41 protein-coding genes and 1 tRNA gene are annotated in these 51,366 nt (G+C 42.7%); 29 read left to right on the top strand and 13 right to left on the bottom strand.

Features of this window, described 5'->3' with window-relative positions:
• Positions 1 to 167: 167 nt before the first annotated feature.
• Positions 168 to 410 (top strand): DUF4282 domain-containing protein, encoded by a 243-nt coding sequence (locus BI198_RS15840; RefSeq protein ID WP_070050510.1) that lies wholly within the window; start codon positions 168 to 170, stop codon positions 408 to 410.
• Between the two features lie 69 nt (positions 411 to 479).
• On the opposite strand, the gene BI198_RS15835 is transcribed toward BI198_RS15840, so the two are convergent.
• Positions 480 to 1,424 carry a 1-aminocyclopropane-1-carboxylate deaminase/D-cysteine desulfhydrase gene (locus BI198_RS15835; protein ID WP_070050508.1) on the bottom strand — a complete coding sequence of 315 codons (945 nt, stop codon included), beginning with the start codon at positions 1,422 to 1,424 and terminating at the stop codon, positions 480 to 482.
• A 370-nt stretch (positions 1,425 to 1,794) separates the two neighbouring features.
• Between BI198_RS15835 and BI198_RS15830 the strand changes: the two genes are divergently transcribed.
• The 9 genes from BI198_RS15830 to BI198_RS15790 all read left to right on the top strand — a co-directional run bounded on the left by BI198_RS15830 (position 1,795) and on the right by BI198_RS15790 (position 13,601).
• Positions 1,795 to 2,838, top strand: coding sequence for a rod shape-determining protein (locus tag BI198_RS15830; protein ID WP_070050507.1), 1,044 nt, complete (start codon positions 1,795 to 1,797; stop codon positions 2,836 to 2,838).
• 61 nt (positions 2,839 to 2,899) lie between these two features.
• Complete coding sequence (mreC, locus tag BI198_RS15825; RefSeq protein WP_070050505.1) at positions 2,900 to 3,775, top strand: rod shape-determining protein MreC; 876 nt, start codon at positions 2,900 to 2,902, stop codon at positions 3,773 to 3,775.
• Positions 3,768 to 4,250, top strand: a complete 483-nt coding sequence (gene mreD, locus BI198_RS15820; RefSeq protein ID WP_070050504.1) for a rod shape-determining protein MreD — start codon at positions 3,768 to 3,770, stop codon at positions 4,248 to 4,250. The genes mreC and mreD overlap by 8 nt, the downstream gene beginning before the upstream one ends.
• Complete coding sequence (locus BI198_RS15815) at positions 4,250 to 4,834, top strand: Maf family protein (protein ID WP_235605363.1); 585 nt, start codon at positions 4,250 to 4,252, stop codon at positions 4,832 to 4,834. Before mreD ends, BI198_RS15815 begins: the two co-directional genes overlap by 1 nt.
• Positions 4,831 to 6,297: a ribonuclease G gene (gene rng / locus BI198_RS15810; protein ID WP_070050502.1), complete on the top strand. Its 1,467-nt coding sequence runs from the start codon at positions 4,831 to 4,833 to the stop codon at positions 6,295 to 6,297. Before BI198_RS15815 ends, rng begins: the two co-directional genes overlap by 4 nt.
• The gene (locus tag BI198_RS15805) at positions 6,297 to 10,277 is read left to right on the top strand and encodes a YhdP family protein (RefSeq protein WP_070050500.1); all 3,981 of its coding nucleotides are present in this window, start codon (positions 6,297 to 6,299) and stop codon (positions 10,275 to 10,277) included. Before rng ends, BI198_RS15805 begins: the two co-directional genes overlap by 1 nt.
• On the top strand, positions 10,270 to 11,103 hold the full coding sequence (locus BI198_RS15800; RefSeq protein WP_070050498.1) for a carbon-nitrogen hydrolase family protein: 834 nt from the start codon (positions 10,270 to 10,272) through the stop codon (positions 11,101 to 11,103). Before BI198_RS15805 ends, BI198_RS15800 begins: the two co-directional genes overlap by 8 nt.
• Entirely contained in the window at positions 11,100 to 12,539 is a 1,440-nt protein-coding gene (gene tldD, locus BI198_RS15795; protein WP_070050496.1) for a metalloprotease TldD, read from the top strand. Before BI198_RS15800 ends, tldD begins: the two co-directional genes overlap by 4 nt.
• A gap of 66 nt (positions 12,540 to 12,605) precedes the next feature.
• Positions 12,606 to 13,601 carry a branched-chain amino acid aminotransferase gene (locus BI198_RS15790; protein ID WP_070050494.1) on the top strand — a complete coding sequence of 332 codons (996 nt, stop codon included), beginning with the start codon at positions 12,606 to 12,608 and terminating at the stop codon, positions 13,599 to 13,601.
• Between the two features lie 189 nt (positions 13,602 to 13,790).
• Here BI198_RS15790 and yjgA read toward each other — a convergent pair whose 3' ends face one another.
• Positions 13,791 to 14,309 carry a ribosome biogenesis factor YjgA gene (gene yjgA, locus BI198_RS15785; protein ID WP_070050492.1) on the bottom strand — a complete coding sequence of 173 codons (519 nt, stop codon included), beginning with the start codon at positions 14,307 to 14,309 and terminating at the stop codon, positions 13,791 to 13,793.
• 118 nt (positions 14,310 to 14,427) lie between these two features.
• Here yjgA and pmbA point away from each other — a divergent pair, with 118 nt between their 5' ends.
• Positions 14,428 to 15,774: a metalloprotease PmbA gene (gene pmbA / locus BI198_RS15780; protein ID WP_070050490.1), complete on the top strand. Its 1,347-nt coding sequence runs from the start codon at positions 14,428 to 14,430 to the stop codon at positions 15,772 to 15,774.
• Positions 15,775 to 15,861: 87 nt separating this feature from the next.
• Here pmbA and BI198_RS15775 read toward each other — a convergent pair whose 3' ends face one another.
• Both BI198_RS15775 and BI198_RS15770 read right to left on the bottom strand, forming a co-directional pair.
• The gene (locus BI198_RS15775; protein ID WP_070050489.1) at positions 15,862 to 18,042 is read right to left on the bottom strand and encodes a M3 family metallopeptidase; all 2,181 of its coding nucleotides are present in this window, start codon (positions 18,040 to 18,042) and stop codon (positions 15,862 to 15,864) included.
• Between the two features lie 311 nt (positions 18,043 to 18,353).
• A complete protein-coding gene (locus tag BI198_RS15770) occupies positions 18,354 to 20,297 on the bottom strand; it encodes a sensor histidine kinase (RefSeq protein WP_070050989.1) in 1,944 nt (647 codons plus the stop codon).
• A 168-nt stretch (positions 20,298 to 20,465) separates the two neighbouring features.
• On the opposite strand from BI198_RS15770, the gene BI198_RS15765 reads away from it, so the two are divergent.
• The 6 genes from BI198_RS15765 to BI198_RS15740 all read left to right on the top strand — a co-directional run bounded on the left by BI198_RS15765 (position 20,466) and on the right by BI198_RS15740 (position 27,677).
• A tRNA-Arg gene (locus tag BI198_RS15765) sits at positions 20,466 to 20,542 on the top strand.
• A 628-nt stretch (positions 20,543 to 21,170) separates the two neighbouring features.
• A complete protein-coding gene (locus BI198_RS15760; RefSeq protein ID WP_070050487.1) occupies positions 21,171 to 22,490 on the top strand; it encodes a type II toxin-antitoxin system HipA family toxin in 1,320 nt (439 codons plus the stop codon).
• Positions 22,487 to 22,822 carry a helix-turn-helix domain-containing protein gene (locus BI198_RS15755; RefSeq protein WP_070050486.1) on the top strand — a complete coding sequence of 112 codons (336 nt, stop codon included), beginning with the start codon at positions 22,487 to 22,489 and terminating at the stop codon, positions 22,820 to 22,822. The genes BI198_RS15760 and BI198_RS15755 overlap by 4 nt, the downstream gene beginning before the upstream one ends.
• Before the next feature lie 436 nt (positions 22,823 to 23,258).
• Positions 23,259 to 23,858, top strand: a complete 600-nt coding sequence (locus tag BI198_RS15750) for a class I SAM-dependent methyltransferase (RefSeq protein ID WP_070050484.1) — start codon at positions 23,259 to 23,261, stop codon at positions 23,856 to 23,858.
• The gene (locus BI198_RS15745) at positions 23,855 to 25,396 is read left to right on the top strand and encodes a S24 family peptidase (RefSeq protein ID WP_070050482.1); all 1,542 of its coding nucleotides are present in this window, start codon (positions 23,855 to 23,857) and stop codon (positions 25,394 to 25,396) included. Before BI198_RS15750 ends, BI198_RS15745 begins: the two co-directional genes overlap by 4 nt.
• A 145-nt stretch (positions 25,397 to 25,541) precedes the next feature.
• Complete coding sequence (locus tag BI198_RS15740) at positions 25,542 to 27,677, top strand: hypothetical protein (RefSeq protein WP_070050480.1); 2,136 nt, start codon at positions 25,542 to 25,544, stop codon at positions 27,675 to 27,677.
• Positions 27,678 to 27,687: 10 nt separating this feature from the next.
• Here BI198_RS15740 and BI198_RS15735 read toward each other — a convergent pair whose 3' ends face one another.
• Positions 27,688 to 28,479 (bottom strand): hypothetical protein, encoded by a 792-nt coding sequence (locus BI198_RS15735; RefSeq protein ID WP_141728896.1) that lies wholly within the window; start codon positions 28,477 to 28,479, stop codon positions 27,688 to 27,690.
• 409 nt (positions 28,480 to 28,888) lie between these two features.
• Between BI198_RS15735 and BI198_RS15730 the strand changes: the two genes are divergently transcribed.
• From BI198_RS15730 to BI198_RS15720, 3 genes are all read left to right on the top strand, one after another.
• Positions 28,889 to 29,920 (top strand): hypothetical protein, encoded by a 1,032-nt coding sequence (locus tag BI198_RS15730; protein ID WP_158007098.1) that lies wholly within the window; start codon positions 28,889 to 28,891, stop codon positions 29,918 to 29,920.
• A 352-nt stretch (positions 29,921 to 30,272) separates the two neighbouring features.
• The gene (locus BI198_RS15725; RefSeq protein WP_235605362.1) at positions 30,273 to 31,349 is read left to right on the top strand and encodes an EAL and HDOD domain-containing protein; all 1,077 of its coding nucleotides are present in this window, start codon (positions 30,273 to 30,275) and stop codon (positions 31,347 to 31,349) included.
• 129 nt (positions 31,350 to 31,478) lie between these two features.
• Positions 31,479 to 32,216: a Crp/Fnr family transcriptional regulator gene (locus BI198_RS15720; RefSeq protein ID WP_070050474.1), complete on the top strand. Its 738-nt coding sequence runs from the start codon at positions 31,479 to 31,481 to the stop codon at positions 32,214 to 32,216.
• A gap of 87 nt (positions 32,217 to 32,303) precedes the next feature.
• Here the strand turns inward: BI198_RS15720 and BI198_RS15715 are convergent, their stop codons facing one another.
• The 3 genes from BI198_RS15715 to BI198_RS15705 all read right to left on the bottom strand — a co-directional run bounded on the left by BI198_RS15715 (position 32,304) and on the right by BI198_RS15705 (position 34,459).
• Positions 32,304 to 33,161, bottom strand: coding sequence for an OmpA family protein (locus BI198_RS15715; RefSeq protein ID WP_070050472.1), 858 nt, complete (start codon positions 33,159 to 33,161; stop codon positions 32,304 to 32,306).
• On the bottom strand, positions 33,158 to 33,589 hold the full coding sequence (locus tag BI198_RS15710) for a DUF4398 domain-containing protein (protein ID WP_070050471.1): 432 nt from the start codon (positions 33,587 to 33,589) through the stop codon (positions 33,158 to 33,160). The genes BI198_RS15715 and BI198_RS15710 overlap by 4 nt, the downstream gene beginning before the upstream one ends.
• Before the next feature lie 123 nt (positions 33,590 to 33,712).
• Positions 33,713 to 34,459 (bottom strand): GGDEF domain-containing protein, encoded by a 747-nt coding sequence (locus BI198_RS15705; protein ID WP_070050469.1) that lies wholly within the window; start codon positions 34,457 to 34,459, stop codon positions 33,713 to 33,715.
• Between the two features lie 478 nt (positions 34,460 to 34,937).
• Between BI198_RS15705 and BI198_RS15700 the strand changes: the two genes are divergently transcribed.
• Together BI198_RS15700 and BI198_RS15695 are read left to right on the top strand one after the other, a co-directional pair.
• Entirely contained in the window at positions 34,938 to 36,023 is a 1,086-nt protein-coding gene (locus BI198_RS15700) for an efflux RND transporter periplasmic adaptor subunit (protein ID WP_083256651.1), read from the top strand.
• Entirely contained in the window at positions 36,023 to 39,100 is a 3,078-nt protein-coding gene (locus tag BI198_RS15695) for an efflux RND transporter permease subunit (protein WP_070050467.1), read from the top strand. The genes BI198_RS15700 and BI198_RS15695 overlap by 1 nt, the downstream gene beginning before the upstream one ends.
• A 149-nt stretch (positions 39,101 to 39,249) precedes the next feature.
• On the opposite strand, the gene ggt is transcribed toward BI198_RS15695, so the two are convergent.
• A complete protein-coding gene (gene ggt, locus BI198_RS15690; RefSeq protein ID WP_070050465.1) occupies positions 39,250 to 40,932 on the bottom strand; it encodes a gamma-glutamyltransferase in 1,683 nt (560 codons plus the stop codon).
• A 225-nt stretch (positions 40,933 to 41,157) separates the two neighbouring features.
• Between ggt and BI198_RS15685 the strand changes: the two genes are divergently transcribed.
• From BI198_RS15685 to BI198_RS15670, 4 genes are read left to right on the top strand one after another with little or no spacing between them, the layout of a single operon-like run.
• On the top strand, positions 41,158 to 41,730 hold the full coding sequence (locus BI198_RS15685; protein ID WP_083256650.1) for a diguanylate cyclase: 573 nt from the start codon (positions 41,158 to 41,160) through the stop codon (positions 41,728 to 41,730).
• A complete protein-coding gene (locus tag BI198_RS15680; RefSeq protein WP_070050463.1) occupies positions 41,727 to 42,854 on the top strand; it encodes a beta-ketoacyl-ACP synthase III in 1,128 nt (375 codons plus the stop codon). The genes BI198_RS15685 and BI198_RS15680 overlap by 4 nt, the downstream gene beginning before the upstream one ends.
• Positions 42,855 to 42,882: 28 nt before the next feature.
• The gene (locus BI198_RS15675; protein ID WP_070050461.1) at positions 42,883 to 43,569 is read left to right on the top strand and encodes an iron-containing redox enzyme family protein; all 687 of its coding nucleotides are present in this window, start codon (positions 42,883 to 42,885) and stop codon (positions 43,567 to 43,569) included.
• Complete coding sequence (locus tag BI198_RS15670) at positions 43,559 to 44,413, top strand: DUF6999 family protein (protein ID WP_070050459.1); 855 nt, start codon at positions 43,559 to 43,561, stop codon at positions 44,411 to 44,413. The genes BI198_RS15675 and BI198_RS15670 overlap by 11 nt, the downstream gene beginning before the upstream one ends.
• Before the next feature lie 90 nt (positions 44,414 to 44,503).
• Here BI198_RS15670 and BI198_RS15665 read toward each other — a convergent pair whose 3' ends face one another.
• A complete protein-coding gene (locus BI198_RS15665) occupies positions 44,504 to 45,592 on the bottom strand; it encodes a DUF2891 domain-containing protein (protein WP_070050457.1) in 1,089 nt (362 codons plus the stop codon).
• 403 nt (positions 45,593 to 45,995) lie between these two features.
• On the opposite strand from BI198_RS15665, the gene BI198_RS15660 reads away from it, so the two are divergent.
• Positions 45,996 to 46,316 carry a hypothetical protein gene (locus BI198_RS15660; protein WP_070050455.1) on the top strand — a complete coding sequence of 107 codons (321 nt, stop codon included), beginning with the start codon at positions 45,996 to 45,998 and terminating at the stop codon, positions 46,314 to 46,316.
• Positions 46,317 to 46,449: 133 nt separating this feature from the next.
• Here the strand turns inward: BI198_RS15660 and BI198_RS16005 are convergent, their stop codons facing one another.
• On the bottom strand, positions 46,450 to 46,596 hold the full coding sequence (locus tag BI198_RS16005) for a hypothetical protein (RefSeq protein WP_158007097.1): 147 nt from the start codon (positions 46,594 to 46,596) through the stop codon (positions 46,450 to 46,452).
• Here BI198_RS16005 and secF point away from each other — a divergent pair.
• A complete protein-coding gene (gene secF, locus BI198_RS15655) occupies positions 46,591 to 47,538 on the top strand; it encodes a protein translocase subunit SecF (RefSeq protein ID WP_070050454.1) in 948 nt (315 codons plus the stop codon). The genes BI198_RS16005 and secF overlap by 6 nt on opposite strands.
• Before the next feature lie 83 nt (positions 47,539 to 47,621).
• Here secF and BI198_RS15650 read toward each other — a convergent pair whose 3' ends face one another.
• The gene (locus BI198_RS15650) at positions 47,622 to 48,548 is read right to left on the bottom strand and encodes a universal stress protein (protein WP_070050453.1); all 927 of its coding nucleotides are present in this window, start codon (positions 48,546 to 48,548) and stop codon (positions 47,622 to 47,624) included.
• 610 nt (positions 48,549 to 49,158) lie between these two features.
• On the opposite strand from BI198_RS15650, the gene BI198_RS15645 reads away from it, so the two are divergent.
• Complete coding sequence (locus BI198_RS15645; protein WP_070050452.1) at positions 49,159 to 50,565, top strand: MBL fold metallo-hydrolase RNA specificity domain-containing protein; 1,407 nt, start codon at positions 49,159 to 49,161, stop codon at positions 50,563 to 50,565.
• Positions 50,566 to 50,635: 70 nt separating this feature from the next.
• On the opposite strand, the gene BI198_RS15640 is transcribed toward BI198_RS15645, so the two are convergent.
• Entirely contained in the window at positions 50,636 to 51,079 is a 444-nt protein-coding gene (locus BI198_RS15640; protein ID WP_070050450.1) for a TM2 domain-containing protein, read from the bottom strand.
• Positions 51,080 to 51,366: the final 287 nt, after the last annotated feature.

Here is a 51,366-nt window from a genome sequence, read left to right as displayed (position 1 = left end):
AGGCTCCCAATGCAAATAGATCGCTAGCAAATCTAAATAAAAATTCTGTTAAATAATTACATGGATATTAATAAAATAGAATTGCCAACTCGATCTTTGTGTCCTAATGTGGTGCTGATAGTTAACTTTGAACTATTTAAAACTATTAAAAATGTAAGGGACTTACAATGAAAGACGTATTCTTTTTTAACTCGATGCTGACACCTAAGATAATTACCGTTGTATATTGGTTATTACTAATATCAGTAATTATTAGTGGACTGGGTACTATGTTTACCGGTTTTGCTGGTTTTTGGCAGTCGTTGGTGATAATTGTGTTTGGTTGCATCGGTGTGCGGATCTGGTGTGAATTGCTTATTGTACTATTTAAAATAAATGACAATTTAAAAAACATTGCAGATAAAGAATAGGTAACTCATAGGTTTAATAAAGTCTCGCTTACAAAGCGAGGCTTTAATATTGTTTAAATGGGAATAGATTTAGCCACCCATTAAGATTTTATAGTCATTAGCACTAATTAAATTACGGTATAACAAGCCATCCAAACCTTGTAAGCCACCGGTATGAAAAAAACAAATCCGCTTATGTTTGTTTAGCTGGCCTTGTTCGATCAACTTAAATAATCCATATAAGGCTTTACCGCTATATATCGGCTCTACATGAACATTATAACTCGCCATTTCTCGACAAAAAGCTAATAGTTCAGGGCTAAATTTAGCATAACCAGCATCAGTATAATCCATATTAATAGACCAACTTGTCGCGTTAACTTCCTGAGGTAACAATTGTTTAACTCGATCCGCAATAGAAGAATCTTTGACTGCGGCTATACCTAGTACTTGGCTTTTATTTGCGGTAATAACGCCGGCTAATGTACCACCACTAGCCGTGGCTAATGCGACTAAACTTGCCTTACCATTTGGCGTATCTGTTAAATTAAGCTCTGCTACGCCTTTTGCTCCTTCGCTAGAAGAGCCACCTTCGGCTACTAATAATAATTCAGGGTGTGAGTTCGTAATAACTTGGCAAAATGTGTCATCATTGCGTAAACGGTATTCTGCTCGATTTAATAAATGAAAACGCATGCCGTGTTGTAAACAAAATTGGATGGTTGGATTGTTTAGATCTACGCTATCAGCTCTTAAATAAGTTAGACTTTTTAAACCAAGCTGGGCACATGCAGCGGCAACTGCGGCTATATGATTCGAAAATGCACCACCAAAGGTAACGATACCGTGTTTATGCTCAGCCTTAACTTTAGCAATATGGTGTTTCAGCTTTAGCCATTTATTACCTGAAAGCTGAGCGGGTCTAGTTTGCAGATGGCAGAGCCAGAGATCTATATTATTTTTTATAAGAATAGGATGTTTTACTTGCTGCCACGACGGTTTTTTAATGGTAAATAACGTACAATCATCGAGCATTTTATAGTTTTCATTACTAGGTATATAGAATTAAAGAGTATAGCGTCATTCTTAGACTAAATGACAGTGTGCTGTACTCGATGCCTATAATTCACAGCAAAATTATTGGTGCGAACTTTTTTGATTTACTGTGGCCTAACCGCTGTCCTCGATGTTGAGAGAGCTCATAACCGATGTTGAGCGAGAGCCTTGGGTTAATAAGCATTAATAATTGTTAAAGCCAGATTAATTTCATAAAAATGCAAGATAAGGCTATTCACTAGCCATAGAGTTACATAGAATAAACGACATATTCGTTAATGTGCTAAATGCTGGCGCATTGTCAAACGTAGCAGTGCAAAATTCAGCTTTATAAGGATCCGGTTTTTTCATGTTTAATAAATTGCGTGGCCTATTTTCAAACGACTTATCCATTGACCTTGGTACTGCGAACACACTTATTTATGTCAAAGACCAAGGCATAGTGCTGAACGAACCTTCAGTAGTTGCTATTCGGCAAGAACGAGCAGGTGGCCCGAAAAGCGTCGCCGCAGTAGGTCATGCCGCTAAACGCATGCTTGGCCGTACACCGGGTAACATCAAGGCCATACGGCCAATGAAAGACGGTGTTATCGCCGACTTTTATATCACCGAAAAAATGTTACAGCATTTTATTCGCCAAGCGCACAGCAATAGCTTTTTGCGTCCTAGCCCTCGGGTACTAGTCTGTGTGCCTTGCGGCTCTACCCAGGTTGAGCGCCGCGCTATTCGTGAGTCTGCACAAGGTGCTGGTGCACGTGAAGTGTATTTAATTGACGAGCCTATGGCTGCTGCTATCGGTGCCGGTTTACCGGTATCAGAAGCAACGGGCTGTATGGTAGTTGATATCGGCGGTGGTACTACAGAAGTTGCCATTATCTCTTTAAATGGTGTGGTGTACTCTTCTTCCGTACGTATTGGTGGTGATAAATTTGACGATTCAATCGTCAGTTATATTCGTCGCAATTACGGTATTTTAATTGGTGAAGCCACGGCTGAGAGAATTAAAACCGAAATCGGTTCGGCTTACCCAAGTGATGACGTACTAGAAATTGAAGTGCGCGGTAGAAACCTAGCCGAAGGTGTGCCACGTAGTTTCACGTTAACCAGTAATGAAATACTGGAAGCGTTACAAGAACCTCTAGCTGGCATTGTTAGCGCAGTAATGGTGGCTTTAGAGCAATCGCCACCAGAATTAGCGTCAGATATTTCTGAGCGCGGTATGGTATTAACCGGTGGTGGTGCTTTATTACGTGATTTAGACCGCTTACTAATGGAAGAAACCGGTATTCCAGTTGTGATCGCAGATGATCCACTTACCTGTGTTGCACGCGGCGGCGGTAAAGCATTAGAAATGATTGATATGCATGGTGGTGATGTATTCAGTTATGATTAATGGGAATGGCACTGCGCGGCCTTGCTAAATGAATACCTTACATCATGAATATTTTATATAAATGAATACTATGTATCGTCGAGGCCCGTCATTATTCCTACGCTTATTTTTAGCAGTGCTATGTAGCGTAGGTTTAATGTTTGTTGATCGCTACACCGATAGCTCCACCCAACTGCGCAGCTATCTTACTGCTGCAGCCAGCCCATTATTTTATATTGCCAGCTTACCTGAGACCTTATTTTCGGGTGCCTCAGAGCAATTTATGTCGCAACATGCGTTATTAGAAGAAAACGGCCGTTTAAAGCAGAAGCTTTTGCAACAGAGTGGCCAGCTGCAATTACTAAATTACCTGCAACAAGAAAACACTAAATTACGGGCGTTATTGGGCGCTTCGCCGTCTAAAGATGGCCAGCATTTAATTGCAGAAGTTTTAGCCGTTTATAGTCATCCGTTTAGTCATCAAGTGGTGTTAAATAAAGGCCGCAGCGATGGCGTGACCGAGCAGCAAGCCATTATTGATGAAAAAGGTATTGTAGGGCAAATTGTGAGTGTTGGCCCCAATACGAGCAGAGCACTGTTAATTTCTGATAATACTCATGCCATTGCAGTACGTGCCGAGCGCACCGGCGTGCGTGCTGTAGTCGAAGGCCTTGGCCAGTGGGACCAACTGCGTGTAGTACATTTACCTCACAGTACTGATATTCGTGAAGGAGACCGTTTATTGTCTTCTGGCTTAGATGGTGTATTTCCCGAGGGATATCCGGTAGCTAAAGTGATTAGAATTAACCAAGATGCCAGTCAGCCGTTTATGTTGGTGTATGCCGAGCCTTTTGCTCAGCTAGATCGGGTGCGGCATGTGTTGTTATTGTCTGCTATTCCGGCAGTAACTTTGCCCATAGCCTTGCCAGTACCACTACAGGAGCAGCCCGATGCGTAAAGCACAAGGAATTGGCTTCGTTTACTTATCGCTATTTATTGCCTTAATACTTACCGTCATGCCGCTGCCACAAGTGGTTAAGCTAGCTCGTCCAGATTGGACCTTGCTGGTATTAATGTATTGGACACTAGCGATGCCGCATCGGGTCAGTATAGGTACGGCCTTCGTGTTTGGCTTTATGGTAGATGTGTTAGTGGGCACCGTATTAGGCGTCAATGCTTTAACGTATTCAGTCGTAATTTATATAGTGGCCTCTAATTACCTAAAAATACGCAACTTTTCAGTTATTCAGCAAGCACTATTATTGAGTATATTATTAGCCTTTTATCACTTGTTTTTATTTTGGTTAAGTCACTTTTTAGTCGGCGTATATTTTTTAGCTGAATATTTATGGCCAGTGTTAACTGGTATGTTAGCGTGGCCTTGGTTATTCTGGCTATTAAGGCGTTATCGTCGTCAATTAAAGATCCAGTAATGCAACCAAACATGTATCCAAAAATAGCACTTGCCTCGGCTTCTCCTCGGCGACGTGAACTATTAACTCAGCTCGGTGTTGAGTTTCAGCTTATCGCAGCCAATATTGATGAAACCCCTTATACTGATGAAATACCGGCAGATTATGTCCAGCGTTTGGCGTTAGCCAAAGCGCAAGCTGGCTTAGCCCGATTAAGCGCAGAGTTACCAACCTTAGGCTCGGATACCATCGTGGTGGTGCAACAACAAATTTTAGGCAAACCAACCGACTTTGCTGACTTTCAGCGCATGATGGCCATGCTGTCGGGTAGTGTGCATCAAGTGATGACGGCTGTTGCCTTAGTAGACAGTCAGCGCAGCTTAAGTACGCTAGTGCAAACAGAAGTACATTTCCGATTATTAAACCCCGCTGAAATATTGCATTATTGGCAAAGTGGCGAACCTCAAGATAAAGCGGGAGGATACGGTATTCAAGGCTTAGCTGGCCGTTTCGTCGAACGAATTAATGGCAGCTATAGCGCGGTAGTTGGCTTACCCTTGTGTCAAACAGAACGTTTATTACAACGATGGCAGGAGCAGGTATGAGCGCAGAATTATTGCTAAACGTGACACCAAGCGAAACCCGGGTAGCGTTAATTGAAAATGGCGTTTTACAAGAGCTGCATATTGAACGCCAAGCAAAACTCGGATTAGTCGGTAATATCTACGTTGGCAAAGTCAGCCGTGTGTTACCGGGTATGCAAGCCGCTTTTGTTAATATCGGTTTAGATAAAGCCGCATTTTTACATGCCTCAGATATCGTGCAGCCTGACAATTTAGCTGATCTTGATAACAGAACCGCAACCAGCAAAGATATTCGGGTGCTGGTACATGAAGGCCAATATTTACTGGTTCAAGTGGTGAAAGATCCGCTAGGTACTAAAGGTGCACGTTTAACCACTGATATTACCATACCGTCGCGCTACTTAGTTTTTATGCCTGGCTCAGCTCATGTTGGTGTTTCACAACGCTTAGAAAGTGATGAAGAGCGCACGCGTTTAAAAGACATTGTTAGCCAATTTAATGATGACAGCGGTGGTTTTATTGTCCGCACGGCTGCTGAAGGTGCTAAAGAAGAAGAACTGGCTCAAGATGCCCGCTTTTTAAAAAAGCTTTGGGCAAAAATTATCAAAAGAAAACAAAAGACCCGTAAAGAAGGTGTGGTTTACGAAGACCTAACCCTAGCCTATCGCATTTTACGTGACTTTGTTGGCGCTGATTTAGAACGCGTAAGAGTCGATTCTAAAATAACCTACCAGCAGCTTACCGCTTTTTGCGAAGAGTTTATGCCGCATATCTCACCTTTGCTGGAGTATTATCCAGGCGAGCGGCCCATATTTGATATGTTTGATGTTGAAAATGAAATTCAACGGGCATTAGAGCGTAAAGTCACGCTTAAAAGTGGCGGCTACCTAATTATCGATCAAACAGAAGCCATGACCACGATTGATATTAATACCGGTGCTTTTGTTGGCCATCGCAATTTAGAAGATACTATTTTTAATACTAATGCCGAAGCAACTCAGGCTATTGCTCGGCAATTACGCTTACGAAATTTAGGCGGTATTATTATTATCGACTTTATTGATATGCAAAGTACCGAGCATCAAAAACGGGTGTTTCATAGCTTAGAACTGGCGCTAGCACGAGATCGGGCCAGAACTAACATTCATGGCTTTTCTGCGTTAGGCTTAGTTGAAATGACCCGAAAACGTACCCGAGAAAGTTTAGAGCATATACTTTGCTCAGAATGTCCGGTATGTGAAGGTCGTGGCAGTTTAAAAACCGTTGAAACCGTGTGCTTTGAAGTGCTACGTGAAATAGTCCGCGTTAATCGGGCTTATGCTGCAGATAAGTTTGTGGTTTATGTATCACCGGCAGTGAAAGATGCACTAACCAATGACGAGTTTCATAACTTAGCAGAATTACAGGTATTTATTGGCAAGCAAATTAGTATCCATACTGAACCGCTGTATAGCCAAGAGCAATTTGATGTGGTGATGATGTAGTGTCTAAAATAAAACAGTTTTCTTTCTTCTGCTTACATAAGCTCTGGTTGGCGTTAGCTATCAGTGTAGTGTTGTTGGCGGTAGTAATTTCTGTTTTACGCTATAGCTTGCCATATGCAGATAATTATAAGCTGCAACTCGAGCAATTTATTGCTGAGAAATATTCAGCTGAAGTGAAAATTGGAGAATTAAGTGCCGGCTGGCAAAAGTTTGGTCCGGCGTTATTGGTTAAAGATTTACGCTTAGAGCATCAGGGGCAAACCCAACTCTATATTGGTGAAACCCGCGTTCGATTAGACTTTTGGCGCAGCTTAACCAGTTTTAAACTTACCGCGCAGCACTTTGAGCTTAGCCGCTTAAAATACTATGTTGATGCCGATAGCTTATTTAGTGTTGAAAATACCACTGATTTAAGCGACACCCCAATATTAACCGCGCTTGAGCAATTGTTTTTTCATCAATTAACCTATTTTTCAGTCGTCGATAGCCAATTTATCTTACAAGATGATAGCAGTGACGATGTCGTGGTAAACATTAGCCAGTTAGACTGGGCAAACCATGATAAACGGCACCAAGGTAATGGCGAGTTATCTGTGGCCGGTGTCACTAATAATACCGTATCGTTTATATTAGATTTGCATGGTGAATCATGGGCCAAAGCACAGGGGCAACTGTATTTACAAAGCGATAAGCTAGACGTACTGCCATGGTTTCGCCGCTTAGTCCCCACCACGCAAAAACTAGATTACGCTAAAGTAAATTTTCAAGCTTGGGGTGCGGTAAAACAAGGTACTTTGCAACGCTTACAAATAGAATTAGCAGAAAATAGCTTAGCTTGGCAGCGTGGCGGCCCACAGTTTTTGCAATTGGGGGCAGGGCAATTATTATGGCAACCTATTGCCGACGGTTGGTCATTAGCTTCTGGTTATTTAACCTTATCGGATCAACAACAAACCTGGCCAGAAATTAGTTTTTCGCTGCAAAAGCAAGATGAGCTTTGGCAAGGCGGTATTAATCAATTTCAATTAGATGCCATCACGCCATTAGCAAATTTGTTTGCAGAAGATATTCAACTGTTACAGCAACTCGTTAGGTATCAGCCGTCTGGCTACTTACAGCATCTGAACTGGCAGTTGAGCCAAGGTCTATGGCAAGGCTCAGGTGAGTTTAGCCAATTGGCTAGTAGTGCAGTGCAAGATATTCCTGGTGTTAACGATATTCAAGGCAGCTTTGTGTTTGATTCTGAGCTAGCTAAAATTAGCCTACAAGGCACCGATGGCCGCTTAGAATGGGCCGGTTTATTTGCTAAGCCAACCAACTACATTAGTTTAGATGCTACTGCTTACTTACACTACGCGCCGCAACAGCACTGGCAATTGATTATGCCAGCGTTAGCATTACAAAATGACGACTTACAAATTGATGCTGCTATTCAATTTGACGGTGAATTAAAAATGTTAGCGCAATTACGCCACTTAGATGCGGCTAAAGCTAAGCATTATTTTCCAACCCGTTATATGCCTGAGACAGTAGCAAGCTATCTGACTGAAGCTATTAAAGCTGGTGAACTTGAACAAGCGACGGTGCTGTGGCATGGCATCGCCAGCGAGTTTCCTTTTTCCCAGCAGCAAGGTGTGTTTCAAGTGCAAGCCGACCTTAAGCAAGGTGTGTTCGCCTTCCAACCCGACTGGCCACAATTAACCGAGTTAGCAGTAGAATTATGGTTTGAAAATGAGGCAATGCTGATCACGTCAAAAAGCGGTAAGTTACTGGATATTGACGTAGAGCAAGGCGTTAGCGCTGGCATTACAGACTTATTTCATGCCGAGCATTTAGACATTCATATTCAGCGTCAAGTACCAGCTGGCGCCGTAACAGCATTAATGCAGCAATCACCATTAGCTAATAGTTTGGGCGCAACTTTACAGCATTTAGGTGCCTCAGGGTTAGTTAGTGGGGATGTGAATTTACAAATTGGTTTAGATCATGCTGAGGTTGTCGCTTCGGGTAATATTGCATTCAACCAAGCCAGCTTAGGGTTACAAGCACCCGAAATGATCATTGAACAACTCACAGGCGAGTTGTCATTTGACAATGATATAATTACTGCCAATAAGCTGCAATTACAGTGGCGGGGCTTGCCTATTCTAGCCAACTTAAATGGCAAAGATACCGATGCTGGTTATCAGTTATCGTTACGCCTGAATGGCCAGCAGCAAGCAAAGCAACTGGCTTTAGCCTTGTATCCAGCTGCAGAGCCCTTAGTCGAGGGCACGAGTGCTTGGCAATTGCAGCTAGCATTGAGTTTAGCCGATACCGGCTTTAGTTATCATGCTCAGCTTAATAGCGACTTAGCTAATACCGAATTATTGTTACCGGAACCTTATAACAAAACGGCTGCAGAAAGCCGCGAGTTAAGTGTCACTGTGTATGGTAATGAACATGACGCCGATAGCAAATTGGCGCTAAATTATGCCAGTAACTTATATTTACATGCCGATATAGACAGACTGCAGCATAACTTTAAACGTGCGCACTTAGTACTTGGGCCGCAAGATGAAGTTATCCCCACAGATGATTTTACGATCAGTATTAATTTAGCCCAGGCCGACTTTCTGAGTTGGTTCGAGCTTATTCAACAACAACTCGATGTTGAAACCAGCGATGAACCCGCCATGTTGCCTTATTTAAGTTACATTCGGGGCAAAATAGGTCAACTGCAACTCCCTGGCGATATCACTTTAAATAATAGCGTATTTGAAGTTAACCAATTTGCCGAACAATGGCAGTTGCAGCTTAATGCAATCGAAGTGGCTAGCCGCTGGCGCTTTCATAAAGACTGGCAGCAACAAGGCATTAACGCTGAGCTAGATTATTTAAGGTTACCCTGGCCACTGCGGGCAATGACCGAGGCCGAAATCGCCATATTAGCTAACGCTAAGCAAAATGTGCTAGAGCCACAATTGTGGTTATTACAATTACCTCCGATAAGCGTTAAGTGTGCTGATTGCTCTATTGGTTCGTATCGTTTTGGCGAAGTTAATGCGCAAGCGCATAGTGACGCCAACAGCTGGCAATTAGATAGCTTGACGGCGCGCTATAAAAAGCACCAATTAGATTTAACCGGCTCGTGGCAGCGCGGCAATAACAGTGTCTCTAATGAAGGTAGTGGCAATGGCATTAGCCAGTTTAGCGGCGGTTTAACTAGCCCTAACTTTGGTGGCTTATTAGATGAATTCCAACTAACCTCGGCAATTTCCGGCAGCAGTGCCGACATTAATTTTAACCTGAACTGGCCAGCCGCACCGAATCAATTTGCATTAGCCGCACTAAATGGTGAAGTAGACTATAAGTTAGGTGAGGGCTCACTCACTGAAGTGAGTGATAAAGGTTCTCGGTTATTTTCAATTTTTAGTTTAGATTCATTATTACGAAAACTGCGCTTAGATTTTCGTGATGTATTTTCTAAAGGCTTCTTTTATAACAAAATGACCGGCAATCTAGCGCTAACTAAAGGGGTGGCACAAACCAGTAATGCTGCAATAGATGGCGTGCCGGGCAACTTAGCGATTCAAGGTTATGCTGATTTAGTCAGCAGCAAGCTGGACTATCAAATGTCTTTTGCGCCTAAAGTGACTTCCAGTTTACCAATTATCATTGCTTGGATGGTCAACCCCGCAACAGGGTTAGCTGCGCTGGCGCTAGATGAAGTATTTCAAAGTGCTGAAGTAATTTCGAAAATTAACTTTACTATAACCGGCACTATTGAAGATCCTATTGTTACCGAGGTTAACCGGCACAGTACTGAAGTACCGGTGCCAGTGCGCATCGCTAAGCCCGAGCATCAGTCTGATCATCAACCAGATCATAAACCTGAATATAAGCCCGAACATCTGCCTGAAACAAAGCCAGAACTAGAGCCAGGCACTAGCGTTAATTTGCAGTCACAGCAACCGCAGGAGCAACAATCACATGGCTAAATGGCGCTTAAGTGCAATTCAATTAACCAGTACGCCTTCTCCTGAGCATAATTTAGCCCAAGTAGCCGGGTATTTAGCTGAGTTACCCGTAGCTGAGCAACACCTAGTGGTGTTACCGGAATGCTTTGCTATTTTTGGTAGTCGCGACAGTTTAAATAAGCAATATCAAGCGGCATTAGGTGAAGGGGTTATTATGCAAGGCTGTGCCGCGTTAGCTAAGCAGTTCGCGGTGTACCTGTTAGCCGGTAGTTTGCCCACCATCACTGATGATCCAGAGCGCTTTGCTGCATCCAGTGTGCTGTTTGCCCCCGATGGTTCTATTGTGGCTGATTATCAGAAAATGCATTTGTTCGATGTCGATGTCGGCGATAATATTGGCAGTTATCGTGAGTCTGCGACCACTAAGCCCGGACAGAAAGTTGTGCTGGCTGAACTGGAACAGTTAAGGCTAGGGCTTAGCATATGTTATGATGTGCGCTTCCCAGGGTTGGCGCAGGCATTACTCGCCAAAGGCATGAATGTATTAAGTGTGCCAGCAGCGTTTACACGTACCACTGGTCAAGCCCATTGGCATACCTTACTCAAAGCAAGAGCGATTGAAAATCAATGCTTTGTAATCGCGCCTAATCAAACTGGCGTGCATGAGAATGGCCGAGAAACCTTTGGCCACAGCTTAATTATTGACCCTTGGGGCGACATTTTAGCAGATGCAGGCACCGAGCCTGGCTGGATTTCCAGCGAAATAGATCTGGCAGAAATAACCCGCGTGCGACAACGCATGCCGGTAGCCAGCCATAACCGATTTAACAGTGAGCTTAAACCATGACTGCAGTAGAGCAGAACCTGATCAGCGCATCAGATCTTAATGCCAACGACTTACAGCGTACGCTGGGCTATTTATTTGAGCATAAGCTGGACTATGCTGACTTATATTTTCAATCAAGTGTCCATGAATCGTGGGTACTAGAAGACGGCTTAGTTAAAGACGGCTCGTTTAATATTGAGCGTGGCGTCGGTGTTCGCGCCATTAGCGGTGAAAAAACCGGCTTTGCTTATGCCGATACTATTAATGCCGCAGCATTAAAACAAGCGGCAACGGCAGCACGGGGTATTGCCGCAAGTGGTCAACAAGGCCAAGTTAAAGCTTTTAGTAAAAGCAGTAATAGCAATATTTACTTACCGTGCGAGCCGCTACAAAGCTTATCAAATACCGAGAAAGTGGCTTTGTTGCATCAAATTGAAGCGTACATTCGTACTTTAGACAGCCGCGCTGAACAAGTAATGGTAAGCATAACCGCAGTGTACGAAGAAATATTAGTTGCCGCCAGTGACGGCACCTTTGCTAGTGATACTCGGCCATTAGTACGCTTAAACTGCTCTGTGTTATTACAACAGGGTGATAGACGTGAGCGCGGTGGTGCCGGCGGCGGTGGACGTACCGAATATGCTTATTTTACTGAGTTAGTAGATGGCCAACCACGTTGGCAGCAATATGCACGCGAAGCCGTTCGTATGGCGCAAGTGAATTTAACCGCTATAGATGCGCCTGCTGGCACTATGCCGGTGGTATTAGGTTCAGGTTGGCCGGGGGTATTACTGCACGAAGCCGTTGGCCATGGTTTAGAAGGCGACTTCAACCGTAAAGGCTCGTCTACGTTTGCGGGCCGTATTGGTGAGCAAGTCACATCTAAGCTGTGTACTATTGTTGATGATGGCACTTTAGCTAATCGTCGCGGTTCATTAAATATCGATGATGAAGGCGTACCCAGCCAGCACAATGTGCTAATAGAAAACGGCATTTTAAAAGGCTATATGCAAGACAAGCATAACGCTATGTTGATGGGTGTTGCCGCTACCGGTAATGGCCGTCGCGAGTCTTTTGCCCATTTACCTATGCCACGTATGACCAACACCTATATGTTAGCTGGCCAGAGTGATCCGGCAGAAATTATTGCTAGCGTGAAAAAAGGCATTTATGCGCCTAATTTTGGCGGTGGCCAAGTAGATATTACTTCCGGCAAGTTTGTATTCTCAGCTTCAGAAGCATATTTAATTGAAAATGGTAAAATTACCACGCCAATTAAAGGCGCAACCTTAATTGGTAGCGGCCCAGAAGCCATGCAGCAAGTGTCTATGGTTGGTAACGACTTAGCGCTAGATAGCGGTGTTGGTGTGTGTGGTAAGCAAGGTCAAAGTTTACCGGTTGGTGTTGGCCAGCCAACCTTAAAATTAGACGCCATGACAGTAGGCGGTACGCAGTAGTTAAGTATGCGCCGTTTTAGATTAGCCTAATAAAATTTATTTATTACCCATTACAGGAATAGCAGCATGTCAGCATTTGGTACCGTATTTGCCCCTGAAATGAGCCTAGCCAGTTATGAGCAAGGCCAGTGGAGTGCAGCTCAAATAGTTAAAACCGACAGCATTAGTTTGCACCCAGGTGCCCATGTGCTGCATTACTCAAGTACCTGTTTTGAAGGCTTAAAGGCATTTAAGCACGAAGATGGCTCGATCAATATCTTCCGTATGGATCAAAACATTGCCCGTTTAATTCAAAGCAGTGAATTATTATCGCTACCGCCAGTGAATGCTGAGCAGCTAAAGCAGATGATTGTAGATATTGTTAAGCGTTTTGCCGCTGATGTACCGCTTCCACCGGGCTCTATGTATATTCGACCTACTCATATTGGTACTGAAGCCTCTATTGGTAAAGCCGCAGCGCCAAGTAGCGCTTCTATGCTGTATATATTACTGTCGCCAGTGGGTGATTACTTTTCAGGTGGCAGCAAGCCATTACGCTTGTTATTAGCCGACGAGACTCGCTGTGCGTCACATATGGGTATGGTAAAAAGTGGTGGTAACTACGCCAGTGCTTTACAGCCAATATTAAAAGCGCGTAAATCAGTGCAAGCTGATCAAGTATTATTCTGCCCAGCAGGTGACGTGCAAGAAACCGGTGCTGCTAACTTTATCTTAATCGACGGCAACGAGATTATTACTAAGTCGTTAGATAGCTCGTTTTTACATGGTATTACCCGCAACTCTATTCTGGCGATAGCACGTGATCGCGGTATGACTGTATCCGAGCGCGCGTTAAGCGTAGACGAATTGTTACAGCGCTCACAAAAGCCAGGTGCAGAAGCCGCCTTGTCAGGTACAGCTGCGGTATTAACGCCGGTTGGCACCTTAATTCATGATGGTAAAGAATATACGGTAGGTAATGGCGAAGCAGGGCCAACTACGAATGCACTGCGCCAAGCGTTAAATGATATTCAATGGGGTAAAACGGCAGATAAGCACGGCTGGTTAACTAAAGTCTGTTAATAAAAACCGCTAGTTAGTTTAATCTCGGCTAAGTAATCAGTTTAGCTAAACTAGCAACAGAGATACCCTAAACCAACCGTCTAAGCCCTGGACGGGTTAAGTCGAGTCCCCAAGGATGGGTTCACGACGTGTTGGTGAGGGTAAATCTGATGCGACCTAAATACTGAAAGCTATCAGCTATCCTCGCTGCTAATCTTCAAGAATTAAGGGTTTAATTAATTGAAATAACTCACGGTACGCTTTTGGCGGTTGCTGTTTTTCTTGTTCTTTCTTCGCATTACGAATCAGTTGGCGCAATTGCTGTGTGTTCACGCTAGGGTGCTCGGCAATAAACTCGGTAACCACATCGTTGTCTTCAAGCATTCTGTCACGTAACTGCTCAATTCTATGAAACTGCCGCGTGGCCGCTTGATTAGTATTGCGCAACACCGCTAAGCCTCGCTCTAATTCAGCTAAATCACGATCACGCATTAAGCGACCAATAAATTGAATATGGCGGCGTAAGGCTTCACGCTTTTTGCTTAGCCTATCAGCCAGCTCTAATGCATCAAGTAGCTCTTCATCTAACGGTAGCTTAGCCCGAGCCGCTGGGCTTAATGCTACTAACTCTTCACCTAAATCTTGTAAGGCATGCATTTCGCGTTTAATTTGCGATTTACTTTTACCTTCTTCTTCATCCCAAGTATCGCCATTTATAAAATCAGTCATTTTTTTCAGTTCGCTTTAGCAAATATTGTGGTAAGTATACATGATCCTGCCGCACGACAGCAGTCACCATACCCAGACTATGGTAAACTTAGTGAAAATAATTTTCTTAAGATGAATTATGCAAGTAACCCAACCGACTATTTGGCAAGAAATAGATGAAGTAAAACAAGCTGTGGCCGAAGTATTAAGCCATGCCAAGCAATTAGGCGCTAGCACAGCTGAAGCCTCCATGAGCCGAACCAAAGGCTTAAGCGTAGAAACACGCCATGGTGAAGTAGAAACTGTCGAATTTAATCAAGACGGCGGCCTAGGTATTAGCCTGTATTTTGGTCAGCGCAAAGGCTCGGCCTCAACGGCAGACTTAAGCCCACAAGCCTTGCGCCGTGCGGTAGAAGCCGCTGCAGATATTGCCCGTTATACTTCGGAAGATCCGCACACCGGCGTAGCTGACGCTAGCTGGCTAGAAATGTCGCCACCCGATTTAGATTTATTCTACCCCGATAGCATTAGCACAGAAGAAGCCATTCGATTATGTGCTGGCGCAGAAGAAGCAGCTTTTGCTGTTGATCCGCGTATAACCAACTCTGAAGGCGCCTCGTTTTCGTCGCATCAAGGTTTAAAAGTGTATGGCAATAGCCATGGCCAACTAGTGGGGCACCCAAGTTCACGCCATAGCTTTAGCTGTGTAGTAATAGGCGAAGATGGCGATGATATGCAGCGCGATTATAGCTTTACCGTTGCTAGACAGTACCAAAAATTGCTTGATCCTAAACAAGTGGGTCGTGAAGCGGCTATAGAAACTATCGCCCGTTTGAATGCCCGTAAAGTGGCTACGCAAAAAGTACCGGTAATTTTTAGAGCCGATATTGCCAGCAGCTTATTTGGCCATTTAGTGTCAGCTATTAGTGGCGGCAGTATTTACCGTAAATCGAGCTTTTTATTAGACAAAGTTGGCCAACAAATAATGTCGCCAACCATTACTATTTTAGAGCAACCGCATTTAAAGCAAGCGTTAGCGTCTAGCCCGTTTGATGGCGAAGGCGTAAAAACCCGCGATTTAGCCGTTATTGAACAAGGTGTGTTAAATACTTACTTAACCACTAGCTACTCGGCACGTAAATTAGGTATGGCAAGTACTGGCCATGCTGGCGGTATTCATAACTGGTTGATACAACATGGTGATGAAGACTTAGCCCAACTATGCCGTACTATGGGCAAAGGCTTATTGGTTACCGAATTAATGGGCCAAGGCGTTAACACCGTAACAGGCGACTACTCACGCGGCGCGGCAGGTTTCTGGGTTGAGAACGGTGAAATACAGTTCCCAGTATCAGAAGTCACCATTGCCGGTAATTTAAAAGATATGTTTATGCAAATTCAAGCCGTAGGTAGCGATGTTGACCGTCGTGGCGGCGTGCACACTGGCTCGATATTGATCAGCCAAATGCAGGTTGCAGGTAGCTAACTGAGTGTTGAATGTTGAGTTGTCAGTGCTGAGTTGAAAAAAGAAAAAAAGCCCTGATTAATCAGGGCTTTTTTTTATCTAATAAAATTAATCTACTTTGGTTTTTAAACCGCGGCGAATTAACAATGCATCTGTTGTTGGCTCTTGGCCACGGAATGCTTTGTACGATTCCATTGGCGCGCGTGAGTTACCCACAGATAAAATGTGCTTACGGTAATTCTGACCATTTTCTAGTTTTAAACCACCTTGCTGTTGCACATAAGCAAAGGCATCGGCTGCTAAAATTTCACTCCACATATAAGCGTAATAACCGGCAGAATAGCCACCGCCCATAGAGTGCGAGAAGAAGGTCGATTTATAACGTGGTGGTACTGCGGCTAAATTAACGCCGTGTTTTTTCAGTGCCGCCGCTTCAAACTCATTAACGTCTTGTAATTCTTCGTCAGCGCTTATTGAGTGCCATTCCATGTCTAATAAGGCGGCTGACATATATTCTAAAGTGTCATAACCTTGGTTAAAGCTACGTGACTTCATTACTTTTTCTAGCAAGGCAGCTGGAATGGGCTCACCGCTTTTATAGTGCTTAGCATAGTTAGCTATCACTTCTGGGTGTGCCGCCCAGTCTTCTTCAAACGTTGACGGAAACTCAACAAAATCACGCGAGACAGAGGTACCCGCTAAGCTAGGGAAGTTAACGTCAGACAGCATGCCGTGTAAGCCATGGCCAAGCTCGTGGAACATCGTGGTTACGTTGTCATAGCTTACCAGCGTAGGCTCGCCTGCTGGCGCTTTAGGAATGTTCATTACGTTTACAACGACAGGCTTTTGGCCCGTTAGTTTTGATTGACCGACAAACGAGCTCATCCAAGCGCCGCCACGTTTACCTTCACGAGCAAAGTAGTCGGCATAAAAAATAGCAATACTGCTGCCGTCAACATCAAACAGCTCGTACGCTTTAACGTCTGGGTGATAGGTAGGTAAATCAGGGCGTGGTTCAAAGCTTACGCCGTACAAACGTTTAAAGGTATAAAACACACCATCGTTTAATACGCGGTTAAATTCAAAATACTGACTTACTTCGTTTTCATCCAAATCGAATTTAGCTTGGCGTACAAACTCAGCATAGTATTCCCAATCCCACGGCTGTAATTCAAAGTCGCCGCCTTTTTCTTTAATCATTTGCTCAATAGCAGTGGCTTCGATCTTGGTGTTAGCAATTACCGCCGGTACCATAGAGCCCAGCATATCGAATACGGCCTGAGGCGTTTTCGCCATTTGTGAATCTAAGCCATAAGTAGCCCAGTTATCAAACCCTAACAGACGAGCGCGCTCTGCACGCAACTGCGCTAAACGAGATACGATAGGGCGGTTGTCAGTTTCACCGCTTTGGTTACGGTAGGCCGAGGCTTCCCATACTTTCTTGCGCAATTCACGGTTACTTAACTGGCTTAATACCGGCTGGCGCGTGGTATTAGTAATACTTAACAAGTATTTGCCATCTTGACCAGCCTCTGTTGCTGCAGCGGCAGCCGCCGTGATCTGACTATCAGATAAGCCGTCTAGCTCTGCCTTAGTATCCACTATTACCGAAATGTTTTTTGTTTCTGCCAGTAAATTTTGTGAGAACTGGTTAGTGAGCTTAGAGTGCTCTTCATTAAGTGCCCGAATAGCGGTTTTTTGCTCTTCAGTTAGCTGAGCACCAGCACGTACAAAGCGTTCGTAATACACTTCAATTAAGCGTACCGACTCACCATCTAGTTTAAGGTCATTACGTTGCTCGTATAGGCTTTTAACCCGCGCGAATAATTGCGGATTTAAGTTAATGTCGTCCGAGTGAGCGGCAAGTACCGGCGCGAGTTCAGATTGAATATCGCGTCGTTCAGGGTTAGAGCTAGACCCTGCAAGATTATAGAAAACACGTGATGTACGGGTTAGCAATTCACCGCTTTTTTCTAATGCGACTAAGGTATTTTCAAAAGTAGCTGGCGCCGGATTATTAGCAATGGCTAGTACTTCAGTCATGTGCTGTTTCATACCTTCGGCAAAAGCAGGCAAAAAGTGCGAGTCTTTTATATCAGTAAAATTTGGCGCTTCGTATTGTAAGCTACTTTTTTCCATTAATGGGTTACTCAAGGTGACTTCTGCAGTTGTGGCTGCTTCAGCTGCAGATTGTTGTGATGTGGTTTGTTGTTGCGGTGCAGTGTTATCAGAACAGGCGGTTAGTGCCAGAGCAATACCTACTGCAGAGGCAATAAGAGTTTTACGCATTGTATCCCCTAAATAAGTTTATTATTGTTGTTAGTGGTTAAAAGTGAGCAAAGCGCGGTTGCGCAGCTAATGATTTAATATGCCAGAATATACTGACTAATCAGCTAATTTGCAGCCAGTTGTAGGCAAATTAAGATAAAAGCCAGTTTTAGGCACCAGATGTCGCTGTTTTAGCGCCATCTAAGGTAAATCGACAGGTTAATCGAAAAAAATAAATCAAACAAATGCTGCCGTTTAGCTGTATTGGTGTACTCCAGCTTAGCATGACGATACATCAATTATCAGCAAGCTAATTTTTAAACAGCTACTGTCTAAGTTTCATCTGCTTGATGAGATTGCGGCTCATGTAAATGCAGTTCGATATAAAAACAGCTGCCTTGGTCTTTATTCGGCAAATAGCCAATACTGCCATGCATATGGCTGATCATGGCTTTACTTATTGCCAAGCCTAAACCTGTGCCGGCATCATCTCTGGTATCTGAGCTATCGGCCTGGGTAAAGCGGTCAAACAGTTTTGGTACAAAGTCTTCGTTTACGCCTTTTCCTTTATCAGCAACTGTAATACGCACTCGTGTTAACTCGGCCGTCACCTTAATAATAATGCTGCTTTCTGGCGGAGAAAACTTACAGGCATTAGTCAGTAAATGCAGTATTACATCGGCTAAACGCTGCTTGTCTGCTAATACTTGTACCGCTTTTAACTTATCAGGTGTTTCGATGTTAATCGTTTGATTTTTCTGTTGCCAATTAGCGGTAACCCCCTCAGCGCATTGCTTTAACACATTAGACAGCGTTACCGGTTTAATATTAAACACCATGCTTTGGTTAGTTAGTTGCTCCATATCTAATAAATCGCTAATTAATTGGCTAAGATGCTGACTATTATTGTGAGCCAAATGCAAAACTCGGGCTTGTGCTGGCGCTAAGTTGCCTAATGCACCACCCACTATAAGGCCCAGTGCGCCGGTGATAGAGGTTAAAGGGGTACGTAATTCATGACTAACAGTAGAGATAAATTGTTGTTTTAATTGTTCTGTTTTATGCCACTCAGATAAGTCGCGCAATACAATTAACTGTCGTGGTTGCTGCTGTAAGGTAATAGAGCTAAGCCGAATAGCCAGCGGAAAGGTTGAACCATCATAGCGTTGGCCAAAGGTTTCATATTCGGTTTTTTGATCTGAAATAGTCCGAATGATTTCCGCAGCTAAACTTGGCTCTGCCAGTAGAATAGACCAGTGCATGCCAGGCAAAGACGCTTTAATATAACCAAAAATACTATAACAAGGCAGATTGCCTTGTTCTATAACGCCGTTAAAATCAGCGGTGATAATGGCGTCGCCAACATTATCCATTACGGTCTGTAAATACTGTTTACTACGTTGTACCTGTTGCATGCTGCTGCGTAAATGTTGCTTAGATAATAATAACCAAAACAACAACAGCAAAATTAAGCCACTAGCAGAATAACAAAGGGCGCGGATAATGCCGCTATAATCGGTCGGAGGCGTTATAGATCTCACAGCAAGTTGCCACTTAGCGCCACGTAACTCAATATCTAATAATAAACTCGTATCATAAAATAAACTGTTATCACCATAAAAAGCCGGGTCGGCATAGTCGCCATTAATAGCTGGCCTAACGGCAATTACTACGCCTTGCTCAGCTGCACGGGCTGCGACAAGTTGCCAAATAGAGTCAATATTCACCACGGTGCTAATTAAGCCCCAATAAGTATCGGTGCCACTTAAATATACCGGTATCCGATAAATAAAAGCATTACCGCCTTGGACTAAAGATACCGGTCCTACTAACTTCTCTTGGCGCTGAGTAATAATATCGCGAATATCCGGCCACTGACTCTCAAGATCGGGATAATACAGGCCTAAAGCTTTAGCGTTATTTTTTAGCGGGTATAAATAAAGCAGCGTATTGTTGGGGGCAACGCCAATATTACGAATATGCTGGGCTTGGTTAATTAAACCTTGCAGTAATAAATTTATTTCAGTAGCAGAAACTTCACCTTTATTCGCTTTAATATAAGCACTAAGGCTAGTGCTTAAATACAAAGGTGTGTTTAATTCTGTCTCAATTAAAGACCGTATCGGATCTGCACTAGCAATTTCATGCTTTAACTGTTCACCGCGAGCTAACTGTTGCTGATGTTGAACTGCTTTTTCCGTCGCAAATATAAGCGCGCCTAGTAAAACTATTAACAACAGCCATTGGCTAACAGGCAAAATAAATTTATTCAGCATATATTTCAAAAGCATCTTCCAAATGGAGGCGAATATCACTGTAACGGTAAGCCTGAAAAGTTGCAAACCAAAGCCGAAAAATCTAACTGCAGAAAAAACGCACAGTTAAGCAATAGACTTACAGCCAAAGCCTGACTATAATGCGCAGCTTCTGTTAAAGCAGAATATGCACCCGTAGCTCAGCTGGATAGAGCGCTGCCCTCCGGAGGCAGAGGTCCCGCGTTCGAATCGCGGCGGGTGCGCCATAAAACATCAAAACCACCTTTAGGGTGGTTTTTGTGTTTTAGCCCCCAGCCCAGTGAGAACGCGTCGTTCGACCAAAATGTCAGGAACATTTTGGAACAGCTTCAGCTGGCCCGAAGGGCGAGGGCAGGATAGCCCGAGTACAAAAACGTTGGGAGCGTTTTTGAACAGCTCTGCTGGCCCGAAGGGCGAGGGCAGGATAGCCCGAGTACAAAAACGTTGGGAGCGTTTTTGAACAGCTCTGCTGGCCCGAAGGGCGAGGGCAGGATAGCCCGAGTAATCCGGCGGGTGCGCTATCTCACTAAAATCTTCAGTATCAAAATCTAGAAATTTTATTTCTACTAAATAACATTGGTGTTAAAAAATCCCGACTATATAAAAGTGTGTTTTATTATTAGCGGTTAATTCAGGACCAACTAATTAAAATAAAAGCTGTGATGGTACGGGATTAGCACGCTCAGAACTTCTCCGACTATGATAATTGACGTATTGATACCAAATAAGCAATGCACACTATACTAGACATGATTATATTGAAACGTAACAATATGTACGCTATGTTAGACATCTCTTTATATTTATAGCATAGAATGTACTTTATAGTAGACATTACTCTTTGCAAGGTGAGCTATGAAACTAACCCTACAGCTGTTTAATGATAATCAGTGGCATGACGCATTTGATATTGTCATTGAGTCGCCTGAACTAGGTAAACGCAGCAAAGTATCTTTAAAGCCCTTGTTAGAATATGCCAAAAAATATTTTGATGATAAAGGATCGCGTAGCTTCACAACAGAAACTGCTGTAAATCTCATGGACATTAAAACATATTCAAGTTGGCCTGCCCTTTTTGAGGACATTATGCCAATGGGATATGCGCAAAACCAATGGTTAAACATGCTTAACATGCAAAACAGCCCTACACCTGAGCAAGATGTAGCGCTATTAAGGCTAGGTACGATTGCACCAATAGGTAATATGCGAATAAAGGAATCAATTGAACATGCTCTAAAAGATCAAGTGGGACAATTAGTTCAGATGCGCTTTGTTAAAGATAAAGCTATTGAGCGAGATACTGACTTTCTAGATTACGCACGTCAGCGTGGTGCAGTATCAGGTGGCGCAACCGGTGCTGGCGGTGCCGCCCCTAAGCTGCTATTAAGACAAAATGATTTGAATGAAGTTTGGGTAGATACTGAACAAAATGACAACACAACGGATCGGCATTACTTAGTTAAATTTCCACGTAATCAAGGGCAAATAGATAAGGATATTTTACGTACTGAATATCATTATTACCATGAGTTGGCATCACTTGGATTTAATACCATAAGCAGTAATGGTATGGAATTACATGAAGGGATTCGAAACCCTTCACTCTGGCTACCCCGATTCGATAGGGAGATGGTTGAAGGCACGGTTAATCGCTATGGTGTTGAATCTGTCTATTCGTTAGTAAACGCGGCATCTGGTAGCTATCTTAAACATGAAGATGTACTAGCAAAATTAACTACGGTAATAAATACAATGACAGCAACAGAGCTTGCTGCGGAATACCTTAAACGTGATTTCTTAAATATAGTGTTTGGTAACTCAGATAATCATGGCCGAAATACGTCAGTATTGAAAAAAGATAACAAAATATATTTAGCGCCAATTTACGACTTTGCCCCAATGAAAGCCGATCCTGAAAGCATTTCAAGAACAATAAATTGGAGCAATCAGTTTCAACAGGGAGGAAATATAAATTGGTTAGCTTTGTGTGATTCATTATCTGCTTACGGTGATCCGTCTTACTTTAAAAATGAACTATGCGAGCTAGCAGTTAAACTTGTAGATTTACCTGAGCGGTTAGCAAAGCGTGGTGTTCCTGATGGCATTTTAAATATGCCAGTAATGGGTTTTGCATATTTACGAGTCACCTTGGAAAAGTGGGAGTTATTACCATGAAACGCAAAGTTGATGTTGATCGGTTTGAAGTTAAAGAAAAGCTAGTGAGTGATATGCTAGCTGGCACTAAAACGATGGGTGAGGTTGGTAGAGCACTTAGAGTGGATGCTCTTCAAATGTCACAGACTAATGTTTGCAAACTAACCGGTTTAAGTAGACAAGTCGTAAGTGATATTGAAAATGACATGGGCAATCCTAGATTAGACAGCATGCAGGCTTACTTTAAGTTAATGGGGCTTGAGTTAGCTGTCCTGCCACGAGAACGCAGTGAGATAGTCGCCGTTGAAAGCACATTATCCAAACTAACGAATGTTGCAGATAAAGTGAAATAAGTTTTTGGTTTAACAGACGCATAATCTTAATTTGTTTCGCGTAAATAGTATCAGCATCTGCTTAAAAACTGTCGATGATTTTCGACATTAAAACTCAGGTTTATTTAATCAACTATAAAATTTGGTAACGGGAAAGTGTCAGTTTTGACGATCTTATTCCCTCATTCATTGTGACCAAAAATGTGCCTAAATGGTGTTATTTAAAGGGTGAGGGCATGGTTAGCCCGAGTACAAAAACGTCAGGAATGTTTTTGAACAGCTTCAGCTGGCCCGAAGGGCGAGGGCAGGATAGCCCGAGTAATCCGGCGAGGTGGTATTTTGCAAATAGCTAATTCTCCTAGAGTTTTAAACTTATATCAGTTAAATTGCTGCTAGCTAACTATTAAATTAATTGCATGTAAGTGATTAATTAATAAACCAAGGAGCGGTGAGTTTTATGACCAATTCTACACTCGCTTATTATAATCAAAACGCGAAATGCTTTAGCGACTCAACCCTTAATGTTGATATGTCAGCGCTGTATGCTGAGTTTTTACCGCTGATAACACCGCAAGGTCATATTCTAGATGCAGGCTGCGGCAGTGCCCGCGATGCTGCGTATTTTAAGCAGCAAGGTTTTATCGTAAGTGCGTTTGATGCCAGCGAACAGCTTGCTGCCTTAGCAAGTGATCACTTACAGCAACCTGTAGAAGTTAAAACCTTTCAGCAATTGGCGGATAAAAATCATTACGATGGTATTTGGTGCTGCGCTAGTTTATTACATATTCCTAAAAATGAGTTGCCGCAGACATTTTTAAAGCTACAAAATGCACTTAAACCAAACGGCATTTTGTATGTATCGTTTAAATATGGTAGGCAAGAACGGCTTCATAATGGCCGGAAATTTACTGATCTAAATGAAAGTGGCTTGAGGGCTTTAGTGAATAAGTACAAACAAATGCAGCTTGTAAAGTATTGGCAAAGTGTTGATCAACGGCCAGGACGTGAAAGCGAAGTGTGGCTTAATGCGTTGATTAAAAAAGAAACTGCTTTATGAAGAGTGTAATGCAACAGCAATTGGACTTTGTTGCTTATATTCAGCGCATGTTGGTTGAAGGGGAGTTTGTAGCAACTTACAAATTTGCTCTTTTGCATGCTATTGCCGATGTATGTGTAGAGCAGCCGTTGTTATCAGAGCAAAGTGAGTTAATTATAGAGCTACCCACGCTTGCTGATAAGCTAATTACTTTATATTGGCATCATGCGATGCCGTTTTCGTCAGAACATACAGGCGAGAGCGCTTTGCTAAAACAAAATGCAGGCGCGCAATCAAAAGTGATTAGTGTGCTGTTTCAGTGCCAACAAAGTAACATTCGTAACATTCGCCAGCTTAAACAAAGCATATTTTATAAGCCAACATTTAGCGCCGCTATGGCAACTCTTAAAAGCGGTCCTCTGTGGCGTTTACAAATACTGGCCAAACAAGAAGAATGCTTTTTATATCCACATACCCGAAGCACTCAATTTATTACCTTAAATGCTGGCATAGCAAACTGCTTTAGGCGCTTTTATGATTTGGTTGTGTATCTGGCACGAAATGCCTGGCTACAAAAAATTCAAAGTATCAAACATAACCAAGCGCTAATAGGTCCGCAAAGCCAACTACAAGAGTTTTTATTTGGCGCAGATCGCAATGCCTTAACAAAGGCCAAGCCTGTTTTAGTTGAACTGCAAGCAAATCGTTGCTTTTACTGCCGAAAGCCAATGAACAACGAGGTTGAAGTTGATCACTTTATTCCATTTGCGCGTTATGCAAACGACCTAGGCCATAATTTTGTCGCAACTCACCGAGCGTGTAATAATAACAAACGTGACTTTTTAGCGGCGCAGTCACATCGCGAACGTTGGCAAGAGCAAAACTTAGTAGTTAATGGTCAGTTGATTACTAACGAGCTAAGCGATTATTTCTATTGTGATGCAGATAAATCACTTGCAGTGAGCAATTGGGCGTATCAAGTGGCAGAAGCTAGTAACGCTAAACTATGGCTAGCGAAAAATAGTTTTGAACAAGCTAAGCCTACCGCTGAAGTATTCATTTTACCTGTGTCTAAACGAGAACAGTCGACTGTATTTCAGTCATCAGAGCCAGCTAAGAAAAGTGAACCAGTCGATGATGCCGTAAAGTTACCTTACTTCCCGAATATAAAAATAGCCTGTGGCCATTTTAAAACAGGTGATGATAGCGACGTTGAATATCTAGATGCGCCACTTGGCGCGGGAAAACTAGATGCAAAAACACACTTTTTAGCTCTTGCATCGGGTAACTCAATGAATGGTGGTAAAAACCCAATTCAAGATGGCGATTTATTGCTATTAGAGTGGATAAAACCAGAAAAAGCCGGATCGTTGCGCGGGCAAGTTGTTGCAATAGAGCGCTATGGTATAGGCGGGGAGGGCCAGTATTTACTACGCAAGGTTAATAAAGTGGCCGAAGGGCACTATGAGTTAATAGCCCATAACCCTGACTATCAAGTTGAGTTAGCAACAGCGGATATGCACACTTTTGCGAGGTTAAAACAGGTGGTTGTTAAATAAAACCGCGCTCTCAACTTTAAAGTAATATGCACAGCGTAAAACTTAGGGTGTTTAAATAATGCTTTGGATAAGTGTTAACAATTGGCGCAAATTGCTCAATTTACCTACACTTTACTAGCAAAAATTAATGGTCAAAGGGATCTGAGTGGATAATTCCATCTTTGCAGAACTAAAACGCCGTAATGTTTTTAAAGTCGCTAGTGTGTATTTAATCGCGTCTTGGTTAGTGCTGCAAATTATTACCGTGTTGACGCCTTACTTAAAGTTACCTGCTTTGTTTGGCACTATAGTGACAGTAGTGCTGATTGTGGCTTTTCCGTTTGCTTGTATCTTTGCTTGGGTGTTTGAGCTGACTCCAGACGGGGTGAAGTTAAGTAAAAACGTAGATCGTGATGAGTCTATTCGCCATGAAACCGGCAGCAAAATTAATTATATCCTTATGGTGTCATTGTTATTGGCCTTGGCGTATATCAGCTACGATAAAATGTTTAGCCAGTCAATTGATGCAAGCAAGGCTTTGACTATAGCCGTGCTACCTTTTGCCGATATGAGCCCAGATAAGTCTCAGGAGTATTTCTCTGATGGTATTGCTGAGGAAATTTTAAATTCGCTAGCTAGCTTACAACAGTTAAAAGTTATCGCTAGAACCTCGTCGTTTCAGTTTAAAGACGCCAAACAAGATATTCGCAGTATCGCGACAACGTTAGGCGTTAATTACTTGCTCGAAGGCAGTGTGCGTAAAGATAAATCAGCGCTAAGAGTGACGGCGCAGTTAATCGATGCGACGACAGGCTCACCCATTTGGTCAGAAACTTATGATCGCAAACTGGCAGATATTTTTGCCTTACAAGATGAGCTAACCTTTGCCATTACTCAAGCGTTAAAGCTTAACCTGCTACCCGAGCAAGTGAGGGTGGAACAAGGCATGAGCAGCAATCAGCAGGCCTATGATTTATTTCTGCAGGGTAGAGACCTCAGTTACCAACGCAACCCGCAAGCCTTGCAACGGGCGATATCATTTCTTGAACAAGCCATTGCTTTAGATGCTAACTTTGCTTTAGCTAAAGCTCAGCTTTATGTCGTTTATGTGTTGAGTGAGTTTTACGGTGAATTATCGGCAGAAAAAGTTAACCCAGCCATCAAAGATTTATTCAGTGACTTGTTAGTCAGTGAGTCAGTGTTTCCGCTTAAGCTGACGGTCATTGCTAATCATATTGAACGAACGGAAAACAAACCCGATAAGGTGATGGCGTTATATGAGCGCGCGGCCATGCAGGCCCCTTCAGACTCTATTATCCAGAACTGGCGTTTATTAGCCTTAGTTGAAGCGGGAGAACTAGAAGCGGCAATTCAAGCGCGAGAGGCTTTTTATAAAATAAACCCTTTAGATCAAGTTAATCTTTATAATCTTATTAGGGTGCTGTATTGGTTAAATCAGCCAGAAAAAGCGGATCATTATATCAAGATATTACAAGAAACTGCGCCAACCCATTCCTTAACCGCTAACATAGTGACCATGCAGTTACTTTTCCAACAAAAACAACCGCAACAAGCGCTGGAATATTTACAGAGTTTTACCGGCGAACTTAACTCGTACAGCAAAAGCTTACATGTAGAGTTATTAATAGATACTCATCAGTTTAAGAAGGCGCTCAATACCCTAGGCCGATACTTAGGAGAGTATGGCCAATACCATCAGCATTACGGCTTTTCTATCGTAAACCTACTGGCTTATCAGAGCAATGCAGCTTCTATGGCCGATAAATTGCAAGATGTACGCAGCGTATTAAAGCTAAGTGAGCCGGATTACAACTATTACTTACAGGCGCAGCAAGCCCTAAGCGGCAATGTGCAGCCTTTTGTCGATAGCATGGATCGACGCTTTGCCAGTGCCGACATTTTTAAAGCGTTCCCGCTAGAGCAGCCATTTATGCTGCTTTACGCCATGATTAAATATAACGGCGGCTACAGCCAATATTTAGCGCGCTATCCGTACCTGAGTAAAATTCCTAAGGTATGCCGAAAAACAGCGGGCAGGTTTAATGAGTTATGTGCTTTTGCATTAGCGGCCAGTGGTGAATCTGATTTAGAGTTGCTGCTAACTCAGGCGACTAATTCTTTTGGCATGATTAACCCAGGTTTTATTGGTGTCGAGCGCTATGCGCTAACCGGACCACATTTTCACATGCTGCACAGCTATCCTGAATTTCAACGACAGGCGTCTGATTACTTAGCTAATACTTATCCCAATTGGCCTAAAATGGTGGCCATTGGGCCCTAGTTGTGTGGTACTACCGGCTTAAACTAGGCTTAACTCTAGTCTCATAAAGCTGGGTTAACGCTTCAGCAATGGTCATATCTTCATTTTCGCTCAAGTAACGGTCGACTTGTTTGTGCACAAATATAACCGCTTGTTTATGTTGTTTTGCGAATTGTCCGCACAATGTTTTTAGCTGTTTTTGAAACTCTTTATCAGCCGTTTCTTTATGGATAGCATTAATGGCTTTTTCAAAGCTATTTTGATGATCAGCAAAGTATTCTTTAAGGGTAATTTTGGGAATTCGATAGGCTTTACTGGCAAAGTCTAAGGCATCTCTAAAGGTCGTAAATTGTTCACCAAAGACGGCAAAATACTGTGGCGGCTGATAACTTACTTTTTGCTCAAACCCTGCTGCTTCAAAAGTAAAACCAGGGAAAGTAATTCTGTTAGTTGTTTCTTCACCCAATTGTAAACCTGCAGCAATACTATGGCGCAAGCTAAAGTCTAAACCGGCTAATTCTTCAGTTGTCCACATTTCATAGATCGTCAGTGCTTTTTGGTATTTCTTGGCTAATTTCTTTTTGGCGAAATCACGGCGCTCTTCCAACGATCCGGCTTTGCAGGCTTTTAAATGCTCTAAGCATTCATAACAGCACGGTACTTGTAAAAAGTCAGCGGCCTCTTTTGTTGCCAGATAAAATGCTAAATACTTTTTCGGTGGCGAAAAGTCATATTCAGTAGCAATACAGCCGCAAAAATAGCAACAATTAAAATGGCTGCTGTGCGTGGGTATTAAGACATGATATTCCAAACCTTGTTTCATTAAGTCGTCCATTTAGATTACGGCTAATCTCTCTTTCAATAACAATCAGATTTTTCACGACAGTATAAGAGTACTTAACAGCAGAAGATACGCAAGCCGATATCTGTGGCAACATAATTCAACATTATGGGTAAAGTGCTATTAAAATTGACCAGTATTCACTAATCTAAAGACCGAGAGCTGGAAGCTCTATCTTTAGTTTTAGTGTTAATACCACAATCGAAGAGATATAATAACCCGCCTTTATTAGCTATGCGCGATTAATCTAAACAGCTAGCCAAAAACTCATTTCAATCAATTTGACTTATATTAATAATGGATGACATTTATATTGTTTTTTAAGTTGCAGGGTTTTTTTATGGAAAACGATGTATTACTATGATTTTCAATGAAAAATATGGTTGAAATTATGTCAAATTTATTAGATTACTTCAGTGTCCCGGTCCAGCTAGGTTTCGATATCGCTACATCTCTTACCATAATTGGTTCTTTAATGTTTTTTCTTTATACAATGAGAAAAAATATTCAAAATGAAAAGTCTGAGCGTTTTGATAAGCAAGCTCGAGCCGTTGCGGCTGAGCAGCTTAAAAACTCAAATGGAGCCTTAAGCGAACTCTATATCAATGAAGTGATATTGCACTCTGAAAAGTTAAAAAGAAAAATAAATTTATCTAGAGAGTCTAATTTTGAAAGAGAAATACGTGCATTAAGTGATCCGAAAAAGCTAGATTCAGCTTTGGTAACGCTAAATGACGCTCAAAATGCAGTAGGGGATTTTTATGAAAAACTGCATATTGAAAAATTCAATATCATACCTGTAATAGACTCCATCGAAGATAATTCAGATTTAGTAGAGCAGTTTAATGAACAACTAGACGCTATTGCTGATAGCTATAACAAACAGTCAGGTTTTACGGTTGCACTGATTAAAGAGCTTAAAGCTTTAAAAGATGTAATGGATAAAATCTCTGAAGAGCATAGTGTATTAAGCAAAGACGATTTAATAAAGCTTATAAGCAATGATGAACAGGTTTATTCAGAACTACGTAAACATACAATGTCTATTGTTTTAGACCTGGATTATTACGAATGGACTAAAAGCTTTGTTGATAATGAAGAAAAGGAGCTGTTTAAAGAAGCCCTAATGTTTTTAGATAATGATAAAGAGTTGAGTGAAGAAATGAGTGATTTGATCAGTCAGACCTTTCAACAGCTGCTTTTTGGTACTTATGATTCAGCAGTTAAGTATTATGCCCAAATATTTATTATTGCTACTAAAAATCAGAGTGAAGCGAATAGGGCTTGTAAGTCTGTACTTGCCACGTTAAGTGCGATCTTAAAGTATTTACTGCAAAAAGGTAATAAAACTAGCAATCTTCATGAAATAGTTCAGCAGTACAAAGGTGAAGGTTACTTTGATATTGAAACTAAAATACGCTAAATCAACGTGCTCTAGAAGGATAGATCCTTTTAGAGTACTAAGTTTAATTTGAGTCGTTTACTTCATGCCATAGCTGTTTAAGTACCCTGTTGGCAGTGGTTAAATATGATGAATTGTACGCGGGAAGTGTTTAAGTATTAAGTTGTTATTCTAGGAAATCTGAATATACTGGCTTTACAAAGTAAAGACTTAAAAAGCTGTAAAGGAGTACAAGGTTATTTACGGATATGTTGCCCGCCAGCCGATTTTCTCTGCTGATAAAACCGTTTATGGTTATGAACTGTTATTTCGTGACGGCGAATTAAATAGTTTTCCTAATATAGACGCTGATGAAGCTACCAGTAAGTTGTTAATGCAGCACCATTTATTAATGGGTGTAGAAAGTATTACCGACAATAAACCGGCTTTTATTAACTTTTCTGCTGATACGTTATTGCATCGTTTTCCTACTTCAATTAATCCTGCCAGTACGGTTATAGAAATACTAGAAACGGTGCCGGCCACTCCCGAATTATTAGCGGTGTGCGAAAGTCTGCACAGCCAGGGCTATAAACTGGCGCTGGATGATCATGACTTTGATCCGAAGTGGGACCAGTTTTTGCCTTATATTACCTACGTAAAAATAGACGTGTTGCAGTTTAATATACTGCAAATAAGTCGCTATCTGCGGCGAATAGCCGATTATCCTTTAGTGCTGTTAGCCGAAAAAGTCGAAACCGCCGAGCAATTTGAAAAACTAAAAATGATGGGGTTTCATCTGTTTCAGGGCTATTTATTCGCACGGCCGGAAATGCTGAAACAAAAACAATTAAGTTCAAGTAAAGCTAATTTATTAGCCTTGATCACTGAAGCGTCAAAAATCGAATTAGACTTTGAATTACTGGCGGGTATTTGTCAGCGCGATGTTGGTTTATCGTACAAATTAATGCGCTTTGTTAATAATAGCCAGTTTGCCGCTCGTCAGCCCATTAGCTCATTAAAGCTGGCGATGGTGTCGATGGGCGAGCCTGAACTGAAAAAGTTTATTGCCCTTCTGGCGCTGGCTAACTTAGCCGATGGCGTGCAAGACGATAGGCTAACCTTAGCATTAGTTAGGGCCCGCTTTTGTGATTTGCTTGCGGTACAAAAGCGCTTGTCGAGTAATCCGCCTAGTGCTTTTTTAACCGGCTTATTTTCTAATGTGCATGAAATTATTGAGCAACCACAGCAATTTATGCTCGAGCAATTACCCTTACAAACTGAGATTAAACAGGCCTTGCTGGCGCAAAGTGGTTTATTGGGTAAGATATTGCAGCTAACCCTGGCATTTGAGCGCGGCGATTGGGAACGCACTATCAGTTTAGAGCAGCAAATAAGTGGTATTGCTGAGCTAGCTGATGTGTATCAAGATGCAGTGCGCTGGGCCGATAATATTCTAACTCAGTCATAGTTACACCTTCAGTCATAGTTAGACCTAGTGCGCTCGTTAAATTACAGAGTTGAGCTCGCTAGCGGCAAAAGTAAATTTAAAAATTTTGACTATACTTATGGGTGTTTATCATAAGTCTTGGTCAATATTATGTCTGAATCGGCCTCACCCGTTACTACCCAGCATAATCCTACCCAAAACCACTTACTGCGTATGCTTTCTACCGAGGTTCAGCAGCGACTATTTCCGCATTTAGAGTTAGTTGAGCTGCCGCTGGGTAAAATATTGTATGAATCAGGTGATGTTTTGCGTTATGTGTATTTTCCTACCAACAGCATTGTTTCGCTATTAAATGTTATGAACAACGGCTCTTCTGCAGAAATAGCCGTTGTTGGCCGTGATGGCATGATAGGCGTCAGTGTATTTATGGGCGGGGAGAGCACAACTAGCAGAGCACTAGTGCAAAGTGCTGGTTATGGTTATCGGCTATTGGCGCAGAGGATAAAAGACGAGTTTAATCGTCATGGCGAATTGTTGAATTTAATGTTGCGCTACTTACAGGCATTGCTTACTCAGATAGCGCAAACGGCAGTATGTAATCGGCATCATAGTATTGAACAGCAGCTGTGCCGTTGGTTATTGTTAACTTTAGATAGGTTGCCAGATAACCATGTGATTATGACCCAGGAATTAATTGCTAATATGTTAGGTGTGCGTCGTGGTAGTGTCACCGAGTCGGCTGGACGACTGCATGAACAAGGCGTGATTGATTATAGTCGTGGCCATATCATCGTAACAAATAGGCTGAAACTAGAGCAGCTCAGTTGTGAGTGCTATAAGGTGGTAAAAGCGGAAAGTGATCGATTATTAGCGTTTAATAAAGATTAAAAATAAAAAAAGTCAAATGCACTAGCGTTTAAACCATTAATGCATTTAACTTTCAAAGTAGTTAAAAAAAGTACTTATTAAAAGTAGTTATTGGTCAGCGTCATCAATGATGACTTCTACTCGGCGGTTTTGCTGCCGACCTTCAGCCGTTTCATTCGTAGCTATTGGGCTAGTTTCACCTTTAGCCACAGCTTCTAATCGACTGCCCATAATACCTTGAGCCATTAAGTAGGATTTTACTGTTTCTGCTCTGTTTTGCGCTAGCAGCATATTAGAAGCATCGGAACCTACGTTATCAGTATGACCTTCAATTTGCGCAGTTCTATTTGGGTAAGTATTTAAAAACACAGCCAATTTATCTAAATGGCTACTGCTAGCATTTTTAAGGTTAGCTTTACCGGTATTGAACAACACATCACCTAAGGTCACTACTAAGCCCCGGTCGGTTGGGCGGGCGTTAAGTTCTTCAATTTGCATACGTAACTCTTCAGCCTTAGCTTGTGCTGCTTCGGCTTGCATTCTGGCTTGTTGTGCTTGGCTACGCGCTGCATTGGCATCTGCTCTAGCTGTCGCGACTTCGCGCGTACGGGCGTTAAGCCTTACTTCATCACGCTGCTGGCTTAGCTCATCACGCTGCATTTCTAATAGCCGAGTCTGTGCTAAGGTTTTTGCCATGGTGATTTTACGCTCGGCCATGATTATTTTGTGATCGGCCAGTAAAGGATCTTTTTCTGGCTTTTCAGCGGCAATAACCGCTTGTTCTGCTTCTTGTATTTCTAGCGGTGCTTGCATAGCAAGTTGTGGCTCACCTTGTAATTGGGTGAGCTGTAAGCGCACATTGGCTGCTTCTTCTGGGGCTTTTGCAGGTGCAGCGCAACCGGTTACAAAAATGCTAATTAGGCTCAAGCTGAGCAGCGTTTTGTTGAAATGTTTAAGGCTACTCATGGTTTACCTCCTGACTGATTGCGTTGCACTTCTTGCTCTAACACTTGAATGCTATTTTGCATATCTCGGTTAATTTTTTGGGCTTTAAGTAAGTCGGCATGGGCTAGGGCAAGTTCAGCACTTAACTGAGCCTGCCGCGCTAGCCGCTGTGCTTGTACCATGTTTTCTGCTGTAACGGCACTGCGAGCGGCGGTGAGCTCTTCTCGGGCGGTATTTAGTTCTGTTCGGGTATAGCGGATAACTTGGGCGCGTTCAGCCTGACTAATAGCGCGCTCCGCCGCTTGTAATTCGGCTGAGGGTATTTCAGGGGTTGCAGAGCAGGCGATTAATAATGCAGTTGCACTACTGAGTAATAACCAGCGTTTACCGGAACGTATTAACGAGGATGGCTTGGTTATAAAAATATTGTTTGGAAGGGGTGTTTTCATTGTTAGCTCCTGATAAACCTAGGCTGCATTAATAGATACCACTAAGTTAATATAGGAGTTAATAATTTTACTGTCGGTACGCTAGCGTGCATAGCCAAAATTGACTGTTAATGACTTAGCTTTTTAGCAAATTGCAGCGCCACCTTGCTGTTTGGCGCGATACATAGCGGCATCGGCATAACTTATTAATGATTTTGCTACTTCGCTATGTTTAGAGCTAGTTGTTGGGCTGTGTTCTGGATATAAGGCGATACCAATACTAGCAGATAATAAAATACGGCTATCGGCTACCTGATATGGCTGGGTTAAGTTATGCAATAGCTTAAGGGCAAAAGTTGCTACATCTTGCCGGCATTTTATATCAGTTAATAACAGTAAAAATTCATCACCGCCATGGCGGCTAATAGAATCGCTGGCGCGGATAGCTGAAGTTAAGCGCTGACTAACCTGTTGCAGTATGGCGTCACCCGCGGCATGGCCATATTGATCATTAACCGGTTTAAACTTATCAAGATCAATAAACAACAAGGCAAATTGGCTGTGTTGTCGTTTGGCAACACTAATAGCATGGTTAATGCGATCCAGCATAATAGTACGAGTAAGGGCTTGGGTCAGTGCATCGTGTTGGTAATCTTGCTTAAGTTGCAGCAGTTGCGCTTGGCTAAAGCTGTCTTTTAATTCCATCTGCAACAAACTATCTAACAGAAACTGATTGTTTGCGAGTAATTGCTGCTGCTGTTGAAACCAAATATGTTGTTGCAGCAGTACCTCGCAGCGCATTTGCACCATGTCGGCACTCAGTTCATTAAAGAGCACTTGCCACACTGTATTTTGTAATTGGTCCGAGTTGGCATAATGAGGTTTAATCACAATGGCCTCCTGGTGTATGTGCTAAAACGCTAATATCTTATACGTGCTTGCTTAATTTGCCTGTTGGCAGGAAGAACACTGTAGGCTGATATTTATATTTGATCGGTGCGGCAGCGTGCATAAGGCAATTAAAAGCTATTTTAGTTGTTATTTAAAGCTGGTTTTCAAGACCGTAAAAAAAGATTTGATAAAGCGATAACCAGAGCAGTTAAGCGAGAGCTAGCGCTTTTTAAATATGTTTAAAGTAGTATATCAACTAGACTTTATTAATAGCTTGTAACCTTAACGCAGAATAGGCAGAAGGTTATAGTTACCTATTTTCCTGTCAGACGTGGCGATTTAATCGATAAAGCAGTACTGGCGCTGGGTGTTTTTTGCCGCAAAATAAAGTGAATAGTAAAAGTAAATATAGTAAAGAGTAATGTCGCTGTGTAGTCAGGGGCTTTGGTTGTAATGTTATGAAATCTTGGGAATAAATATGAAACAGCGCCGCCCTAGCTTGACCGCAATAAAACATGTGATGAAACAAACCACTCTAGCGTGGGTACTGTTACCAGCACTAATGCTGTCTGCTTGTAGCGAACCAGAAAGCTTATCTGAGGCCAATACCCCTTACGTTAAGGCGTATGAGTTAACGACAACATCGACAGATATATTTTCAGTCTCGGGTGTGGTGCGGGCTGAAACAGAAACTGCGTTAGCTTTTCAAGTTAGTGGCCAAATTACCACCAGACATGTTAACTCTGGCCAGCAAGTTAAGCAGGATGATGTGCTGTTTACGCTAGATAGCCGAGATTTACAACAGCAATATCAAGCCGTTACGGCTGAGCATAAGGCTGCTGAATCCGCCTTGGCTATTGCCGAAGCGGATGTAAAACGCCAGACCGAATTATTTACGGCTTCTATATCGAGCGCCTTTGCTAAAGAGCGCGCTGAATTACAGTTGGCAGAAGCCCAGAGTCGGCTTGATTTAAGTGCTGCCCGATTAAGCCAAGCAAAAAATGCTTTAGGTTATGCTGAGCTAAAAGCGCCAGCAGCTGGCCAAGTTTTGTCGTTAATTGCCGAAGCCGGTCAGGTAGTGGCTGTCGCCCAACCCGTGTTGAGATTTGCTTACGCTGGCGCCCGTGAGGTAGAGGTGTTTTTTCCTGAGCAGTTAACCCCGCCTAAAGCGGGCAAACTGTTACTGGCAGATAGCAGTTTAACCTTAAGCTTTCGTGAGGCTGATGGCGAGGTACAGCAAGAGGGACGAGTACTAAGGGCGCGTTATCGTATAAAAGATGCCCCAGAGCCCTTGCGGCTTGGCAGTATTGTTAGGGCAGTATTTAGTGTTAATTCTCAGCAGGATTCGCAATTTCAAGTGCCATTAGGTGCGTTGAGTGAGCGTGGTACGCAAGCCCAAGTGTGGCAAATTGCAGATGATAAAGTGCAACCCGTGGCGGTACAAATTGTTAGCATGAGTGAAGAGTATGCCCTGATCCGCGCCGAGCTTGCGCCGGGTGACTTGATTGTTGCCACCGGAACTCACTTGTTAAAAGCCGATATGGCAGTACAGGTGAAAAAATAATGAGCATGTTTAATTTGTCGGCATTGGCCGTTCGCGAAAAAAATATTGCGTTGTTTTTTCTGCTGTTGTCAGTATTTGGTGGTATTTATGCGTTTTTATCCTTAGGCCGAGCTGAAGATCCCTCTTTTACCGTGCGAGCGATGGTGGTTTCCGTTAGTTGGCCAGGCGCACAACCTGAGGAGCTAAGACTACAAGTCGTTGATCGGTTGGAAAAGCGGATCAAAGAAGTGGATTATCTGTACAAGCTAGACACCACCATCCGCCAAGGCCAAGCCAGCATTCAAGTGGAGTTTGAGGAATATACCTCGGCAGAGCAAGTTCAGGATTTGTTTTATCAAGTGCGCAAACGGATGCAAGAAGAGGTTGCTAGCTTACCTGAAGGTGTGATTGGTCCTATCGTAAACGACGACTTTGGTGATGTGTATTTTAGTTTAATTGCCCTGACGGCACCGGGTTTGCCGTTACGTAATTTAACCCGCGACATTGAACAGCTGCGGGATAGGTTAAACCGAGTCGACGGCGTGAAAAAAGTGATCTTGATTGGCGAGCGCACAGAAAAAGTCTTTATTGAATTTGCACCAGACCAACTCACTAACTTAGGTATTACTGCTGAAGCGGTATTTCAGGCAGTGCAAGCCAGTAACCGCTTAGTACCCGCAGGGCAATTGGAAACCGCAGGCCCTCGTTTGTTTATTCGCTTAGAAAATAGCCTTGCCGATATTGAACAGCTAAAAAATGTGCCTATTCAGGCTGGCTCAGAATTAATTCGTCTATCCGATATTGCCCAAATTCGTACCGGTTACGAAGAGCCTGCTAGTTATCTAGTGCGGGCTGCTGGTCAAGATGCCATGTTATTGGGGGTGGTGTTAGATCCCGGCGTTAATGGTCTGGAAGTCGGCGAGCGCTTAAACAGCTTTATTAGTGATGAAAAAACGCAGCTGCCGTTAGGCTTCTCGCTGCAAGTGTTAACTAATCAGGCTGATGCTATATCCAGTGCCGTGAGTCTATTTCAAATTAAGTTTTTAGTCGCGGTCGCGGTAGTGATAGCAGTAAGCATATTCGCTATTGGTTTAAGGGCGGGGATTATTGTTGGTATTGCGGTGCCACTGACCCTGGGTTTAACGTTTTTAATAATGTTGGCGATGAATATCAACCTAGACCGAATAACCCTAGGTGCCTTAATTATTTCGTTAGGTTTATTGGTGGACGATGCCATTATAGCTGTAGAAATGATGCTGGTAAAAATAGAGGCAGGTTGGGATAAAGTGCGGGCGGCCTCCCATGCTTGGACCGTTACGGCTGCACCTATGCTGTTCGGTACTTTGGTTACCGTGGCCGGGTTTTTACCCATAGGTTTTGCTAAATCGGGTGTAGGGGAGTATGCCGGTAATATATTTTGGGTGTTGGCTATTTCTTTAATAGTGTCGTGGATAGTCGCAGTGTTTTTTGTGCCTTATATGGGTGTTAAGTTTCTACCGGCCCAGTTAAAACAGCATCAACCAACGGATCAGTACCAGACCAAAAGATACATCAAACTAAGAAATGTTATTACTTGGTGCGTGGTCCATCGCAAAACCGTGGTGTTAGGCACTGTGGGCTTATTACTTATCTCGGCATTTGCTATGGCGACTTTGGTACAAAAACAGTTTTTTCCCAGCTCTGATCGGCCTGAAGCGCTAGTCAGTGTTTTTTTACCACAAGGTAGTAGCATTGCCGTCACCGAGCAAACGGTACTTAAGCTAGAAAAACTGTTAAAAGATTTGCCACAAATAAAAACCTATTCATCTTATATTGGTGCCGGTGCACCACGGTTTTTTATCTCAGCTAACCCAGAAATGCCCGACCCTGCATTCGCTAAATTATTGATTGTAAATCATGATGCCCAGACTCGGGATGAAGTGATTGCCATACTGCAGCAAGCGATTGATCGTGGCGATTTTCCAGAAGCACGAGTTCGGGTGCAAGCCTTACTATTTGGCCCACCGGTAGTGTGGCCCATCGCGTTTAGAATACTGGGTGACGATCCGCAAATATTGCGCAACATTGGCTACCAGTTACAAGACATTATGCTACAACATGGCAATGTGGTGGACCCACATCTGGAATGGGATGAGCGAATTCCAACCTTAAAACTTAATTTAGACACCGAGCGATTGTTTAAATTAGGTTTAACAGCAGAGCAAGTGTCGCAGCAATTACAGTTTTATCTTACCGGTGTTACGGTAACGCATTTACGCCAAGATATAAGAACCGTAGAGGTGGTGGCAAAGGCTTTGATTATAGCGCCACCCGACAGCGCAGATGGCAAAATGTTGCAACAATTTGCTAGCCGCTTAAACAGTGTTGAGATTATATCTGCCTCGGGTCAGAAGATGCCGCTAAGTCAGCTTGGCGAAATGGCGGTAGTATATGAACAACCTGTATTAAGACGTTATAACCGTGAAAATATGCTAGCCGTACAAGCTGAGTTGCAAGGCGCTCAGCCTAATGATGTCAGTATGGCGCTATGGCAACAGTTTGCCAGTATTCGCCAGCAGTTACCGGATGGCTATCGGATAGAAATGGGTGGCTCGCTACAAGAATCTGGCCGAGGCGAAGCGTCAATTCAGAAACTACAGCCGTTAATGTTAGCCACCATGCTGATTTTCATTATGTTACAGATGCGATCTTTCGCCGGTACCTTTATGGTTATTGCTACGGCGCCGTTAGGTTTAATAGGCGCAGTACTGGCATTATTGATCTTTAATCAGCCATTTGGCTTTGTGGCATTGTTGGGGTTAACAGGATTGGCCGGTATTATAATGCGTAATACCTTAATATTAACCCAGCAAGTAACCGATAACTTTACCGCAGGTTTAGCCGCGTTTGATGCTGTTGTCGAAGCAGCAGTACAAAGAGCTCGGCCAGTTATTTTAACCGCACTGGCGGCGGTATTTGCTTTTATACCTTTAACGACCGATACCTTTTGGGGACCGCTAGCGTATGTATTGATAGGGGGTGTCGCGGTGGGTACGGTGATAACTTTATTATTTGTGCCAGCGTTATATAGCTTATGGTTTAAAATTAACAAAGCTTAATACTATTACTATTATTTAATCTAAATTAAGCTAGTAACCTAGCGGCTTAACACCCCACCAGCAGTAAATGCTGGCGGGGTTAAGCGTCATTAAAAATTATTCAGTAATTACTCATCACTAAACACTCCTCACTAAACATTAACTCTGCACTAGTAACTAAACACTTTAGCGACGCCGTGTGAACGGGGATCTGCTGCAGCTTCAACCTTACCGTCTGTCATTTTTATGGCTTGTATATCGCCTAAATTCCAGCCTTGAGTTACTAAGTTATAGCCTTTTTGCTCTAACGCCTGCTGTACTTCAGGGGTAAGTTGGGCGTAAGGTTCCATAGTAATTTGATCTTTAGGTAATAACTGATGGTGAAAGCGAGGTGCGGCCACTGCATCGGCTAATGGCATATTGTAATCATAGATATTATTAATCACCTGAAAGATAGAAGTAAAAATAGTTGAGCCCCCAGGGGTGCCAATCACTAACTCAATTTGGTTATCTTTAAGTAGTAAGGTGGGGGCCATAGACGACAACATGCGCTTACCGGGCTCAATAGCATTGGCATCACTACCTACAACACCAAAGGCATTGGGTACTCCGGCTTTAGCCGAAAAGTCATCCATTTCGTTATTCAGTAAAAAGCCTGCGCCTTCAACGACCACGCCGCTACCAAACTCTAGGTTTAAGGTGTAAGTATTGGACACTGCATTACCGTCTTTATCTAATATCGAAAAATGGGTAGTGTGATAGCCTTCTAAACCAGGTTTTATGTTAGCGGTGGCAGAGATCTGTACGGTATTAATATCGCTGGCACGTTTATCTAAATAGGCTGAGTCTAATAATTGGGTTTGCGGCACTGTGGTAAAGCCAGGGTCACCTAAATAATCGGCGCGATCAGCAAAGACGCGTTTTTCTATTTCAGCGATTAAATGCACGTACTGGGTACTATTTAATTCCACATTGTTAAAGTGGCTGGTTAAACGTTGTTTTAAGCCCAGCAGTTGGCTAAGTGCAATACCGCCAGAGCTTGGTGGTGGCGCAGTAACGACTTGGTAGCCTTGCCAATCAGTGATGACAGGTTCACGCCAGATGGATTGATATGAGGCTAAATCGTCTAAAGTGATAAGACCCTCGCTACGTTGCATTTGTGCCACTAAAAGCTGTGCGGTTTTGCCTTGATAAAAGTCTGTTGGACCGTCTTTGGCTATGCGCTGTAGTGTGGTGGCAAGCTCAGTTTGCACAAAGTTTTCATTATCCTGTATGTCGCCAAAATACTGAGAAAAATTAGTTTTACCTGCTAATTGCTGTAGTAAATCGCCTCGGTACTTAAACTGATTGCCAGTGACAGTGTAACCTGTTTGCGCATAGTGAATAGCCGGTTGCACTAACTCTGCCCAAGGTAAACTGCCAAACTTTTGATGCGCCTGCCATAAACCCATAACCGTACCTGGCACCCCGCTGGCTTTAGCGCCAATTAAGCTTAAATCGGCAATTACTTGCTTATCTTTATCTAAATACATATCACGATGCGCAGCAGCGGGTGCGGTTTCGCGATAATCTAAAAAGTAAGGTTTGCCGTCAAACCAGATGGTCATAAAGCCACCGCCGCCAATATTACCCGCCTCAGGGTAAGTAACGGCTAAAGTAAAGGCGGTTGCTACTGCCGCATCAACCGCATTGCCGCCACTGCGTAATACTTGCTCTGCTACCGTTGCCCCATATTGGTCGGGCGATGCGACGGCACCCGCACCTGTATCAGCAGGCACGGCTGGTATTGGCTCAGACGTGCAAGCTACGCTGCTAATTAAACATATAAATACAAAAAATAGACGATAAGTCATGTTGTGCTCCAGTAATACTTTGGCTAAGTTTTAGCTGCTTTAGTTCTAGTCTTAAGTATTACTCATTTCAAGATTTAAAAAGGGAGTCTAGTATATAAATCAGCATAGCGCTGGACAAGCTGAAAGCCTTGATATGCTTAGGTTAAGTAAGCATAGAGATAGCTAGTTACAAAAAGTTAACCTTAATGTATAGTAAGTGGCTGTATTTGCACCAGAAGGAGCAAGGTGTTGCAAACTAATCAGCTGCTAATTCAATTAATGTTATATGTGTATTTACCGTTATGGGGTATTGCCGGCTTTGTCGACTGGTGCTGCCATCGCGCCACCCGTATTGAACACACCTCCGGTTTAAAAGAATCCCTTATTCACTCCTTAATGGGACTGCAAATGGCAGTACCTATTTTGTTGTGTCTGTTATTCAAGGTTAATGTGCTTATTTTATTAATTTGCACGGCAGCTTGGCTGGCGCACGAAGCTGTTGCGCATTATGACGTGCATTATGCTGCGCCGAAGCGGCATATTAGTGTATGGGAAATGCATGCCCATAACTATTTGGCCACGTTACCCTTGTATATGTTGCTGCTAATAGTGGTGATTAACTACCCAGTATTTATTAAGCTGCTGACGCTAGATTGGCAAGGCGAATTTAGCTTTATTCGTATGCCTTATGCCCATGGTGGTGAGGGTTATCTGCCGTATTATCTTGGCTTTATGGCGGTAGTGTGTGTACTGCCCTATATGGAAGAGAACTTACGCTGCTTAGTGGTGGCATTAAAAAATAAGGCCGCAGTGGCATGAATGTATTTATTACCAGTAGCGGTAGCTTTTTGCCCGGTCCAGCCATTAACAATGAGCAAATAGAGCCGTTATTGGGCTTGGTGCATGGTAAACCGAGCCGCTTAAAACGGCGCATTTTGCAGTCTAATGGCATTCATACTCGGCATTACGCTATGGATGCTAATCATAATACTTTAATTTCTAACAGCGCTATGGCTGCGCGGGCGGCAGAGCATTGTTTAAGCACTAGTTTTTTAGGTAAACGCCAGATTAATATGCTCAGTGCTGCTACTAGCCAAGGTGATATTGTATTGCCAGGTTTTGGCTCTATGGTGCAAGCAGAATTGGGCTTAAGTAATATCGAGCTGCATAGCAGTCATGGTATTTGCTCCAGCAGTATGATGGCGCTAAAAGCGGCCTACACCAATTTAAAAGCCGGTGAGCAGAGCAATGCTTTGGTTGTAGCAAGTGAGCTGACATCACGTTTATTTAAAGCCAGCCGTTATGAGGCAGCTGGTGCTGAGGTTGATTTTAACGCTGAGTTTCTACGTTGGATGTTATCCGATGGGGCTGGCGCGCTGTTATTAGAACAACAGCTACGAGGCCAGTGTTTTCGTATTGATTGGATCCGCAGCTTTTCTCATGCTGATGCTTACCCAGTATGTATGAGTGTCGGTTATCCCACGGACTCTAGCATCCAGCAGAGTAATGGCGAAGCCAAAAGTTGGCAGGATTACCCCACTTACGCAGCAGCAGAAGCCGCTGGCGCTTTGCTTATTCGCCAAGATGTTCGGTTATTAGAGAATATCGTCAAGCTGGGTGTAGATGGTTACTTGCGACTGATTAGCGAAGGTCGGGTGCAACCAGAAAAGGTTGATCATGTGTTGTGTCATTATTCATCGCATTATTTTCGTGGCAAAATTTTCGACATGATGCAGCGCGCCGGTGTCGGCATTGCTGAAGACAAGTGGTATAGCAACCTGTACAGCCGCGGTAATACTGGCTGTGCCTCTATTTTTATTATGCTGGATGAGTTTCGGCGCACCCAAGTCTATAACACCGGCGATACTATTTTATGTATGGTGCCAGAGAGCGGTCGGTTTAATAATGCCTATATGCAACTAACGGTGGTAGAAGCCAACTAATGGCAGCAAAAGCTAGGAAGGAATAACTATGTCGGAACAGGTTTTAACCCCCCAAGGCCAGCAATGTTTACAAGCCTTAATGCGTGTATGGTTTGAATTTGAGCGTCAGCTAGGACGAGTACCGTTAATTCAACGCTTAGAACGAGGACAATTTAGCAAGGCGGATTACTGCCAATTATTACTGAATTGGCGGCAACAGGTTATTGAAGGCTCGCGTTGGATTAGCCGTTGTGCGTCCAGTTTTGATCGCGATTTTAGTGATGTACGTTCGGTTATTATTGGTCACGCCCGCGAAGAGCATCGTGATTATGAAATGCTCGAACGAGATTTTGTCGCCGCGGGAGGTGAATTGGCTACTATTCAGCAAGCTGGCCGTAATATTGGCACTGAAGCCTTGCATGGCTTTTTAATGTATCGTGCCGGACAAACTAACCCTGTCGATTTACTGGGTGCGATGTGGATTATTGAAGGTTTAGGCCAGAAAATGGCCTCAAGCTGGGCCGAGCAGATAGACAGTAGCACCAGTGGTGATGGCAGTTATACCAAATTTATGCGTTATCACGGTGCCAATGATGATGACCATATGCAAAAGTTATATCAGTTAATTGATCGTTTATGTCAAAGCCCAGAGCAACTTAAGGCAATAGTGCGCACGGCTCGGGTTACCGCTAGATTGTATTGTTTGCAATTAGAAGAGGTGGATAATGAGTACTAAATCTGCCAAGCCTAGCGCTTATTTACAAGCGATAGCTAACGATAACTCACTGCCTATTGATCAAGCCGCGTTAGATTTATGGCTTAAAGATTTACAAAACCCGTTACGCTGGGGGATTAGGCCACTGCTGCAGTTTATCTTTGCAGTATTGCTACATATTATTTGGTTTTTTAAACGCTTGCCGTTACCGCAGTTTAGCGCTCATGCTAGCTTACAAAAGTTAATTTGCTGGTTTTGCACACACTTTGTTAGCCAAGAAGCCAGCTTACTTATTTTGCGTCATTACGCCACTGAATCGAATATCCTTAATTTCCTAGCAGCCAATAGCCCGCAGGATAGCAACCATGATTTTACGCCGGTACAGCTGTATCCAAAAAGTATTGCAGAGATGCAGCAGGCTAGTTTTGTTGATCATGATCAGGAGTTATTTAGACTATTCGCCGAGCTAGGCAGCTGGCATCATCCCGCTCAGCCCTTAAAGCCGACAGAGTTAAATTGGCAGCATTGGCAACCCATTGATATGGCACAGTTTCAGTTAACCAAAAAGCGCAGCCAATGGCTCGACTTTGAAAGCGCCCATGCACTATTTATGTGTTTATTTTGCTTTTTACTCACTAGGGAAGAGTACCGCGATGCGATTAATGGTTTTAACCTAGATCAATCAATAGCAAAGCGTATTGGTGACTTAGTCGGTAACCCTAACCTTACAGAGATGGCTTATAACAAATACCCGCATTACTTAGTGGGGCCGTGGAATTTAGGTCAACGCTTTTTAATGCATGGTTTTTTTACAGAGCATTTATATACTTACCTAGAGCAGCTGCGTCAAAAGCAGCAAAACTAATGTGCAAAGCATAAAATGGGGTCAGTGTGCATTAACAAAATGTAGGATAAAAATTTAACACTCTATTAATGTGTACTGACCCCATATTAGTTATTTTTGGGCGGTGTTTAGGGCATGAATAGCAAAGCTGCCTAACCAGTGGCCGCCTTCATAGCTGTCACCTATGAGGTTAGGGTAGGCATGGGCAACATGTTTGTCGGCTACGGCTGTTAAATGAGCGTATCGCGGGTATTTATTGGCTAACGCATATAAGTTCCAGGCGCGACTATAGTTTAAGCCGTCTAAGTGGACTAATTTACCGTCTGAGCGATCGCCTACTTGGGCTACGGCTAATTGATATTTAGGGTTCGCTAACTGGGGCAAATAAGTTTTTAGCCATGGTAAAAATTGCTCTGCTGGCAATACCCGTTGCATTAAACCCATTTCTTCTAAGCAGGGCGAAATAAAATCGAAACCGCTTGGCTCCCAAGTAATAGGGCAGCTTTTATCTTGCATAAAGTAGTCTTTAGCGCGCTGTGTGATTAGCTTTTTTAGCTCGGTATTTTTTTGGCTAACGGCATAATCATAAGCAAAGCTTAAACCAAAAGCGGTATTAGAGTGCTCTCCTACACGAATGGGGTATAACAGTTTGGGTAAAAAAGCGTTATAGCGGGTGACGATAAGATCGGCCAAAGGTTGTAAGTTCGCTGCTAATTCTGCCGCCATCGGATCTTGCCAAGCATGTAACTCTTGCGACAGCTTTAATAACCACGCCCAGCCATAAGTACGCTCGAAAGAAGCATTAATATCTTTACTGAAAAACGCCACTTCAGCAGCCACTTTTTCTTTAGTTAAATTACGTTGTAATACTGCTTTAACCTCAGCGGCTTGGGCTAAATCAGGAAATTGACTAAGTAAGGTGACAAGTGACCAATACCCATGGGCAGCACTATGCCAATCAAAGCAGCCATAAAAAATGGGGTGAACCACTGCAGGTTCTTGTAAGTCTGCAGCACTACCTAACACATAGCCGGTTTTATACGGATAGGGCGTTTCAACACAGTGTAATGGCAAGCTAACTAGGGAATTTGCTTCAGTTATATTCAGATGATGCGTCGTTTGACTCTGTGCATTGTTAGCTTGGCTAAACCAGCTAACAGAAACTAAGATGGCGCTATAGGCAATGGTTTTAATTTTCATGAGGTTACCTTGATTATTTAAGGTGGGTATATGCTTGTTATCACTAGAGTAGAACAATTTGCTGCAATTGTCTTTGGCAGTGTGTTAACTTTTTATTAATTAGCTACGACCCCATTTTAAGCGCTTCAGCGCGAATTTAGCCAGTAAGCCGATTGCTGTTGCACCTTGGCAATGAACGTGGATAACTTAGCTAAAATTCATATTGGTAGCCGCTATTATCCGTTATGTATTGTGGTTAATGCAGTATGTTGATGGTGCACAGAATCTGCTTGATGAAATGGACATCGTCAAATAAGATAAGCGGATTGGAGCATACACTTACACCTTAGTGTTATGATACTTATTAGGTTGTGCTCCGATCTTATATACACCTTATAAACTATGATTCTTGATACGAGAAATTATGCGCTGGCTTAGTCGTTTTGCCTTAGTGTTTTATTTAAGTATATTGTGTACGCCGCAAGCTTTTGCCGTGCAAGATTTACGCTTATCACCACTAGCCGAAACCCAGCTGCAAGGGCTAGTGCCTAATGTATCTTCGTATACGCTTGATCATTTATTGCAACAAGATGATCAGCCGCCTACAGGCTTAATTACAGCCAATTTACCCGTAGCGACTCCGCTAAAATATCACGCCAGCACAGTGCTGGCGCAAATGATTAAAGCTACACTCTATCAACAGCATCAAGCGCGTGCGCCACCCTTAACCTCTTCACTTATTTAATCTTAATTTTATTTACAGGCAAAGTTACCTTTAAAAAGTACCTTAAAAAAGTTGCCTGAAAAAATTACTGCCGCTATAGCCGAGCCCTTGCCATTTACTTCTAAGTTGATGGTGTTTATCAGTTGGCTACTTTCTAGTCTTTAGTGCCTATAGCGGTGTTTTCAGGGTTAGCCCATTGCTGTAATACGCCTAGTTGCGTTAAGCGTTGGGCTACCGCTGTATAAATTAATAAGGCTAGTGGTGGTTTATTACTACCGCTGGTGTAGGTGGTGTTATGCAAGTTTTTAACTTTTCTCAACCGCTAAATTTTATGCGTTTTAAATGGATTGCGGTGTCGTTATCGGCAATATTAATAGTAGCGTCGCTATTATGTGTAACCATTAAAGGTGTTAACTGGGGCTTAGATTTTACAGGAGGCACGGTTATTGAGGTTAGCTTTGAGCAGCCCGCCGACTTACCCGCAGTACGGCAAACGTTAACTCAAGCTGGCTATGGCGATGCGATAGTACAGTTATTTGGTACTAGTCGTGATGTACTCATTCGTATTCCATTACAGGCAGATAAAGCACAAGCTGAAGTAGGGCAGTCGATATTAGCAGCACTCAATGGCGATGAGCTTCAGCAAGTGACTATGCGCCGAATTGAATTTGTTGGCCCTAGTGTGGGTGATGAATTAAAAACCGATGGAGGCTTGGCTATGTTAATGGCCTTATTGGGTATTTTAGCTTACGTCGCCATGCGCTTTGAATGGCGGCTTTCAGTCGGGGCTGTTGCCGCCTTGATCCACGATGTTATTTTAACCGTTGGCTTGTTTTCATTGTTACAAATAGAGTTTGATTTAACAGTGTTAGCGGCGATATTGGCTTTAATTGGTTATTCCATAAACGATACCATAGTGGTGTTTGATCGCATACGGGAGCGTTTTCGTAAGTTGCGCGACACCAGCACAGAAGAGGTACTTAACGATGCCATTACTTCAACCTTAAACCGCACGGTGATTACGTCTTTAACCACAGCTTTAGTTTTAGTAGTGCTGTTTTTTAAAGGCGGGCCGTTAATTCATGGTTTTGCTACTGCGCTATTATTTGGTATCGCAGTCGGAACTTACTCTTCTATTTATGTTGCCAGCGCTATTGCGCAAATACTGGGGATTAGCCGCGAAGATATGTTGCCGCCGCCTCCGCCAAGCGATGAAATAGACCCGAACGGTGCCGTATTGTAATTGACTAATCATTGACGTCATCGGCTGTCTTTAAAGTTAAGTTTAAGATGGCAGCCGATTAAATTATTGAGCAAGTATAAAGACTAAAATTGGCTAATACTGGCTAAAGGTTGTGGCTTAACGATTAAGACATCGCAAGGTGTATGTTGACTTAAGTAATGGGCGGTATTGCCCAGTAATAGCGAGCTAGCGTCATGCAAATGATAATTACCAATGATGGCCAGTCTGCTGTGTAATTGCAGGGCTGTTTCAGGGATGACATCGTCAGGTAATCCTTCATTAATATGCAATTGTTCGACAGGTAGATGATGACGCTCTAGATACTGTTGCAACAAATCGTTATGGCGCTGAGCGACATTTGATAATGGCTTAAAGCCTTGTTCATTATCGTAAGGGAAGCTCATGGAGATGTCGTCAGGGCAATAGCAGCTCAACACATGTAAAGGCTTAGTATCCTGCGGGTTTAATTGACTGCCAATATTTAAGATCTCATGATTCATGGCGGTATTGCTCGTTTGCTGATGCTCTAGGTTTAAACACGCTAGAATGTTTTTTTCGCCATCCCCAGTATTTGGCTTAACCAGCCAGACAGGCAGTTCAATATCATTAATTAAATAATGTTCAAGCCAAGGGGTTAGCGATGGTAGCCAGCTCAGCCGAGGCTGTTGCTGCTTGATAATGAGCGTTATATCTCGTGCTTGGCTTAATCTATGAATAGCTAGCTTTTCATGTTCCAGCCAAGAAAATACAATATCTATTGCCAGCTTTTTATCACTTAAGTTAGCAATTTGTTGTTGAATAAGTTGCTGCTGTTGCTTGAGAAACTCTGTTAGTTTGGCCTGATTGGCAGCTTGATAAAACTTGTCATGTGGTAACTTTCTATAAAAAGACTTAAAGATAGTGAGCTTACTTTGATGTTGTTCAGCTAACGTAATCGCCCGGCTTAGCGCGAGCAGATCGGTAGCGTTATTTTGTTGGATCACTAGTAAATGTTTTAATATCGGTTTCATGATAGTGCCCCGTTTATATAAGGCCTTTTGAAGAAACATTAGTTTAGGCCGAAACGACATCAACACTTAGATGAGTGATCCGCGAGTTTTAAGCAGTAAAAAGACAGCTAAAAATACTGATTTTAAAAGTGTCACTTCGTTTTAAAGCTAAAGCTTAATAGCCACACGGTAATTTCTGCTAATGACGTTAACGTCGAGATAGTTTTCATTTCAACTAGGCTTAGAAGCGTTAAGTATAGTATTTTTTTTGTAATCTGCTGCTGTACCGCTAGCAAAGAGTGTTAAGAATTTATTCTATTAAACAAAATTACGAGATAGTAATTTGACTGTGAATAACTGTGCATAAGTTATGTATAAGTTATGGGTAAGCAGGTATAAATATGTATAACCCTGAAAAGCATACAATATTTTGGTCATATATAAAGGCACATAGTTCAGGTGAAAACTTTGGCAAACACATTTATAGCTAATTATGGATAAACTGTTCCAGATTAAAGTTTAGGGTTTATTTTATTAGGCTTTAATAAAGAACGACTAACAGCGAACCACTACAAGCTAGGCTACACTTAATTTATACCTTCCTGCGCTTAACTCAGAAAAGGATATCTTAATGTCTCTAGACGCAACCTTGCAATTTGTTGGTGCTGCTCAGCAAGTTACCGGCTCTTGTTATCTTATTAAACTTAATAATAAACAGATTTTACTCGATTGCGGAATGGTGCAAGGTGCCGATCAAATTCGTGAGTGGCATACGTTTAAATTTGCGTTTAAGCCAAAAGATATCGATATCGTCATTTTATCCCATGTTCATATCGATCATAGTGGCTTATTACCCATGCTTGTAGCGCGGGGCTTTAACGGCAAAATTTTTTGTACGCCGGGTACGGCAGAGTTATTGCCTATTTTATTAAAAGATTCTGTGTATTTATATTTAAAAGATTTGGAATGGCAAAATAGAAAAGCTGCCAGAGCAGGCAAGAAAATTCAACCGCCACAGTTATCACTAAAAGATGTCGAGCGAGTTGAGCAGCTTTGCCAACAAGTCCCGTATAAAAAACGGGTTATTCCAATGCCGGGACTTGAATTAGAGTTTGCGGATGCCGGGCATATATTAGGTTCTGCTATTGTGCAGCTGTGGCTTAAACACCAGCAAAGTATGCGTAAATTAGTATTCTCAGGTGACTTAGGAAATCCAGCTACGGTATTAATGTACGACCCTACTGATATTGGCCAAGCAGATATTGTGCTAATGGAAAGCACTTATGGCGATCGTGATCATAAAACTATCGATAACACTATTCAGGAACTGACCGAGGCTTTAGAGCAAGCCCATCATGATGGCGGTAATGTTTTCATTCCTGCTTTTGCCTTAGGTCGCACTCAAGAAGTTTTATATTATTTAGCGTTATTACATCATCAAGGTAAATTACCGCAACGGATGATTTTTCTAGATAGCCCAATGGCAATTAGAGTTACTGAGGTTTACAACCACTATCTGAGTGCACTTGATCAAAAGGATTTATCCGCTATTGGCTTTAAACCAGGCATGAAATTGCAAGATTTGTTACCTATGCTGCGCTTAACCGAGAAAGTTGAAGATTCAATGGCAATTAATCGTATTAGCCAAGGGGCGATTATTATTGCTGGTAGTGGTATGTGTAATGGTGGTCGCATTGTGCATCACTTAAAACATAACCTGTGGAAAACCTCTAATCATCTTATTTTTGTTGGATTTCAGGTACACGGCACTTTGGGCCGCCGATTAGTTGATGGCGAAAAACGGGTAAAAATGTTCGGTCAAGATATTGTTGTTAAAGCAAAAGTACATACGTTAGGCGGCTTTTCTGCGCATGCTGGCCAAAGCGAATTGTTGGCATGGGCTAAGGCAATTGGAGGTCAGCCGCAGTTTTATTTGGTACATGGCGAAATTAATGCCCAGCAAACACTGCAGCATAAGTTGGCTGAGTTAGGTATAGAAGCAGAGATCCCGGCTAAGGGCGATATTATTGATTTATAATATTTTTTAGCTAACAGCTGTGGCAGTTATTCATTATACGCTGTCACAGCTGCAGCTTTAACCTAAAAGGTTAGAACCAAGGCTTTCGGCCGATAACATAAGTTTGTTCAAAGTCAGCATCTGATTTAACCAGATAAATAATAAACTCGACAAAGGCAATTAGCGCGATAATCATCGACGGAATGCCGATTAATATAAAACCAAAGATAAACACTAGCAGCATAATGACGCCTTGCTTGGTGTAACCTAAATAAAATTTATGGGCACCAAAAGCACCTAAGAAAAAGGCTAGCAATGCTGCGGCTATTTTTTTAGAAGAAGCGTCCGAGCTGGCTGCTTCGCTATAAACAGCTTCTGCTTTGTCGCCATTAACACTAAAGTCTACTTTATTTCCGGCTCTCGGTAATTGGCTGGCTTTCCAATCTGCCACATCTAAGCTGTAGCGTTGGCCATCGTCACCTGAAATTACGCCACTTCTGCTTACTTCATTATACTCTAGGATAGTACCCTTCATTATTACAACTCCATTGCTTAACACTTATTTCAGCGCAATGTGCTAGCTAATCAGCACAGCGCTAGCTGTATACTACTCCAGCAAATTAACCTGAATTTCGTTGTTTAGCAATAAGTTAGTAAATCTAGTTAGCGAGCGATAAGTGTATTTAAAATGGGTGGTTTGGCCTTTAAGCTACGGTATGGCGCCGCTTAAGCTAGGTTAATATCACACTAAAAAAAGATAATCGCTGGCTAAAAATAACAAGGCTTGATGACTTGATGTTTGCTAGCTGAATTTGAAAACAC

Origin of the sequence: Rheinheimera salexigens (genome assembly GCF_001752395.1) — a bacterium.
GTDB lineage: Bacteria > Pseudomonadota > Gammaproteobacteria > Enterobacterales > Alteromonadaceae > Alishewanella > Alishewanella salexigens.
Note: the sequence above shows the minus strand (reverse complement) of the source record. Positions and strands in the feature narration are given on the sequence as shown.

Coding starts and splice junctions, on each gene's coding strand:
- BI198_RS15650 (WP_070050453.1), bottom strand. CDS start 48,548: ATGAAACCGATATTAAAACATTTACTAGTGATCCAACAAAATAACGCT.
- BI198_RS15750 (WP_070050484.1), top strand. CDS start 23,259: ATGACCAATTCTACACTCGCTTATTATAATCAAAACGCGAAATGCTTT.
- BI198_RS15760 (WP_070050487.1), top strand. CDS start 21,171: ATGAAACTAACCCTACAGCTGTTTAATGATAATCAGTGGCATGACGCA.
- BI198_RS15725 (WP_235605362.1), top strand. CDS start 30,273: ATGCAGCACCATTTATTAATGGGTGTAGAAAGTATTACCGACAATAAA.
- BI198_RS15800 (WP_070050498.1), top strand. CDS start 10,270: ATGGCTAAATGGCGCTTAAGTGCAATTCAATTAACCAGTACGCCTTCT.
- BI198_RS15695 (WP_070050467.1), top strand. CDS start 36,023: ATGAGCATGTTTAATTTGTCGGCATTGGCCGTTCGCGAAAAAAATATT.
- BI198_RS15770 (WP_070050989.1), bottom strand. CDS start 20,297: ATGCTGAATAAATTTATTTTGCCTGTTAGCCAATGGCTGTTGTTAATA.
- BI198_RS15735 (WP_141728896.1), bottom strand. CDS start 28,479: ATGAAACAAGGTTTGGAATATCATGTCTTAATACCCACGCACAGCAGC.
- BI198_RS15710 (WP_070050471.1), bottom strand. CDS start 33,589: ATGAAAACACCCCTTCCAAACAATATTTTTATAACCAAGCCATCCTCG.
- BI198_RS15745 (WP_070050482.1), top strand. CDS start 23,855: ATGAAGAGTGTAATGCAACAGCAATTGGACTTTGTTGCTTATATTCAG.
- BI198_RS15700 (WP_083256651.1), top strand. CDS start 34,938: ATGAAACAGCGCCGCCCTAGCTTGACCGCAATAAAACATGTGATGAAA.
- tldD (WP_070050496.1), top strand. CDS start 11,100: ATGACTGCAGTAGAGCAGAACCTGATCAGCGCATCAGATCTTAATGCC.
- BI198_RS15835 (WP_070050508.1), bottom strand. CDS start 1,424: ATGCTCGATGATTGTACGTTATTTACCATTAAAAAACCGTCGTGGCAG.
- ggt (WP_070050465.1), bottom strand. CDS start 40,932: ATGACTTATCGTCTATTTTTTGTATTTATATGTTTAATTAGCAGCGTA.
- mreC (WP_070050505.1), top strand. CDS start 2,900: ATGAATACTATGTATCGTCGAGGCCCGTCATTATTCCTACGCTTATTT.
- BI198_RS15755 (WP_070050486.1), top strand. CDS start 22,487: ATGAAACGCAAAGTTGATGTTGATCGGTTTGAAGTTAAAGAAAAGCTA.
- BI198_RS15645 (WP_070050452.1), top strand. CDS start 49,159: ATGTCTCTAGACGCAACCTTGCAATTTGTTGGTGCTGCTCAGCAAGTT.
- BI198_RS15670 (WP_070050459.1), top strand. CDS start 43,559: ATGAGTACTAAATCTGCCAAGCCTAGCGCTTATTTACAAGCGATAGCT.
- BI198_RS15830 (WP_070050507.1), top strand. CDS start 1,795: ATGTTTAATAAATTGCGTGGCCTATTTTCAAACGACTTATCCATTGAC.
- BI198_RS15840 (WP_070050510.1), top strand. CDS start 168: ATGAAAGACGTATTCTTTTTTAACTCGATGCTGACACCTAAGATAATT.
- BI198_RS15665 (WP_070050457.1), bottom strand. CDS start 45,592: ATGAAAATTAAAACCATTGCCTATAGCGCCATCTTAGTTTCTGTTAGC.
- rng (WP_070050502.1), top strand. CDS start 4,831: ATGAGCGCAGAATTATTGCTAAACGTGACACCAAGCGAAACCCGGGTA.
- mreD (WP_070050504.1), top strand. CDS start 3,768: ATGCGTAAAGCACAAGGAATTGGCTTCGTTTACTTATCGCTATTTATT.
- pmbA (WP_070050490.1), top strand. CDS start 14,428: ATGCAAGTAACCCAACCGACTATTTGGCAAGAAATAGATGAAGTAAAA.
- BI198_RS15815 (WP_235605363.1), top strand. CDS start 4,250: ATGCAACCAAACATGTATCCAAAAATAGCACTTGCCTCGGCTTCTCCT.
- secF (WP_070050454.1), top strand. CDS start 46,591: ATGCAAGTTTTTAACTTTTCTCAACCGCTAAATTTTATGCGTTTTAAA.
- BI198_RS15675 (WP_070050461.1), top strand. CDS start 42,883: ATGTCGGAACAGGTTTTAACCCCCCAAGGCCAGCAATGTTTACAAGCC.
- BI198_RS15660 (WP_070050455.1), top strand. CDS start 45,996: ATGCGCTGGCTTAGTCGTTTTGCCTTAGTGTTTTATTTAAGTATATTG.
- BI198_RS15730 (WP_158007098.1), top strand. CDS start 28,889: ATGTCAAATTTATTAGATTACTTCAGTGTCCCGGTCCAGCTAGGTTTC.
- BI198_RS15640 (WP_070050450.1), bottom strand. CDS start 51,079: ATGAAGGGTACTATCCTAGAGTATAATGAAGTAAGCAGAAGTGGCGTA.
- BI198_RS15720 (WP_070050474.1), top strand. CDS start 31,479: ATGTCTGAATCGGCCTCACCCGTTACTACCCAGCATAATCCTACCCAA.
- BI198_RS15790 (WP_070050494.1), top strand. CDS start 12,606: ATGTCAGCATTTGGTACCGTATTTGCCCCTGAAATGAGCCTAGCCAGT.
- BI198_RS15715 (WP_070050472.1), bottom strand. CDS start 33,161: ATGAGTAGCCTTAAACATTTCAACAAAACGCTGCTCAGCTTGAGCCTA.
- yjgA (WP_070050492.1), bottom strand. CDS start 14,309: ATGACTGATTTTATAAATGGCGATACTTGGGATGAAGAAGAAGGTAAA.
- BI198_RS15775 (WP_070050489.1), bottom strand. CDS start 18,042: ATGCGTAAAACTCTTATTGCCTCTGCAGTAGGTATTGCTCTGGCACTA.
- BI198_RS15680 (WP_070050463.1), top strand. CDS start 41,727: ATGAATGTATTTATTACCAGTAGCGGTAGCTTTTTGCCCGGTCCAGCC.